The 53,269-nt window shown below is 65.2% G+C and carries 61 protein-coding genes and 3 pseudogenes (1 of these 64 cut by a window edge); 25 read left to right on the top strand and 39 right to left on the bottom strand.

Translation table 11 applies throughout. The annotated features are described in order from the left end of the window. Together G9Q80_RS02945 and G9Q80_RS02940 are read right to left on the bottom strand one after the other, a co-directional pair. Positions 1–536 carry the 5' portion of an HpcH/HpaI aldolase family protein gene (locus G9Q80_RS02945; protein WP_088670913.1) on the bottom strand. Its footprint begins 244 nt before the window's first position, so the window shows 536 of its 780 coding nt (coding positions 1–536); the start codon lies at positions 534–536; the stop codon falls past the left edge of the window. 98 nt (positions 537–634) lie between these two features. Then, positions 635–1,411 (bottom strand): DNA-binding transcriptional regulator, encoded by a 777-nt coding sequence (locus G9Q80_RS02940; protein ID WP_043144430.1) that lies wholly within the window; start codon positions 1,409–1,411, stop codon positions 635–637. A 97-nt stretch (positions 1,412–1,508) separates the two neighbouring features. On the opposite strand from G9Q80_RS02940, the gene G9Q80_RS02935 reads away from it, so the two are divergent. The 6 genes from G9Q80_RS02935 to G9Q80_RS02910 are packed head-to-tail and all read left to right on the top strand — an operon-like array spanning position 1,509 to position 8,218. Beyond that, a complete protein-coding gene (locus G9Q80_RS02935) occupies positions 1,509–2,438 on the top strand; it encodes a DUF6282 family protein (protein ID WP_052244652.1) in 930 nt (309 codons plus the stop codon). 60 nt (positions 2,439–2,498) lie between these two features. Beyond that, positions 2,499–4,481, top strand: a complete 1,983-nt coding sequence (locus G9Q80_RS02930) for a TRAP transporter permease (protein ID WP_088716520.1) — start codon at positions 2,499–2,501, stop codon at positions 4,479–4,481. Between the two features lie 11 nt (positions 4,482–4,492). Beyond that, positions 4,493–5,512 carry an NAD(P)H-quinone oxidoreductase gene (locus G9Q80_RS02925; RefSeq protein WP_088670912.1) on the top strand — a complete coding sequence of 340 codons (1,020 nt, stop codon included), beginning with the start codon at positions 4,493–4,495 and terminating at the stop codon, positions 5,510–5,512. After that, the gene (locus G9Q80_RS02920) at positions 5,512–5,973 is read left to right on the top strand and encodes a MaoC family dehydratase (RefSeq protein ID WP_088670911.1); all 462 of its coding nucleotides are present in this window, start codon (positions 5,512–5,514) and stop codon (positions 5,971–5,973) included. Before G9Q80_RS02925 ends, G9Q80_RS02920 begins: the two co-directional genes overlap by 1 nt. Beyond that, complete coding sequence (locus G9Q80_RS02915; RefSeq protein WP_088716521.1) at positions 5,970–7,478, top strand: class I adenylate-forming enzyme family protein; 1,509 nt, start codon at positions 5,970–5,972, stop codon at positions 7,476–7,478. The genes G9Q80_RS02920 and G9Q80_RS02915 overlap by 4 nt, the downstream gene beginning before the upstream one ends. Then, positions 7,475–8,218: an SDR family NAD(P)-dependent oxidoreductase gene (locus G9Q80_RS02910; protein WP_088716522.1), complete on the top strand. Its 744-nt coding sequence runs from the start codon at positions 7,475–7,477 to the stop codon at positions 8,216–8,218. Before G9Q80_RS02915 ends, G9Q80_RS02910 begins: the two co-directional genes overlap by 4 nt. Before the next feature lie 2 nt (positions 8,219–8,220). Here the strand turns inward: G9Q80_RS02910 and G9Q80_RS02905 are convergent, their stop codons facing one another. Genes G9Q80_RS02905 through G9Q80_RS02895 form a run of 3 tightly spaced genes read right to left on the bottom strand, consistent with a single transcriptional unit; the run spans position 8,221 to position 10,187 of the window. After that, entirely contained in the window at positions 8,221–8,670 is a 450-nt protein-coding gene (locus G9Q80_RS02905) for a MaoC family dehydratase (RefSeq protein ID WP_088672514.1), read from the bottom strand. Positions 8,671–8,698: 28 nt separating this feature from the next. Beyond that, on the bottom strand, positions 8,699–9,325 hold the full coding sequence (locus G9Q80_RS02900; RefSeq protein ID WP_043144424.1) for a fumarate hydratase C-terminal domain-containing protein: 627 nt from the start codon (positions 9,323–9,325) through the stop codon (positions 8,699–8,701). After that, positions 9,318–10,187 (bottom strand): fumarate hydratase, encoded by an 870-nt coding sequence (locus G9Q80_RS02895; protein WP_198544046.1) that lies wholly within the window; start codon positions 10,185–10,187, stop codon positions 9,318–9,320. The genes G9Q80_RS02900 and G9Q80_RS02895 overlap by 8 nt, the downstream gene beginning before the upstream one ends. 158 nt (positions 10,188–10,345) lie before the next feature. Here G9Q80_RS02895 and G9Q80_RS02890 point away from each other — a divergent pair, with 158 nt between their 5' ends. The 3 genes from G9Q80_RS02890 to G9Q80_RS02880 all read left to right on the top strand — a co-directional run bounded on the left by G9Q80_RS02890 (position 10,346) and on the right by G9Q80_RS02880 (position 14,051). After that, positions 10,346–11,392 (top strand): Ldh family oxidoreductase, encoded by a 1,047-nt coding sequence (locus tag G9Q80_RS02890; protein ID WP_157903878.1) that lies wholly within the window; start codon positions 10,346–10,348, stop codon positions 11,390–11,392. A gap of 382 nt (positions 11,393–11,774) precedes the next feature. Continuing rightward, entirely contained in the window at positions 11,775–12,902 is a 1,128-nt protein-coding gene (locus tag G9Q80_RS02885) for a TAXI family TRAP transporter solute-binding subunit (RefSeq protein WP_052244649.1), read from the top strand. A gap of 951 nt (positions 12,903–13,853) precedes the next feature. Further along, positions 13,854–14,051, top strand: coding sequence for a hypothetical protein (locus G9Q80_RS02880; protein ID WP_088670907.1), 198 nt, complete (start codon positions 13,854–13,856; stop codon positions 14,049–14,051). A gap of 130 nt (positions 14,052–14,181) precedes the next feature. Here the strand turns inward: G9Q80_RS02880 and G9Q80_RS02875 are convergent, their stop codons facing one another. From G9Q80_RS02875 to G9Q80_RS02835, 9 genes are all read right to left on the bottom strand, one after another. After that, entirely contained in the window at positions 14,182–14,493 is a 312-nt protein-coding gene (locus G9Q80_RS02875) for a type II toxin-antitoxin system RelE/ParE family toxin (RefSeq protein WP_088670906.1), read from the bottom strand. Continuing rightward, positions 14,474–14,725, bottom strand: a complete 252-nt coding sequence (locus G9Q80_RS02870) for a type II toxin-antitoxin system ParD family antitoxin (protein WP_043144421.1) — start codon at positions 14,723–14,725, stop codon at positions 14,474–14,476. Before G9Q80_RS02870 ends, G9Q80_RS02875 begins: the two co-directional genes overlap by 20 nt. 61 nt (positions 14,726–14,786) lie before the next feature. Next, positions 14,787–15,896 carry a pyrroloquinoline quinone biosynthesis protein PqqE gene (pqqE, locus tag G9Q80_RS02865; RefSeq protein ID WP_088716524.1) on the bottom strand — a complete coding sequence of 370 codons (1,110 nt, stop codon included), beginning with the start codon at positions 15,894–15,896 and terminating at the stop codon, positions 14,787–14,789. Continuing rightward, complete coding sequence (gene pqqD / locus G9Q80_RS02860) at positions 15,893–16,171, bottom strand: pyrroloquinoline quinone biosynthesis peptide chaperone PqqD (protein WP_069211795.1); 279 nt, start codon at positions 16,169–16,171, stop codon at positions 15,893–15,895. The genes pqqE and pqqD overlap by 4 nt, the downstream gene beginning before the upstream one ends. Continuing rightward, positions 16,168–16,917 (bottom strand): pyrroloquinoline-quinone synthase PqqC, encoded by a 750-nt coding sequence (gene pqqC, locus G9Q80_RS02855; RefSeq protein WP_088716525.1) that lies wholly within the window; start codon positions 16,915–16,917, stop codon positions 16,168–16,170. Before pqqC ends, pqqD begins: the two co-directional genes overlap by 4 nt. Next, positions 16,914–17,810, bottom strand: coding sequence for a pyrroloquinoline quinone biosynthesis protein PqqB (gene pqqB, locus G9Q80_RS02850; protein ID WP_088670903.1), 897 nt, complete (start codon positions 17,808–17,810; stop codon positions 16,914–16,916). Before pqqB ends, pqqC begins: the two co-directional genes overlap by 4 nt. 22 nt (positions 17,811–17,832) lie before the next feature. Then, complete coding sequence (gene pqqA, locus G9Q80_RS02845; RefSeq protein WP_043144416.1) at positions 17,833–17,925, bottom strand: pyrroloquinoline quinone precursor peptide PqqA; 93 nt, start codon at positions 17,923–17,925, stop codon at positions 17,833–17,835. A gap of 79 nt (positions 17,926–18,004) precedes the next feature. Next, positions 18,005–18,688, bottom strand: a complete 684-nt coding sequence (locus G9Q80_RS02840) for a response regulator transcription factor (protein WP_043144415.1) — start codon at positions 18,686–18,688, stop codon at positions 18,005–18,007. A 9-nt stretch (positions 18,689–18,697) separates the two neighbouring features. Beyond that, positions 18,698–20,260: a HAMP domain-containing sensor histidine kinase gene (locus G9Q80_RS02835; RefSeq protein ID WP_088670902.1), complete on the bottom strand. Its 1,563-nt coding sequence runs from the start codon at positions 20,258–20,260 to the stop codon at positions 18,698–18,700. A 178-nt stretch (positions 20,261–20,438) separates the two neighbouring features. On the opposite strand from G9Q80_RS02835, the gene G9Q80_RS02830 reads away from it, so the two are divergent. Further along, positions 20,439–20,651 carry a hypothetical protein gene (locus G9Q80_RS02830; protein ID WP_088670901.1) on the top strand — a complete coding sequence of 71 codons (213 nt, stop codon included), beginning with the start codon at positions 20,439–20,441 and terminating at the stop codon, positions 20,649–20,651. A 202-nt stretch (positions 20,652–20,853) separates the two neighbouring features. On the opposite strand, the gene G9Q80_RS02825 is transcribed toward G9Q80_RS02830, so the two are convergent. From G9Q80_RS02825 to G9Q80_RS02785, 9 genes are all read right to left on the bottom strand, one after another. Then, entirely contained in the window at positions 20,854–21,660 is an 807-nt protein-coding gene (locus tag G9Q80_RS02825; RefSeq protein ID WP_088716526.1) for an ABC transporter permease, read from the bottom strand. Continuing rightward, entirely contained in the window at positions 21,657–22,391 is a 735-nt protein-coding gene (locus tag G9Q80_RS02820) for an ABC transporter ATP-binding protein (protein WP_088716527.1), read from the bottom strand. The genes G9Q80_RS02825 and G9Q80_RS02820 overlap by 4 nt, the downstream gene beginning before the upstream one ends. Positions 22,392–22,404: 13 nt before the next feature. Further along, a complete protein-coding gene (locus G9Q80_RS02815; protein WP_088716528.1) occupies positions 22,405–23,004 on the bottom strand; it encodes an ABC transporter ATP-binding protein in 600 nt (199 codons plus the stop codon). After that, positions 23,001–23,765: an ABC transporter permease gene (locus G9Q80_RS02810; RefSeq protein WP_168246325.1), complete on the bottom strand. Its 765-nt coding sequence runs from the start codon at positions 23,763–23,765 to the stop codon at positions 23,001–23,003. Before G9Q80_RS02810 ends, G9Q80_RS02815 begins: the two co-directional genes overlap by 4 nt. Next, positions 23,755–24,732 carry an ABC transporter substrate-binding protein gene (locus tag G9Q80_RS02805; protein ID WP_088716530.1) on the bottom strand — a complete coding sequence of 326 codons (978 nt, stop codon included), beginning with the start codon at positions 24,730–24,732 and terminating at the stop codon, positions 23,755–23,757. Before G9Q80_RS02805 ends, G9Q80_RS02810 begins: the two co-directional genes overlap by 11 nt. A 105-nt stretch (positions 24,733–24,837) precedes the next feature. Next, a complete protein-coding gene (locus tag G9Q80_RS02800) occupies positions 24,838–25,092 on the bottom strand; it encodes a PepSY domain-containing protein (protein ID WP_088716531.1) in 255 nt (84 codons plus the stop codon). 19 nt (positions 25,093–25,111) lie between these two features. Next, on the bottom strand, positions 25,112–25,555 hold the full coding sequence (locus G9Q80_RS02795; RefSeq protein WP_088702439.1) for a hypothetical protein: 444 nt from the start codon (positions 25,553–25,555) through the stop codon (positions 25,112–25,114). A gap of 15 nt (positions 25,556–25,570) precedes the next feature. Next, positions 25,571–26,545 (bottom strand): YVTN family beta-propeller repeat protein, encoded by a 975-nt coding sequence (locus tag G9Q80_RS02790; protein ID WP_432806928.1) that lies wholly within the window; start codon positions 26,543–26,545, stop codon positions 25,571–25,573. A 15-nt stretch (positions 26,546–26,560) separates the two neighbouring features. Beyond that, on the bottom strand, positions 26,561–27,733 hold the full coding sequence (locus G9Q80_RS02785; RefSeq protein WP_088672529.1) for an ABC transporter substrate-binding protein: 1,173 nt from the start codon (positions 27,731–27,733) through the stop codon (positions 26,561–26,563). A 172-nt stretch (positions 27,734–27,905) separates the two neighbouring features. Between G9Q80_RS02785 and G9Q80_RS02780 the strand changes: the two genes are divergently transcribed. Genes G9Q80_RS02780 through G9Q80_RS02765 form a run of 4 tightly spaced genes read left to right on the top strand, consistent with a single transcriptional unit; the run spans position 27,906 to position 30,664 of the window. Next, on the top strand, positions 27,906–28,394 hold the full coding sequence (locus G9Q80_RS02780; RefSeq protein ID WP_043144405.1) for a DUF3280 domain-containing protein: 489 nt from the start codon (positions 27,906–27,908) through the stop codon (positions 28,392–28,394). Next, the gene (locus G9Q80_RS02775; RefSeq protein ID WP_088670897.1) at positions 28,391–28,939 is read left to right on the top strand and encodes an SRPBCC family protein; all 549 of its coding nucleotides are present in this window, start codon (positions 28,391–28,393) and stop codon (positions 28,937–28,939) included. Before G9Q80_RS02780 ends, G9Q80_RS02775 begins: the two co-directional genes overlap by 4 nt. After that, complete coding sequence (locus G9Q80_RS02770; protein WP_088670896.1) at positions 28,902–29,861, top strand: YVTN family beta-propeller repeat protein; 960 nt, start codon at positions 28,902–28,904, stop codon at positions 29,859–29,861. Before G9Q80_RS02775 ends, G9Q80_RS02770 begins: the two co-directional genes overlap by 38 nt. Next, the gene (locus G9Q80_RS02765) at positions 29,861–30,664 is read left to right on the top strand and encodes a quinoprotein dehydrogenase-associated SoxYZ-like carrier (RefSeq protein WP_088716532.1); all 804 of its coding nucleotides are present in this window, start codon (positions 29,861–29,863) and stop codon (positions 30,662–30,664) included. The genes G9Q80_RS02770 and G9Q80_RS02765 overlap by 1 nt, the downstream gene beginning before the upstream one ends. A 1-nt stretch (position 30,665) precedes the next feature. On the opposite strand, the gene G9Q80_RS02760 is transcribed toward G9Q80_RS02765, so the two are convergent. The 7 genes from G9Q80_RS02760 to G9Q80_RS02730 all read right to left on the bottom strand — a co-directional run bounded on the left by G9Q80_RS02760 (position 30,666) and on the right by G9Q80_RS02730 (position 36,980). Further along, on the bottom strand, positions 30,666–31,211 hold the full coding sequence (locus tag G9Q80_RS02760; protein ID WP_088716533.1) for a PQQ-dependent catabolism-associated CXXCW motif protein: 546 nt from the start codon (positions 31,209–31,211) through the stop codon (positions 30,666–30,668). Further along, positions 31,208–32,053, bottom strand: a complete 846-nt coding sequence (locus tag G9Q80_RS02755; RefSeq protein ID WP_088716534.1) for a substrate-binding domain-containing protein — start codon at positions 32,051–32,053, stop codon at positions 31,208–31,210. Before G9Q80_RS02755 ends, G9Q80_RS02760 begins: the two co-directional genes overlap by 4 nt. Beyond that, positions 32,037–32,573 carry a c-type cytochrome, methanol metabolism-related gene (locus G9Q80_RS02750; protein WP_088670964.1) on the bottom strand — a complete coding sequence of 179 codons (537 nt, stop codon included), beginning with the start codon at positions 32,571–32,573 and terminating at the stop codon, positions 32,037–32,039. The genes G9Q80_RS02755 and G9Q80_RS02750 overlap by 17 nt, the downstream gene beginning before the upstream one ends. 85 nt (positions 32,574–32,658) lie before the next feature. Next, positions 32,659–34,461, bottom strand: a complete 1,803-nt coding sequence (locus G9Q80_RS02745) for a methanol/ethanol family PQQ-dependent dehydrogenase (protein ID WP_043144400.1) — start codon at positions 34,459–34,461, stop codon at positions 32,659–32,661. Between the two features lie 148 nt (positions 34,462–34,609). Continuing rightward, positions 34,610–35,014, bottom strand: coding sequence for a c-type cytochrome (locus G9Q80_RS02740; protein ID WP_069211815.1), 405 nt, complete (start codon positions 35,012–35,014; stop codon positions 34,610–34,612). A 25-nt stretch (positions 35,015–35,039) separates the two neighbouring features. Then, a complete protein-coding gene (fghA, locus tag G9Q80_RS02735) occupies positions 35,040–35,864 on the bottom strand; it encodes an S-formylglutathione hydrolase (protein ID WP_043144398.1) in 825 nt (274 codons plus the stop codon). Between the two features lie 3 nt (positions 35,865–35,867). Next, positions 35,868–36,980: an S-(hydroxymethyl)glutathione dehydrogenase/class III alcohol dehydrogenase gene (locus tag G9Q80_RS02730; RefSeq protein ID WP_088716535.1), complete on the bottom strand. Its 1,113-nt coding sequence runs from the start codon at positions 36,978–36,980 to the stop codon at positions 35,868–35,870. Between the two features lie 162 nt (positions 36,981–37,142). Here G9Q80_RS02730 and G9Q80_RS02725 point away from each other — a divergent pair, with 162 nt between their 5' ends. From G9Q80_RS02725 to G9Q80_RS02710, 4 genes are all read left to right on the top strand, one after another. After that, positions 37,143–37,760 (top strand): hypothetical protein, encoded by a 618-nt coding sequence (locus G9Q80_RS02725; RefSeq protein WP_088670890.1) that lies wholly within the window; start codon positions 37,143–37,145, stop codon positions 37,758–37,760. Positions 37,761–37,853: 93 nt separating this feature from the next. Then, the gene (locus G9Q80_RS02720; RefSeq protein ID WP_043144395.1) at positions 37,854–38,096 is read left to right on the top strand and encodes a type II toxin-antitoxin system ParD family antitoxin; all 243 of its coding nucleotides are present in this window, start codon (positions 37,854–37,856) and stop codon (positions 38,094–38,096) included. A 6-nt stretch (positions 38,097–38,102) separates the two neighbouring features. After that, positions 38,103–38,432: a type II toxin-antitoxin system RelE/ParE family toxin gene (locus G9Q80_RS02715; protein ID WP_088670889.1), complete on the top strand. Its 330-nt coding sequence runs from the start codon at positions 38,103–38,105 to the stop codon at positions 38,430–38,432. Between the two features lie 95 nt (positions 38,433–38,527). Next, complete coding sequence (locus G9Q80_RS02710) at positions 38,528–39,328, top strand: quinoprotein dehydrogenase-associated SoxYZ-like carrier (protein WP_088716536.1); 801 nt, start codon at positions 38,528–38,530, stop codon at positions 39,326–39,328. A gap of 66 nt (positions 39,329–39,394) precedes the next feature. Here the strand turns inward: G9Q80_RS02710 and G9Q80_RS02705 are convergent, their stop codons facing one another. From G9Q80_RS02705 to G9Q80_RS02675, 7 genes are all read right to left on the bottom strand, one after another. Then, entirely contained in the window at positions 39,395–39,739 is a 345-nt protein-coding gene (locus tag G9Q80_RS02705; protein ID WP_088670887.1) for a hypothetical protein, read from the bottom strand. Continuing rightward, entirely contained in the window at positions 39,736–40,398 is a 663-nt protein-coding gene (locus G9Q80_RS02700; protein ID WP_088716537.1) for a hypothetical protein, read from the bottom strand. Before G9Q80_RS02700 ends, G9Q80_RS02705 begins: the two co-directional genes overlap by 4 nt. After that, the gene (locus tag G9Q80_RS02695; RefSeq protein ID WP_088670885.1) at positions 40,395–42,737 is read right to left on the bottom strand and encodes an ATP-binding response regulator; all 2,343 of its coding nucleotides are present in this window, start codon (positions 42,735–42,737) and stop codon (positions 40,395–40,397) included. The genes G9Q80_RS02700 and G9Q80_RS02695 overlap by 4 nt, the downstream gene beginning before the upstream one ends. After that, on the bottom strand, positions 42,734–43,891 hold the full coding sequence (locus G9Q80_RS02690) for an FIST N-terminal domain-containing protein (protein WP_069211822.1): 1,158 nt from the start codon (positions 43,889–43,891) through the stop codon (positions 42,734–42,736). The genes G9Q80_RS02695 and G9Q80_RS02690 overlap by 4 nt, the downstream gene beginning before the upstream one ends. A 1-nt stretch (position 43,892) precedes the next feature. Then, the gene (locus tag G9Q80_RS02685; protein WP_069211823.1) at positions 43,893–44,612 is read right to left on the bottom strand and encodes a LuxR C-terminal-related transcriptional regulator; all 720 of its coding nucleotides are present in this window, start codon (positions 44,610–44,612) and stop codon (positions 43,893–43,895) included. A gap of 124 nt (positions 44,613–44,736) precedes the next feature. Next, positions 44,737–45,375 carry an S-(hydroxymethyl)glutathione synthase gene (gene gfa, locus G9Q80_RS02680; RefSeq protein ID WP_088670883.1) on the bottom strand — a complete coding sequence of 213 codons (639 nt, stop codon included), beginning with the start codon at positions 45,373–45,375 and terminating at the stop codon, positions 44,737–44,739. Between the two features lie 110 nt (positions 45,376–45,485). Next, positions 45,486–46,394: a hypothetical protein gene (locus G9Q80_RS02675; RefSeq protein ID WP_232788303.1), complete on the bottom strand. Its 909-nt coding sequence runs from the start codon at positions 46,392–46,394 to the stop codon at positions 45,486–45,488. A 165-nt stretch (positions 46,395–46,559) separates the two neighbouring features. Between G9Q80_RS02675 and G9Q80_RS28665 the strand changes: the two are divergent. The 5 genes and pseudogenes from G9Q80_RS28665 to repC form a co-directional block, all read left to right on the top strand. After that, positions 46,560–46,668, top strand: a pseudogene (locus tag G9Q80_RS28665) (IS5/IS1182 family transposase); the annotation flags it as partial. Continuing rightward, a pseudogene (locus tag G9Q80_RS02670) lies at positions 46,653–46,757 on the top strand (IS5/IS1182 family transposase); the annotation flags it as partial. The pseudogenes G9Q80_RS28665 and G9Q80_RS02670, both read left to right, overlap by 16 nt. A 353-nt stretch (positions 46,758–47,110) precedes the next feature. Then, a complete protein-coding gene (gene repA, locus G9Q80_RS02665; protein WP_043144523.1) occupies positions 47,111–48,286 on the top strand; it encodes a plasmid partitioning protein RepA in 1,176 nt (391 codons plus the stop codon). Next, positions 48,286–49,233, top strand: coding sequence for a plasmid partitioning protein RepB (gene repB, locus G9Q80_RS02660; protein WP_088716544.1), 948 nt, complete (start codon positions 48,286–48,288; stop codon positions 49,231–49,233). Before repA ends, repB begins: the two co-directional genes overlap by 1 nt. Positions 49,234–49,389: 156 nt before the next feature. Beyond that, entirely contained in the window at positions 49,390–50,472 is a 1,083-nt protein-coding gene (repC, locus tag G9Q80_RS02655) for a plasmid replication protein RepC (RefSeq protein WP_133066453.1), read from the top strand. Between the two features lie 33 nt (positions 50,473–50,505). On the opposite strand, the pseudogene G9Q80_RS28660 reads toward repC, so the two are convergent. After that, positions 50,506–50,937, bottom strand: a pseudogene (locus G9Q80_RS28660) (hypothetical protein); the annotation flags it as partial. A gap of 139 nt (positions 50,938–51,076) precedes the next feature. Here G9Q80_RS28660 and G9Q80_RS02650 point away from each other — a divergent pair. Both G9Q80_RS02650 and G9Q80_RS02645 read left to right on the top strand, forming a co-directional pair. Further along, the gene (locus G9Q80_RS02650; protein WP_198550033.1) at positions 51,077–51,460 is read left to right on the top strand and encodes an IS110 family transposase; all 384 of its coding nucleotides are present in this window, start codon (positions 51,077–51,079) and stop codon (positions 51,458–51,460) included. Positions 51,461–51,644: 184 nt separating this feature from the next. Then, positions 51,645–51,869 carry a hypothetical protein gene (locus G9Q80_RS02645; protein WP_232788304.1) on the top strand — a complete coding sequence of 75 codons (225 nt, stop codon included), beginning with the start codon at positions 51,645–51,647 and terminating at the stop codon, positions 51,867–51,869. A gap of 129 nt (positions 51,870–51,998) precedes the next feature. On the opposite strand, the gene G9Q80_RS02640 is transcribed toward G9Q80_RS02645, so the two are convergent. Further along, positions 51,999–53,054: a tyrosine-type recombinase/integrase gene (locus G9Q80_RS02640; RefSeq protein WP_088716540.1), complete on the bottom strand. Its 1,056-nt coding sequence runs from the start codon at positions 53,052–53,054 to the stop codon at positions 51,999–52,001. Between the last annotated feature and the right edge of the window lie 215 nt (positions 53,055–53,269).

Genomic DNA, 53,269 nt, shown 5'->3' with positions numbered 1-53,269 from the left:
AGGTCGCCGCGCCCGATGAAGATACCGTCGAGGCCATCGACCGCCATGATTTCGTCCAGGTGATCGAGGGCGGCGACATCCTCGATCATCGCAATGACCGTGACGCGGGCGTCCTGAGCCTCGGTATGCGCCTGCATCCGGGCGCCGCCGAACCCGCCGGCGCGCGTCGTCGGGGAATACCCTCGGGCGCCCCCCGCGTAGCGGGCGGCAGAAACCACGGCTCGCGCCTTGTCGGCCGAGTCGACATGCGGGACCAGAACGCCGTCAGCGCCGCAGTCGAGCACGCTGAGGATCATTTCTGGCGCCGGTCCCTGCACCCGAACAAGGGCGGCGATGTCCCAGGCCTTGCAGGCGAGGATGATGCGGTCCGTGCTCTCGCGGGAGAAGGGCGCGTGTTCCTCGTCCACCACCACAAAGTCATAGCCCGCCGCGCCAAGGATCTCGGCCGGTTGGGTGTTGGCGATCTTCAGGAAGCTCCCGATCAGGGTTTCGCCGTTCAGGAAGGCATCCCTGAATCTTGTTTTCGGTGAGTTCACAGCCTGTCCTCCGTCTGCGTTTTGCGCGGTTTTTCCACGTTGCCCGCACGCGGACAAACGCGCGGCGGGCCGGTTCCGACAGGCGAAACGGTGGCAGGTCAGGGGGCGGCGCTGAGGCGGACGAGATCGCGGGTGATTTCCTCGGAGGTGCGCTGCAGAATCGGTGCGTAGCGGGCGCAGGCGTCGGCCTGGGCCTTGAAGGCAGAGGTGAAATAGGTGAGCCCGAGGCTCGCGATGATGCGACCGCCCGCGGTGAAAATCGGCACAGCGATGGTGTTGGAGTTCTGCGGCTCCACCCCGGCAGAGCGCGTGGCGTAGCCCTGTGCCCGCACGGTCTCGATCAGGTTCATCAGTTCCTTGGGGTGATGCACCAGCGCGTTCTCGGGGTCGTTGGAATTGCGCAGCATGTCGAAGATGAGATCGCGCTCTTCTTCCGGGGCGAAGGCGAGGTAGGCCAGCCCCATGCCCCGGGTGATCAGCGGCAACCGCATGTTCACGGTGGTGTGGAACGGCGACATCGAACTGTCAGGCACCGTGCTGAAGCGCACGACCACCGCGTCGCGGTCCAGCACAGAAATGGAAACCGGCCAGTGGTGCTTGCGCGTGAGCGCGATTGCCCAGGAGCGTCCGGCTTCGACGATCAACGGCTCCTTGTGATAGCCCGAACTGAGCGAACTCACGAGAGCGCTGACCTGGTAGCCGCCGATCCGCTTGTCATTTTCGACATAACCGGCCTCCTCGAGCGTCTTGAGGATCCGCACAAGCGTCGGCTTGGGGAGCCCGGTCTTTTCATGCAGGCGGGCGATCGAGGAATGCGGCTGCATGTTCATCTCCTGCAGGACCTGCAGAGCCCGCTCGATGGATCTGATCCCCATGCACCCCTCCATTTCGCCTGTCGGAATGCACGGGATAGTCGAGTTGAGGCAGAATGAGGTCAAGCCCTAATGTCGCCGGAACATTTGGAGGATAAACATGTCTGAAGAAAATCGCGCTCGAGTACGCGCCCTGATCGCAGAAATCGACGATTCCGTGGTGGACGGGCTCATGAAAGGGGCTCTGGACCTGCACGTCCATTCCGGTCCATCGACAATGGAGCGGCAGCTGGACCACTTCGAGGCCGTCGAGCAGGCCGCAGAGGCTGGAATGCGCGGCATCTTGTTCAAGGACCACCACTATTCCGTGGCGCCGTTCATTCCGATCATGAACCGGGTGCTGGGGCACCACGGCGTCGCCATGTACGGCGGACTGGTCCTGAACAATTCGACGGGCGGTCTCGATCCCTTCGTGGTCGATGCACAGCTCAAGATGGGCGCCAAGCTGATCTGGATGCCGACTGCGCAATCCGCCAACCACATCCGCAGTTCGCGCCGGAAGAGCAGGCTTGCCACCAACGTCGCGCTGAAGAAGTCGCCCGGCATCACAGTCGTCGATGCCTATGGCGAGCTGCTCGACGTGGTGAAGGAAATCCTCGACTCTATCGCCGAGGCGGATGCGATCCTGTCCTCCGGCCATCTCCACATCTCCGAGATCTGGACCCTCTTCACAGAGGCGAAGAAGCGAGGCGTGAAGCGCCTGCTGATCAATCACCCGATGTACGGGCTGCATTTCACCTACGACGACATCCGCGAACTGGCAGAGTTTGGCGCGGTGATCGAACAGTCCGCCTGTCTCTACATCGACAGCCGGTTCAACGTCTATTCCCCGGAAGAGCTGAAGGAGCACATCGACGCGGCCGGTCCCGCGCATACCTCCATCGGTTCGGACCTCGGGCAAGTCGACAACCCGACTCCGGTCGAAGGGATGCGCCAGGCGATCAAACTGTGCCTCGCGCTTGGATACAGCGAGGACGAGGTTCGTGGCATGGTGAACCACAACCCTGCAAAGCTTGTCGGACTGGACTGACCCGGCAAGGGCCGGGACTTGATTTAAACGCCCGCAGACTGACTGCGGTGGAGGAGCACCATGAGCGATATCGAAGAACAGGCCGCCCGGTTCGAGGCAGGCCCAAGGAAACTTGATGCCATCCCCCGACTCGTGGTGCGCGTTCTGGCCACCACACTCACGTTGCTGGCGGTGAACCAGACCTTCAACCTGGGGTTTTTCATCGACTACACCATCGTGGACCTCAGGTTCTACTACATGGTCATCGCGCTTGGCCTGTTCTGCACCTTCCTGCTGTATCCGGCGAGCCAGAAGCACCGGCGCGAAAACCCGCCCTGGCATGATTGGGTCCTGGCGGTCGCCGTGCTGGTGGTCTGCGGCTATTTCATCGGCAACACCATGTCGATCCTGCTGCGGGGCTGGGAAATGTCACCGCCTCCGACCGCGATCTACTTCGCCCTGGCGCTTTGGGCGCTGGTGCTCGAAGCGGGCCGCCGTGCAGCGGGCTGGCCGCTGGCCATCGTCGTGGGCGTGATGTCCTTTTACCCGATCTACACCGAGTACCTGCCAGCCGCGATCGCGGGCTTCGCATCGCCGCTGTCCTATACGGCGGCCTATCACGCCATGGGTTCCGAGAGCATCCTCGGCATCCCGATGCGGACCTTTGCCAACCTCATCATCGGCTTCCTGATCTTCGGCGCAGCATTGCAGCGGACTGGGGCAGGGGCGTTCTTCATGGACCTGTCCTTTGCCCTGCTGGGCCGGGTACGGGGCGGGCCGGCCAAGGTGTCGATCTTCTCCAGCGGGCTCATGGGGTCGATGAGCGGCAGCGTCATCACCAACGTGCTGACGACCGGCGTCATGACAATCCCGGCCATGAAGCGCATCGGCATCCGCGGCACGTTTGCCGCCGGTGTGGAAACCTGCGCTTCCACCGGGGGTACACTGATGCCACCTGTCATGGGCGCGACGGCCTTCGTCATGGCGTCGATCATGAACGTGCCCTACGCCAATATCGCGCTGGCCGCGATCATTCCCTCGGCGCTCTATTTCTTCGGGCTCTTCGTACAGATCGATTCCATGGCCGCGAAGGAAAACCTGTCGGGCATGAAGGAAGAGGACCTGCCGAAGCTGGGCAAGACGATCAAGGAGGGTTGGTATTACATCTTCGCCTTTGCCGTTCTGATCTACATGCTGCTGGTCCTGCGCCGCGAAGCGTTGGCGCCCTATTACGCCACGCCGCTGCTGATCCTGCTCAACCAGGTCTTCTCGAAAAAGCACCGGTGGACCTGGTCAGCCTTTGGCCAATTCCTTGACGACCTCGGGTCGCTCTTTGCCAATCTCGTCGCGATCCTTGCGGCGGTCGGGCTGATCATCGGCGCATTGTCGATGACGGGTGTAGCGGCGACACTGGTGAACGACCTGCTGCGGATCGCAGATGGCAATTCGCTCCTGCTGCTGATCATGGGCGCGCTGACCGGGCTGATCCTCGGCATCGGCATGACCTCGACCGCGGCCTATATCTTCCTCGCGATCCTGCTGGCGCCCGCGCTGATCCGGGTCGGGCTGGATCCGATCGCGGTGCATATGTTCATCTTCTACTGGGGTATGTTGTCCTTCATCACGCCGCCGGTGGCGCTCGGCGCCTTTGCCGCGGCGTCGATCGCCAAGACACCGCCGATGAAGACCGGCTTCGAGGCCATGCGCCTGGGCAGCGTGATCTACTTCATCCCCTTCTTCTTCGTCTTCGATCCCGCGCTTGTGGGGCAGGGGACCGCGGGCGAGATCGCGTCCTCCCTGGCTCTGGCGGTGGTGGGTATCGCGCTCTTCGCCTGTGCGATGCAAGGCTATGTGCCCGTGGTCGGCGCCCTGTTCCGGAAAGCCTGGTACGGCCTGCCGCTGCGGATCGTCCTGCTGCTGGCTGCGATCCTGATAGCCCTGCCTGCTGACGGGATCCCGGGCTGGAACGATCTGGAGCTTCTGCTGGCGGCGCTCGTCCTCGCGGTCCCGGTGCTGGGCTTGGCCGCCGTCATGAACCGAAACGCCGCGCGTGGAACGACATGAGGAGCGTCGGGATGAAACAGGTCGAAATCCGTGGTGCCGGTGGCCCCGAGGTACTGCATTTCGCCGAAGCGCCCCGGCCCGAGGCGGGCCCGGGCGAGGTCCTCGTGCGGGTTGTCGCGGCCAGTGTGAACCGGCCGGACGTCCAGCAGAGGCGCGGGCTCTATCCGCCGCCGCCCGATGCCTCGCCTATCCCGGGCCTGGACATTGCCGGCACCGTCGCCGCGGTCGGGGACGGGGTCACGCGGCTGGCCGTGGGGGACCCGGTCTGTGCGCTGACCAACGGCGGCGGCTACGCCGAATACTGCGCGGTCCAGGAAGGCCAGTGCATGCGCATCCCGGCCGGGCTGAGCTACATCGAGGCGGCTTCGCTCCCCGAGGCCTATTTCACCGCCTGGAACAACGTGATGTGGCGCGGTGCCTTGGCCGGGGGGGAAACCCTGTTCGTGCAGGGCGGCACCAGCGGCGTCGGCATGGCCGCGATCCAGATGGCACGGGTCCTGCGCGGAGCGCGGGTCTTTGCCACGGCCGGGAATGACGAAAAGCGTCAGGTCTGCCGCGACATCGGGGCCGAGGAGGCCGTGGACTACCGCGGCGCCTGGGACGACAAGATCCGCGACCTGACGGGCGGCGAGGGGGTAGACGTCATCCTGGATGCCCAGGCCGGGCCGTATACGCAGCGCCAACTCGACCTGCTGCGCATGGACGGTCGGGTCGTCCTGATCGCCAGCCACCAGGGCGAGACAGCCGAGGTCAACGTGCGCCAACTTGTGCGGCGGCGCCTGACCCTTACCGGATCGACCATCCGTCCCGAACCTGCCGCCTACAAGGCCCGGCTTGCCCGGGCGCTCGAGGCCGAGGTCTGGCCGCTGCTGGAGAGCGGCGCCATCACCACCCGCATTCACCAGGTATTCGCGTTCGGCGACGTGCGTGACGCGCACGGTGTCCTCGACCGCAACGAACAGATCGGCAAGGTCGTCCTGGCCGTCGACCCGGCCAAGGCCGAAACTCATCCCGTGAAAGGACAGAACTGATGCGCACCGTCGATCACGCCCGTGACCTGGCCGACCTGGCCGGCACCGAGCTTGGAAAATCGGACTGGGTCACGATCACCCAGCAGATGATCACCGACTTCGCCGACCTGACCGGGGATGATCACTGGATCCACGTCGACACCGCCCGCGCCGCGCGCGAGATGCCGGGCGGCCGGACCATTGCCCACGGGCTTATGGTATTGTCGCTGGTTCCGGGTCTTCAGCGCCAGGTCTTTTCGATCCGGAACCGGGGGAAGGGGCTGAACTACGGCTACGACCGCATCCGGTTCATCGCGCCGATCCCGGTCGACAGCCGCGTCCGGCTGGTACAGAGCCTGGTCGAGGCCACCCCCCACAAGGCCGGCACGCGGATCGTGACCGAGGCAGAGATTCAGATCGAAAACCTGGACCGTCCCGCCATAGTGGCCCGCAATGTTCTTCTGATCGAGGACCCGGCATGAGCGACGCCATGGATACCACCGGCGAAGGCGGGCTGATGATCCAGCTCCTGGACCACGGGACGACCCGGCCGGATGACGAGGCCCTGATCGTGGGGGAAACGGTCCTCGGCTGGAAGGACCTGCGCGACCGAGTCCTGAGCGTCGCGGCCATGCTGGACGAGGCCACGCCCGCCGGTAGCCGGATCGCCCTCCTGGGGGATGTGAGCCCCGATCTCGTCATCGACTATCTTGCAATCGTCGCCAGCGGACGCTGTGCCGTGCCGCTGCAGACGAGCGCCCACCCGGACGCACAGCTGGGAATGCTGTCCGACTGTGACCCGGCCGCTCTGATCGCCGATCCGGCCTATGCGGATCAGTTGAAACACGGGCTTTCGAGGGAACTGCCGGTTCTGCCGACAGTTCAGGACGCCACCACGGCGACAATGGAACCGATGCTCGCAGACCCCGATGCGGCGTTCAACATCATCTACAGCTCCGGCACCACCGGGCGGCCCAAGGGGATCGTCCAGTCGCACCGGATGCGCTTTCGCCAGACGGCGCGCAACCAGTTCGGCCTCTCCGCCGCGAGCACGCAGTTGCTGGCCACGCCTCTCTATTCCAACACGACCCTGATGCCGATGCTCGCGACGCTGTTTCACGGCGGCCGGGTGGTGATGATGCCGAAGTTCAATGCCTCCGGGTATCTCGACCTTGCCGAACGGTTCCGGGCTACACACACAATGCTGGTGCCGGTCCAGTACCAGCGAATCCTGGCGGAGCCGAGTTTCGGCGAGCGTGACCTCTCGTCCTTCGAGTTGAAGCAGAGCACCGGCGCCCCTCTGGCCGCCGCCGACAAGTTGCGGCTTGTGCGGGACTGGCCCGGCAAGTTCCTTGAGGTTTACGGCCTGACCGAAGGCGGCTGTACCTGCATCCTCGACGTGACGGCGCACCCCGACAAGGCCGGGACCGTCGGGCGCCCCGCGGCCAACAATGATGTCCGCATCATCGACGAGGCCGGTCAGGACGTGCCCCTTGGCGAGCGCGGCGAGATCATCGGCCGGTCGCCGATGATGATGACCGAGTATTTCCGTCGTCCCGATGTGACCGCCGATTTTCAGTGGCGCGATGCCGATGGCACGCTCTATCACCGGACCGGGGACATCGGGGTCTTCGACGCCGATGGGTTCCTCACGCTTGTCGATCGCAAGAAGGACATGATCATCTCGGGCGGGTTCAACATCTATGCTTCGGATCTGGAAGAGCAGCTTCTGGCCCATCCCGACGTGGCCGAGGCCGCGGTCGTCGCCATGCCGAGCGCGAAGTGGGGGGAAACGCCCCTCGGTTTCGTGACCCTGAAACCGGGGGCGACGGCCGATGCGGACGCGATTCTTGACTGGGCCAACGCGCAGCTTGGCAAGATGCAGCGTCTGTCCGCCGTCGAGATCATCGTTGCGCTGCCCCGCAACGCGGTCGGCAAGGTGCTGAAGCAGGAACTCAAACGCCGGATCGAAGAGAAGACAGCATGACGGACAGCCCGCGCCAAATCGCGTTGATCACTGGCGGCAGCCGGGGCATCGGACGCGCCACCGCCCTGCGTCTGGCCCGGTTGGGAATGCTTGTGATCGTCGGCTATCACGCCAACAAGGCCGCCGCCGAAGAGACCGTGGCCGCGCTCCAGGGCGAGGGCCATGTGGCCTGCCGGATCTCGATCGAAGACGCGGATTCCATCGCCCAGGCCCGTGACTTGGTGGCCGGGCGGTTCGGTCGGCTGGACGTGCTCGTCAATTCCGGAGGAAGAACGAAACCGGTGCCGCTGAACGATCTCGACGGTCTCGATGATGCGCTGTTCGACAGCATTGTGCAGGTGAACCTGCGCGGACCCTTCTCGGTGATCCGGGCGTTCCGATCTCTGATGGAAAAGAGCGGCGATGCGGTGATCGTCAACGTCTCGTCCATCGCGGCCAAGACCGGCGTGGGCAGTAACCTGGCCTATTGCGCCGCCAAAGGCGGCCTCGACACGCTCACCACCGGGCTTGCCAAGGTGCTGGGCCCGACGATCCGCGTCGTTTCGGTCTCCCCCGCCGGGGTGGACACGGACTTCGTCGCGGGACGCAGCCGGGCGCAACTGGAAGCGATGGCCGACAAGACGCCCCTGCGCAAGGTCACCTCACCCGAGGACGTGGCGCTGGCCATTGAGGGGGCGATCACGCATCTCACCAGCAGCACGGGCATCGCCCTCATCGTGGATGAGGGCCGACACCTCTGAACTCAGGCCTTGGATCGGCAAGCGACCTGACCGAGCGACACCAGCGTCATCACCACCTCGCCATCCTGGTTCGCCATGGAAACCTGAGTGCGGATCGTGCCCCACTCGGGCCGCTTCTCTGAGCGCTCCAGACCGATCACCTCCCGCGTGACGGTGAGCGTGTCGCCCGGCCGGACCGGGCGGCGCCAGCGCAGCGACTCGATCCCCATGCCGACGACCGGCGTGTCCCCGTAGCCGCCGCTTTCCACAAACAACCGCATCGACAGCGCGGCGACCTGCCAGCCGCTGGCGATCACCGACCCGAATCGGCCGTTTGCCGCTGCTTCCGGGTCGGTATGGATCGGCTGCGGGTCGTAGGCCTTGGCATAGTCGATAATCTCCGCCTCGGTCATGGTGACAGGTGTGCTCTGCCACGTTTCGCCGATCTCGAAGTCCTCGAAATACCGTTTCATGTGCTCTGCCTTTATCCGTGTGTGAGTGTCATTCCGGCGGTTGGCGTTCCGCCGCGAGTTTCTGCAGAATCCCCGGCAACCGAGTACGGGCCGTGTCCTGCAATGTCGCGTAGAGGCTGTTGCCGTGCGCGTCGATCGCCACGGTCACCGGGCCGAAACCCTCAAGGCGGAACCGTGCCAGCCGGAACTGTTCGATCAGGTCGTCCCAATGGGTCGACAGGCGTTCGACCGCGCCTTCGGACAGGAGCGGCGACGCCCCGCCGGGCATCGAGAAATAGACCCCGCCGACTTCGCGCAACGCATCGACGCAGCCCTGACCCATGCCGCCCTTGCCGCCTGTCGCCGTCAGGCCGAGGCCGCGGATGATATCGGGCATGAAGGCGTCGAACCGGGTCGAGGTGGTCGGATTGACGTAGTTCGGCAGCCAGCGGCCACCCTCTTCGCGGCAGGAACTGCCCATGTGAAATAAGGTGCCGCCCCGCAGATCGTCGGGCAGGGCCCCCGGAACGCCCAGCCCCTCGACCATGCGCTTGTGGGTCGGGAACCCGGCCGTCGTGCGCACCGTGCCGTCCAGCCAGACGATCTGGCCGACTTCGAGGCTGCGGGCCTGCTCGGGCGTCAGCGGCAGGGTCAGGCGGAGCGGCGCATCACTCAAGACGTGTCACCTCGCCATCGGCGGATATGCGCACCGTCGTACGGCGGTTGATCCAGCAGTTGAAACAAACGGCGACCGGCACGAAACCGTGGCCGTGGGCGTAGTCGACATGCACCGCCAGCGCCGTGGTATCCCCGCCCGTGCCCATGGGACCGAAGCCGGTCTTGTTGACGGCGGCAAGAAGGCGGGCCTCCATCTCGCGGATCATGGGATCGTCATGGTCCGACCCGACGGGTCTCAGCGTCGCGCGCTTGGCCATCTTGGCGGCGTGATCGAAGGATCCGCCGATCCCCATGCCGATGATCACCGGCGGACAATGCTGCGAACCGGCGGTGAGCACGCAGTCCATGAAATAGGCCTCGATCTCGTCAATCGTGGGATAACTGAAGACCTTGAGATCCGCCCATCGACCCGATCCCAGCGCCTTGGGCGAGCAGGTGATGTCCATATAGTCGGCGCCATCCACCACGTCGAAGGACAGCACGGGCATGTCGCGCCCCACATAGCTACGTTCCAGCGTCAGCGGGTGCGTGATGAACTGCAGGATCGGCGGGTCGAGGCTGTCAACGAGGTCGGCGAAGCCGTCGACGAAGGCCCGCCGCACATCCCCATCTAGGGTCAGGCGCGTGCCGATCTTGATGAAATAGGTGGGAAAACCCGCGTCGGAACAGGCGTGACGGTTCTTCGCCTCTGCCGTCCGGGCCGCCGCCTGCAGGAAGGCCAGCGTTTCGCGCGAGGCGGGGTGGCTTTCCGTCTTCTCGGCGCGGGCGAGCGCGGCCATCGTGTCGTCGGGCACCTTCATGAGGGACCAGCCGTAAAGGTCGCGGGCCACGGAGCGCAGGATGTCGTAAGTGATGGCCAAGACTGTCTCCTCTTCGCAGAGTCTGTAACCGGCCTTGGTCGGGGCAATCCAACCTGCTGGGCGCGCATTTCGACAGGCGAAACAACTTTCGGCGTGTGGTTACGGCCCGGGACGAGGCGCGCAAGATGTCGTGCGGCGAAATAGAATGGGAGGGGCCGATGCCGGGCGACAGGATCGAGACCAGCGCGGCAGAGTTGCAGCGGTTCACCGAGGAGCTTTTTCTGGGGGCCGGGGTCGAGGCCGCGGCTGCGCGCCTTGTCGCCGAGGCCCTGGTCGAGGCAGAGTTGCAAGGGGTCGCGACCCACGGCTTGTTGCAGGTCCCGGTCTATCTCCGGCGCATCGCGGCCGGAACGATCTCGCGCGGCGCGCGGATCGCGCCCGTGCATCGCAGTGCGGCGGTCAGCGTCTATGACGGTGGCCTGGTTCTGGGGCATGTCGCGGCGGATCAAGTCCTGACCGACCTGCAGGCGCGCACCCGCCGGTTCGGTGTCGCCGTTTCCGCCGTGCACACGGCCACCCATTTCGGCGTCGCAGGCCGCTATGCCCGCCAGTTGGCCGCGGCGGAACTCCTCGGCATCGTCATGTGCAACACCCGCCCCATGTTGCCCGTGCCGGGGGGCGAACGGCCCGTGGTGGGGAACAACCCGCTTGCCATCGCCGTGCCCTGTGCCGGGCGGGCCCCGATTGTGCTGGACATGGCGATGAGCGCGACTTCGATGGGACGGGTCAGGCTGGCCGCGGCCCGGGGTGAAACTCTGCCCGAAGGGATGGCCCTCGATCCCCGGGGACAGCCCACGACCGACCCCAAAGAGGCAATCCGCGGCATTCTGCTACCTGCTGCAGGGGCCAAGGGATTCGGCCTTGCGCTGATGATAGATTTCCTTTGTGCGCTGGCGGGCGGCAAGGCCGGGCAGGAGGTCCGTTCGGTCTACACCGATCTTGCGACCCCCGCGGATTGCTCCTGGCTTTTCCTGGCGCTCGATCCATCACATTTCGGTCTGTCCGCCGATTACGCGGACCGGGTGGCCGAGTTGGTCGCCGGTCTCGGGGCGGCGGATCTGCCGGGTGATCGCAAGCTGCGGGCCGAAACCGCGGCGCAGGACCGCATTTCCCTGCCTGCCGCCCTCGTGACCGAACTGGAGAACCTTGCGCAGGAGCGGGCCGGCGCGCCCGCGCCGCGCCTGTCCCGGACCAGCGCATTGTGAGATTTTTTCGCAACCGGAATGACGTCGCTCCCAATCGCTGGCACGCTGTCATGAGGCAGCTTCCGAGGTACGACGGCCCTGGTCAATCATCGGCTACGAGGATGAAGACCAGGCAAACGGGTTCGTTCGGGGGCATGCCCATTGATCCGGCCGGGCTTGTGCAGTCCGCCGATTCGGCCCGCGCCCCTGTCATTGCCAAACGGCCGTTTCCACTCCGAGGAATACTATGAGATCCGGGCATTGCCCGGGGTCCAGGACCATTGGGAGCGCGTGGCAGCGATTTCGCCTGACGAAATGGTTGCAGGCAACCTGAGTCCGGACGAACGGATTGGCGTAAGACTGTTCCGACCAAATCACACAAGCTGCTCTTGGAGGAGAAGAGATGTTGAAACAGATGCTTATGGGAACTGTGACTGCCGTGTTTGTGGCTGCGGGCCTTCCGGCCCTGTCGCAGACCAAAGACGTGGAACTGCCACGGAACCTGTCCGTCACGTCCTATGACGTCGGGGCCTCGTCCTACAACCAAGCGGTGGCGCTTGGGACCGCGCTTGGCAACGCCTACGACATCTCGTTGCGCGTGCTGCCCGCGACCTCGGACGTGGCGCGTCTGCTGCCCGTAAAGCAGGGCCGCGTCGATTTTGGCGTTATCGGGTCGGAATCCTTCAACGCCGCCGAGGGAACAGAAGCCTTCGCCGATCCGTCGATCGGGCCGCAGCCGCTGCGCCTCGTGATCGGGTCGAACTCGGACAACTGCTTCACGCTCGGCCTGCGCGGCGATGCGGGCATCAAAAGCATCCAGGACATCAAAGGCAAACGTATCGCCTTTGTCGTCGGTGCGCCTGCGCTGCAGAGCAACGTGGCCGCTTTCCTCGCCTTCGGCGGGCTGACCTGGGATGACGTCGAAAAGGTCGACGTTGCCAGTTTCGGCGCTTCCTGGGAGGCGCTGATCAACGGTCAGGTCGATGCGATCACGACGCTGACCACGACGAGCTACAGCCAGCAGGCCGCTGCCTCGCCGGGAGGTCTGGCCTGGCTGCCGCTGCCCGCCGAGGACAAGGAAGGCTGGGCCCGCCTGCAGGCCGCAAAGCCGCAGTTTTCACCCCGCCTCGCCACGCTTGGTGCAAATATCTCGAAAGACACGCCGCTGGAATGCGCGGGCTTCCCGTTCCCGGTTCTGGCAACCTACCCGGACCGTGACGAGACGGTAGTCTACAACCTGACCAAGGCGGTGGACGATCAATACCAGGCTTACGTCGATATCGAACCTGCCATGAGCGGCTGGCGGGCTGACCGCCAAAACTTCCAATGGGTGATCCCGTACCACGCCGGCGCCGTCGCCTACTGGAAGGACAGGGGCCTGTGGACCGATGAGGCCGAAGCCCACAACCAGAAGCTGGTTCATCGCCAGGATCTCCTGATGAAGACCTGGGATGGCTTGGACGACAAGTCCAAGTGGCCGGAAGCGCGGGTCGCGGCGCTCAAGGAGGCCGGACTCGAGACCTACGAGTAAGGCCCGCCCGTGTCTATCGGGCAGACAGTACCCCGCCAGATCCTCTCTGGCGGGTTTTTTTTGACCCTGATCGATTTTCCCGGAAACCCCTTTCCGACGAGGTCGCGCGGTGCCTTCGACATGCCCGTATCCGTCGTTCCCGGCCCCGATGACCGGACCCAGATTGGAAAGTGCCTGGATCTCTCATTCGTGTTGCCGGACTTTTTCGGCAAATGGAGAATGGCGGGACGCCTGCCAGATTGACGGTTGAAAGCGGACAGGAGAATAACGACGTGGACAGCAAAGATATCGGCGGCCACTGGATCAGTGTGTCATGGCGGCAGGAATACGACGACGGCCGGGTGGTGCTGCCTATGGGGATGATCTGACCGGGTTCGTTCAGTATCACGATGGTCGCGTGGTCGTCATGATGATCGATGGCACCCGCCCGAATTTCACCACCAGCGGACAATGGGACGCCAGCATCATGCGCAGTGCACGTGAGCAGATCTTTGGTCCTGTGCCAGCGTGATCCGGGTGCATGAGTTTGGCGAGGCCGTGGCCTTGGCCAATGACACGCCTTTTGGCCTGTCAACCCCAACCGCCACCGGCACATAGAGATTGGCCAGTGTTGCTGAAACCAGCAGCTGGCAATTCGCGGTCTTGTCCGCTGATGAGGCCAACGCCGACCGAGCGTTCGCCTCGCCCCCATCGCGCATGACAGCGGTGCCCTTCGCGGGAAACGTGCCATTTGTGGAAGGAGGCGGCTGTCGCAGCACCTCCTTTTCCAGACCGACCTAGTTGCCAGCCATCACGGCCAGGTCTGAAAACCTTTGCTGAAAGGCTTCGTGCCGCTCCTACAGATATGGCGTTGTCCCATGTGCGCCGAGCTTAAGGATCCAGATCCGGCACGGCGCCTTCGGCGGATTGCCGAGAACTCAAGCACGCCGCCGGGGATCGGCTTGGTTCCAGATGCACCGCTTTGACTTTCAGGTCCGGCGCATCGGAAAGCAGCTTGCGCACCTGGTCTATCAACCCCGCGACGGTCGAGTCGGGCGCCTCGAAACTGACATCGGCATGCGCGACAACTCTTCTTCGGACCAGCCGGAGTCGAGAAAGAATGCCTCGTCGGGCGTGGGGTGGATGGCGACGCGCGGGGTGGCCGCCTGACCCTGCTGGCGCCCTCCCGGTTCATCGCGGATTACGTCGGAAATCACCATGCGGCCCGGCTTTTGGCGGTGGTGAGCGGGATCGACCCGTCAGTGCGCGAGGTTTGGATAGAGGCAGAGTAGGGCGCAGGTCAGGACGATAGGAATACCTGCCAGTTCTGGCGACTGTGCACGATGCGCAGCACGGCGAGATGGTCGTGTTCGACCTGGAAGATGATCAAGTGTGATCCGTAGGGATGCAGCCGCACGGGCGGCACGATTTCAAGGCGTTCCCGCGCGATGTGCGGGGTCTGACACAGGGTGCCCAGCTTTTCGTCGAGGCCACGCAGGTAAAGGTCGGCCTGATCGGCGGACCATGTTGCTGCCGTGTAGGTCCAGATATCCGTCATGTCGGCCTCGGCCGCCGGGGTCAGCCGGTAGTGGCTAACCCTTGTCCGGGCCATGATCCCGCCGCATCCGCGCAAGGAAGGCGTCCATGTCGACCTCGCGCGGGGCGCCGCTGGCCAACCCCTCGTCCACGAGTTTCTGAACCTCGGCAATCGCCGCCTGCCGGTCCTGGTCGCGGCGGATCAGGTCGCGGACATAGTCGCTGGCGTTGCTGTAGCGGCCCGTCCTGGCCTGTGACTCGACCCAATCCTTCATCGGATCGGGCAGGGATACGTTCATCGTTGCCATGATCACCCTCCGGCAGCGGAAGATTGGCATATTTTGGCAAGGTTTGTCAATTTCAGGGGGGCTACTCCGCCGGTTCCGCGGCCGTCTTCGGTGGCGCGTCGCGGTAGGTGAGCGCCGCGCCCTCCTGTGCCGCGTGGCCCTGGGCGCGGGCCTGCAGGGCGCCGTGATGGGGGGATTTCACGCAAACCGGATCGGTCGCGGCGGGATCGCCCGCAAGGGCCATGGCCTGACAGCGGCAGCCGCCGAAATCCACGGTCTTGCGTTCGCAGCTGGTGCAGGGCTCTTGCATCCAACCGGTGCCGCGATAGGCGTTGAAGGCGGCGCTGTTGCGCCAGATCTCACCCAGGGGACGGTCCTGCACGTTCTCGAAGGACAGGTGCGGGATGGTCTGGGCGGCGTGGCAGGGCAGGACCTGCCCGTCGGGCGCCACGTTCAGCCCGGTGGTGCCCCAGCCGCCCATGCAGCGCTTGGGGTAGTCGCCGTGGTAATCGGCGGGGACATAGTCGATCACCAGCTTGCCTTTCAGCGCGGCGCGCGCCTCTCCGACGATGCGTGTCGCCTCGGCGGCCTGTTCGCGGGTGGGCATCAGCGCGTCGCGGTTCCTCATCGCCCAGCCGTGGAACTGCACGGTGGCGACCTCGATCCGGCGCGCGCCCATCTCTTGTGCCATCTCCAGCGCGCGGGGCAATTGGTGCAGGTTGCGCCGGTGAAGCACGGCGTTCAGCGTCAGCGGAAAGCCGATCTCTCCGATCCACTGGGCCACCTGCATCTTGCGGTCGAACCCGCCGCGATAGCCGCCGATTTCATCGGCCATCTCGGCATCCGTGCCTTGTAGCGACAGTTGGACGTGGTCCAGTCCGGCGGCGTCCAGTTCCTGCAAGCGGCGCTGCGACAAGCCGATGCCGGAGGTGATGAGGTTGGTATAAAGCCCCGCGTCCCGTGCCGCGCGCACCAGCTCTGCCAGGTCACGGCGAGAGGCCGGTTCCCCGCCCGAGAGGTGCAGTTGCAGCACGCCCAGGTCTGCGGCCTCGCGGAACACGCGGGCCCATGTCTCGGTGTCCAGTTCGGAATCGATCCGGGCCATGTCCAGCGGGTTGGAACAGTACGGGCAGGAGAGCGGGCAGCGGTGAGTCAGCTCTGCCAGCATGGCGATGGGGGGCGGTGGGGTCATTGGGTCACGTCCAGGAACCGCCGGTCGCGCAGGGCGCCGAGGAATCCGGCGCTGTCCCTGGCGATCTCTTCGGCGGGGGCATTGTATTTCTGCGCCAGCCCTGCGGTGATCTGGGCAAAGCTGCGGGTGCCGTCGACCTCCGACAGGATGGCATGACCCACGGCGTCCAGCGTGATGGCGCGTTCGGGCGCCAGCAGCACCCAGGTCTCGCGCACCCGGTCGTAATGCAGGCGCACGCCGCGGGGCAGGGTGGGGATGTCGGATGGCCCGATCATGAGGCGCGTTTCAGCGCCAGCCCTTCGCCCGGTTGCCAGGCGCCGGGCGGGATGCGGGCGGGATCGACATAGGCCGAATGCAGGGCGTCAAGCTGGGACCAGAGCACATCCGTCTTGAAGATCAGGGCCTTGGCGGCCATGTCCTGCTTTTCCTGCGTGTCGGCATAGTCCAGCACCCAGCCCAGGCCAAAGGCCACGTCCTTGGGCGCCTCCTTCAGCCGGTTGCGGAAGTAGGACAGCGAGCTGTCATCCGCGAAATCGTAGTTCTTCAGCAGGCCCTCGATGCGGTTGGCGTGGATCTTGGGGGCGAAAAGTTCTGTCAGCGAGGCAGCGACCGCCTCCAGCAGGGTCTTGTCGCGGACAAACCGCACATAGGCGTCGACAGCGAATTTCGTCGCGGGCAACACGCCCTCGCAGGAGGCGACATACTCGGGGTCCAGCCCCACCGCCTCTGCCAGCCGCAGCCAGCGGCGGATGCCGCCCTCGTTGGTGTCGGTGCCGTCGTGATCCTCGATCCGGCTCCGCCAGGCGCGGCGCAGATCGGGGTCCTCGACCCGGGACATGAAGGCGGCGTCCTTCATCGGGATCGAATGCTGGTAGTAATAGCGGTTGATGACCCAGGCGCGCACCTGGTCGGGGGTGCAGCCGCCGCCGTGCAAAAGGTCATGGAACGGGTGCAGGTCGTGATAGCGCTCGGCGCCGATCTGGCGCAGGCGGGCTTCGAAATCCTCGCGGCTTTGGGTCATGTGGTGATCTCCATTCCGTCCTGTCCGATGGTCCATCCGGCGGCCTCGGCCCGGGCGCGTTCGTCGGACTCCGGGCGCAGCACGGGGTTGGTGTTGTTCATGTGCACATAGATCTTGCGGGTGATCCCCAGCCCGTCGAAGGCAGCCAGAGAGCCCTCCGGCCCGCTCATCGACATATGGCCCATGCGCTGGCCGGTCTTCTGGCCCAGCCCCTCGGTGATCATCTCGTCATCGCGCCAGAGCGTGCCGTCGAAGAACAGCAGGTCGGCGCCCCGCAGGCGGGCGCGCAGGTCATCCGTCAGCATGGCGCAGCCGGGGATATAAAGCGTGCGGGTGTCACGCGACACCAGTTCGACACCGACGGTCTGATCGCCGATCACGTCGGTCTCGACGGTCTCGCCCTCCATATAGAGCGGCACCTTGCCGGGCACCGGGAACAGCGTCGCCGTCAGGCCGGGCAGCAGGTCAAAGGGGCGGTCAAGGTCGATGGCGCTGCGGGTGACGACATTGGCATTCAGCGCGTCGAAGACCGGGTTCTGCGCCAGGACGTCGTGAATGCCAGCGGTCGCGAACAGGGTGAATTCCTGCATCTCGCGCAGGGTCAGCAGACCGGCCACATGGTCGATGTCACCATTCGTCACCAGCACGGCGCGCAGGGGGCAGTCACGCAGCCCCGTCGGGAACAGCGCGGGCGTGCAGGAGAGTTGGTGACGAATGTCCGGGGAGGCGTTCAAGATCGCCCAGGTCTGGCCGTCTGCCGACACCGCAAGAGAGGATTGCGTCTGAGAGGGAATATCCCCGGCGCGGGCGAGGGTGCAGTTGCGGCAGCCGCAGTTCCACTGCGGAAGCCCGCCACCCGCCGCCGCCCCGAGGATATGCGCGCGGAAACTCATGATACCCTCCGCGCGCCGCGCCTCAGAACAGGACGCCGTCGTCGTGCTCGGGGCCGTACATGTTGATTTCCATGCCGCACTCGATTTCGCGGATCGCGGGTTTCGTCCAGGCCATTGTCATTCCTCCTTTGACGTGGGTGCCTTTAGCCTCTCGACTGTCGCACCCGCCCCGGCGGACTGACGATTCTTATTTTCTAAGAGCGTTGCGCGACGATCGGGGCGTTTCCGGTGAGGCAAAAACCCTTGTTTCGTATCGTCCTGATTTCAAAAGGGAAATCCTGCCCACTCAATTTCTTGCGCAAATAGCCGATGTAGACGTCTACGACGTTTTCACTAGTCCCCTCGACCGACCAGAGGTGGTCAAAGATGGCGCCGCGATGCAGCGGGGTGCCCGCGTGTTCTGCCAGGAGGCACAAGAGGTCGGCCTCGCGCTCGGTCAGAGTGACCTCGCCGGCGGGGCCGCTCAGCACCCGGTCGGGCAGGGTCAGCCGGGCGGATTTCGGGGCCTGTCGGTCGGCGCGGCGTTCCTGCACCCGCAGCCGGGCCACCAGTTCGTCAAAGGAGAAGGGCTTGACGATATAGTCATCGGCCCCCGCCTCCAGCCCCGCGGCGCGGTGTTCGACCTCTGACAGGGCCGAGAGCATGAGGATCGGCAGGGTGGCGCCGCGCGCGCGGGCGGTGCGCACCAGGTCCAGCCCGCTGTCGGCGCCCAGCATCACGTCCACGATGGCGCCCTTGAAAGGTTCCGACAACAGACGGTCCAGCGCGCGGTCGGCGCGGTTCTCTGTCTCGGCGGCGTAGTCGTGCAGCGCCAGCCCCCGGGCCAGGGCCGAGGTGATCTGCGGGTCGTCGTCGACGATGAGAAGGCGCGCGGTCATGGGCGCAGGCTACTCCGCCGCAAGGGGAAGGAGAACCGCGATCTTTGTCCCGGCGGCCCGCTCCGGCAGGGGGCTGGTCAGGGTGATCCGCCCGCCCTGTTCCTCGATCACCCAGCGGGCCAGCGCCAGGCCGATGCCAAAGCCCTGGGCATTGGCGGCGCCCCCCTGGGCAAAGCGGGCAAAGATGCGGGCCTGGTCCTGTTGCGGGATGCCGGGGCCATGATCGGTGACGGCGATCCCCGCCAGCGCGCCGTCCCGTGCCGGGCCGATCCGCACCATCCCGCCGGCGCGGGCGTGGCGGATGGCATTGCGCACCAGCCCGGCCAGCACCTGCCGCAGCCAGTTGGGATCGGCGGTCACGCTCAGGTCGGGGATGTCCGAAAGCTCCAGCCGCATCCCGGCGTTCTCGATCTCGGCGCCGACCTCCTCGGCCACTTCGGCGGCGATGCGGGGCAGGGGGGCGGGCTGCACTTCCAGCGCCAGTTGCCCGCTGTCCGAGCGCGCCACGCGCAAGAGGTCGTCGATCCGCCGGTTCAGCCGCGCGGCACGGGTCTCTATGGTGGCAAAGGCCTCGGGCGCGGTGCCGGTCTGGCGGCCGATCTGCGCCTCCATCAGGATCACCGTCAGCGGCGTGCGCAATTCGTGGCTGATGTCGGCGAAAAAACGGCGGCGGTTCTCGTCGACCTGTTCCAGCCGCAGGTTGGCGGCGCGCAGCGCCTCGGTACGCTCGGCCACGATCTCGTTCAGGCGGGCGCGGTCGGCCCTGATCTCGGCCTGCCGGTCCGCCAGCGCGCGGGCCATGCGGTTGGTCTCGGCATAAAGCTGCCCGATCTCGTCGCCACGGGTGACGGGCAGGGCGACGGCGAAATCCTCTTGCCCGATCTGGCGGGCGGCGGCGCGCAGCCGGTCCAGCCGCCCGAACTGTGGCCGTATCAACCCGAAGTAGAAGAGCAGGACCAAGGCCAGCGACAGCGCGGCCAGCAGGATGGCGGTCAGCGAGAGGCTGCGGCGCAGGTCCTCGATGCCTTGCAGGGTCTCGTTGCGGAACCGCGCCTCTGTGCTGACGGCCTGGCTCAGCAGCGGGTCGATGGCGCTGGCGAAACTGTCGGTCTGGGCGCGCAGGCGGTCGCGGTCGGCCTCTGGACTGGCCAGCGCGGTCACCGTGTTGTCGAGCAGCGCGCGCATCCGGGCAAGGCCCAGCGACTGCGTCGCGTGGCGCGATTGCTGGTCGATCCCCAGCGCCTCGGCCCGGATCACCGCCTGTTCCAGGTCGCGGTCGAGATCGGTGAAGGTGCGCCGCAACTGGTCGGCCACCGGGGCCAGCCGGTCGGCCCGCGTGTCGGCGGGCAGGCCGCTTTGCGCCGCCTCGGTTGCCACCACCAAAAAGCCCGAGACCTGCCGCGAGAGGGCGGCATAGCGGTTCATCCGCGCCTCGGCCGCCAGCGCCGCGTCCAGCCGGTCGGCCACCCGCGTCATGCCGGAAAAAAGCACCGCCGCCGCCAGGATCGTGCCCGCACCCAGGAGCGCCGCGCCCAGGCCCAGCCGCAGTTTCAGCGAGAGCGTGGGGAACATGTGCAAGACGGGACTCCTTCCAGTTTGACTGGATTCTGGGCGTCGCGGCCGTAGCGCCTGAAATTTGTGCACTTCTCAGCGACAGAGTTTCGCGGCGGCGCGAGGATTTTTTCGAGTCCTAACCGGTTTCATGGCATCATGGAGTTACGACTAAAGGTTTAATTGACAGAGGTGAATTATGATAGAACTGCTGTTTGTTGCCTGCCTGTCAGGCACCCCCGGGGCCGTTGTGGCCTGCGAGGAAAAGAGCCTGCTTTTTACCGATGTGACGCCGATGACTTGCATGATGGGCGCCCAGCCGGTGCTGGCCAAATGGATAGAGACTCATCCGGCCTTCACCATCCAGAGTTGGAAGTGCAAGACGGTGCGGTCTTTCGAACGCGACGCCTGAGATTGGACACGCGCCCTGACGGGAGGGCCGGTCGCGTGTTCGTTTGTGACTTTGGGTTTGTCATTTTGACGGTTTGTGGATTTTGAGAGCGGGGGAGGGGGGGCTGCGCGCCCCCCGTCTCCCTGCGGTCGACTCCCCCCCGGAGGTATTTTTGGAGAGAAGAAGCCTGGGCGCGTGCCATTGCCGGAGGGCGCGCGCGGCGTCAGGTCTTGCGCTTCATCAGCCCGCGGGCGGGGTCGTAACCCCAGACGGCGGCGCCCATCAGCACGGCGACCGAGAGCGACACCCAGCCGAGCGCGGGCAGGTTCAGCTGCAGGTAGAGTGCGAAGCGGATCAGCTCGACGGCGTGGGTGAAGGGATTGGCGGCGCAGATGTCGTGCAGGAGTTCCGAGCTTTCAGCCATTTTCCACAAGGGGTAGAGCGCCGAGGAGAGGAAGAACATCGGGAAGATGACGAAGTTCATCACGCCGGCGAAGTTTTCCAGCTGGCGGATGAAGCTGGAGAGCACCAGCCCCAGCGCCCCCAGCATCAGCCCGGCCAGCGCCAGGGCGGGCAGGGCGGCGACATAGCCCAGCGGCGGCATGGTGATGCCGAACCCCGCCGCCACGGCGAGGAAGGTATAGACCTGCAGGATGGAAATCGCCGTCGATCCCAGCAACCGTGAGAACAGCAGCCACCAGCGCGGGAAGGGGCTGGTGAGCAGGAGCCGCATGGAGCCCATCTCGCGGTCGTAGACGAGGCTGAGCGAGGACTGCATCCCGTTGAACAGCAGGATCATCCCGCAGAGGCCGGGAACGATGTAGGTCTCGTAGGTGATATAGGTCTGATAGGGCGGGATGATCGAAAGGCCGAGCGCGGCGCGAAACCCGGCGGCAAAGACCAGCAGCCAGACCAGCGGGCGCACAAGCGCGGCGATGAACCTTTCGCGCTGGTGGACAAAGCGCAGGAACTCGCGCCCTATGACGGCGCGCAGGATGCCCAAGTGTCCCTTGATGCCGAACCCCGTCATGCCTGCGCCCCTGTCTGCGCCTTTGTGCGAGAGAGGAACCAGTCCGACAGGGGCGTGTCTCCCCGGATCTCTCCGGTCTGGCCGTCGGCGATGATCTGTCCCTTGTGCAGGACAAGCAGTTGGTCCTCGTCGCGGACCTCATCCGTCAGGTGGGTGGTCCAGAGCACGCAGAGTCCGTCGGTGCGGGCGAGGTCATGGACCTGTGCGGTGATCGCCATGCGCGATTCCACGTCCAGCCCCACGGTGGGTTCATCCAGCAGCAGCACGCGCGGGTCATGCAGCAGCGCGCGCGCCAGTTCGGTGCGCCGCCTGTGGCCGCCGTTCAGCGCGCGGGCCTTTTCGTCGGCGCGTTCGCGCATCCCCAGCCGGTCGAGCGCGGCGTCGATGCGGGCGGGGACCTGCGCCCGGGGCAGCCCGTGCAGCGCCGCGAAATAGGCGAGGTTCTGACGCACGGTCAGATCGAGATCCAGCGTGCTCTGCTGAAAGACGACGCCAAGCGCGGCCAGCGCGCGGCGGGGATGCCTGCGCATGTCCTGGCCCGCGACATGGATGTCGCCGCCGGGCGCCACCAGGAGCCGGGTCAGCAGCGAGACCAGCGTCGATTTCCCGGCGCCGTTCGGGCCGAGCAGGGCGCAGAAGCGCCCCGAGGGCACGGCAAAGCCGACCTCGTCCAGCGCCTTTTTGGCCCCGTAGTTGAAACTCAGCCCCTCGACACGCAGCCCGTCCGTCATCGCATAATCCGTCTTATGTTAAGTCCTTCAGGGTCGCCGGCGTGCCGTCCAGCCGCAGGATCCGGTCCGCCAGCCTTTCGGCCTCGGCCCGGTCATGGGTCACGAAGAGCGTCGCGGGCCGGGTCGTGGCCATCAGGGATTCGGTCAGGGCCAGCATACGCTCTGCGGTCTCGGGGTCGAGCGAGGCAAAGGGTTCGTCCATGATCAGCAGGTCCGGCGGCGTGGCAAAGCCACGCGCCAGCGCCAGCCGCCGTTGCTGGCCCAGCGAAAGCTGGCCGGGAAAGAGCGTTTCCTTACCCGAAAGGCCGACCCGGTCCAGCGCCGCGCGGGCGCCCTCTGTCCCAAGGTCGGGATGCACCAGCGTCAGGTTCTGCAGCACGCTGCGCCAGGGCAAGAGCGTGGGCTCCTGAAAGACGACGGCCATGCGGTCGGGGCGGCCGACATGGCCGCTGAATGCCTCGTCGGTCCCGGCGAGGATGCGCAAGACGGTGCTCTTGCCGATGCCCGAGGGGCCGACAAGCGCCACGCATTCGCCCGGCGCGATGTCGAAATGCACCCGGCCCAGCACCTGCGCCTCGCCGAAATGTTTGGCCTCGATCCGGACGCGGATCATGCCTGCCTCCAGCGCCGGACGCGGCGTTCCCAGGGTTGCAGGACCAGCCATTCCACCAGCAGCATGACGCAGATGAAGGACAGCGCGTAGACCAGCACCATCGCCACGTCGAACAGCTGAAAATACAGGTGGATCTGAAAGCCGATCCCGGAAGACCGCCCGAGGAATTCGACCACCAGCACGATTTTCCAGATCACCGCGATGCCCGACCGGGCGGCGGCGGTGATAAAGGGCGCCAGCTGTGGCAGCACGATATGCGCCATGCGGCGGCGCCAGCTCATCCGGTAGATGCGCGCCATCGCGTCCAGCTGCGGGTCCATCGCGCGGGCGCCTTCGCGGATCACGGTGGTCACGTTGGGGATCTTGTTCAGCGTCACCGCCACAATAGCCGCCGTCTCGGTCAGCCCGATCCAGAGGTAACAGAGCACGATCAGCACCAGCGCGGGCAGGTTGAGAAAGATCACCAGCCAGGGGTCCAGCCAGCGGTTCACCGCCTCGGACCGGCCCATGACCAGCCCCAGCGCGATGCCCAGCCCCATTGCCAGCGCAAAGGCCCAGAGCACCCGGACAAGGGTCTGCCCCAGGTGATAGAGCAATTCGCCATTGGCGAGTTCCTGGCGAAAGGGCGCCGCCAGCGCAAAGGGCGACGGCAGCACCTGCGGGTCCGCCGTCAGCCCTGCCGCCACGACCCAGAGAAGCCCCAGAAGGAGGATCGACAGGATCGTGACCGTGCGGTGCGAGGTGGCCCGCTCAGTCGAGATCCGCAAACAGACCCTCCGGCACCCTGTCCGCCTTGCCGACCAGCTCGGCGCCGCCAAGATCGGCCATGACCTGCAGCATCTTGTTCGCGGCCTCGATGTTGACCGGGCCGCGCGCGGGGATGCCGCCCAGCCAGTCGGCTTTCAGCGTCTCGAACTGGGCGTCGGTCTTGGCGTTCATGCGGGGGCGGATCGCCTCCCAGGCGGCGGGGTCATTGGCCAGCAGGTCCTTGGCGTCGCGGCTGGCATCGTAAAGCGCCTGCGCCAGCCCCGGGTTGGCGTCGAGGAAGCTTTCCTTGAGGTAGTAGCCCAGGAGCGGCGTGTTCGGGTCCAGCCCCAGCGCCTTGCCGGCGGTGTCGACCGAGATCAGTTCTCGCATCCCGCCGGCCTTCATCTTGGCGAGGAAGTGCCAGAAGTTGATGGCGCCCGCGTAGTCGCCGCCGAGGCCGGACTTGAAGATCAGCGGCGGTGCGCCAAAGACCTGTTCCGTCTCGGCCTTGAGGTCAAAGCCGTGTTCCTGCTGGGCATAGGCGCGCAGGATCAGCCAGGACTTGTCCAGCGGCCCGCCCGCGATGCCGATCTTGCCGCCGGCGAGGTCCGGCAGGGCCTGCGCCTCGCTGGCCTCGGGGACGAGGATGGCGCCGACCGCGCGGCTGTAGGGGATAAAGACGTAATCCTTGCCCGCCGCGCGCTGGCGCGCGACCCAGATCCAGTCCGCGACGGCCATGTCGGCCTCGCCGCCCTCGACCGCGATGCGGGTGGCGCCGTTGTCGGCATAGCCCTGCACGTCCAGCGCAAAGCCGTGCTTCTTGTCAAAGCCCTGTTCGGTGATGGTCGCCAGTTCCCAGTTCACGGTGCCGATTTTCAGCACCGCGGCGCGGATCGTGGGCACGTCCTGCGCCAGTGCCGGTGCGGCCAGTGTCAGCGCGGTGGCGGCAATGGCCCCGATGCGGCTGAAGATGGTCAGCATGGTTGTTCCTCCCCTGTCTGCCGGGCCTCCCGGCCCGGCTCTCCTGTCCTGACCCTAGTGCGCCGCAGGCCTTGCGGCGACTGGTCCAAAGGTCGTGTTTCCGCGCTATTCCGCGCGGCGGCCGATCTCGTTCAACTCGGCGTCCAGCTCGATGTCGAACTGGTTGCCGCCCTTGCAGATCACGTCGTCAAGCTCATAGCCGCCGTCTTCCATCTCGATGTCGTCCGGGTCCATCTGGCATTCCATCTCGGCCAGCAGGGCCTCGATTTTCGCGACGGTCGCGGCATCGGGCCGGTCGTCATCGGCCAGCGCGGGCCCGGCAAGGCCAAGGGCGCAGGCAAGGGCAAGGGCGTATTTCATCTCTCGTTACTCCGTCGGTTTACTGGATGTTGAAGGTGACGCGCTGGGTCTCGCCGGTGGTGCCGGGGATGCGGACGACGTGGCTGCCGGGCTTGATCGCGATAAAGGACAGCGTGACCGTCCCGGCCTTGTCGAACTCGATGGAATCGATCGCCATCGGCCGGATCTCGATCTTGTTGATGACGATCTCGTTCATCCAGATCGACCGGAAAAAGCTGGGCCCCTCGATCGCCAGTTCGGCAGAGCCGTCGGCGACGATCTCCAGCTCGTAATAGGCGCCCGATTGCAGCACCATGTCCTCGCCCAGCGGTTCGCCCGAGGCCAGCGTCAGGCGGATCGGCTCTTCGGCGCGGTTGCAGGCGGCCAGCAGCCCGGCAAAGCCGAAATCGTCACAGAGCGGCGCGGCGACGGCGGGGGTGGCCAGGGCAGAGGCCAGAAGGCCGGCGGCAAAGAGGGTTTTCATGGGATCTCCTGTTGCTTAATTCGGGGTGACGACAACGCCCCAGGGCTGTTGTCCGACCTGGACCGACTTGATCGCCTTTTCGGCCGCGACGTCGATCACGGTGATGTCGTTGGAATTGCCGTTGGTGGTCAGCAGGTATTTTTCGTCCGGCGTGAACGCCAGCTGCCAGACCCGCTGGCCGACGATGATGTAGTCGAGCACCTCCAGGCTCTCTCCATCGATTACCGCGACGCGGTTGGCCGGGCCTAGTGCGACGAAAATACGATTGCCATCCTGCGTGACCTTGACCCCCACGGGCTGCAGCCACTCGGGCAGGACGCCGGGCACCTCGAAGCCGATCTTGGTCACCAGCGTCGGCGCGCCGTCGGGGGCGATGTCCATGACGCTGACCGTGCCGCCGATTTCCGACGAGACGAACAGCCGCTTGCCGTCGGCGGTGTACTGGGCATAGCGCGGGCGCTGGTCGACCAGCACGTTATGCTTGATCGTGTAATCGCTGGTGTCGATGAAATGCGCCATGTTGGTGGTTTCCGAGGTGTTGACCACCCATTTCTCGTCCGGGCTGATGCCCATGCCCTCGGGTTCCACGCCCACCGGCACCTCGGCCAGGACCACGCCCTTTTCCGTATCGGTCACGGTCACCAGGTTGTCGTCCTCGTTGGCGATATACAGATGCTTGCCGTCGCTGCTGATGACGAACAGCTCGGGGTCCGGGCCGGAGGGCAGCGTGCCGATTTCCTTGTAGGTCTCGGTGTCAAAGACCCGCACCAGGTTGTCGTCCGAGGCGCAGACATAGAGTTTCGTGCCATCCGGGCTGAGCGTGATGCCGCGCGGGCGGTTGCCGCCGGGAAACTCGGTGATGACCTCCCATGTGTCGGTGTCGACCACGGTGATCGTGTTGCCCCGCTCGTTCGAGACGAAGGCCTTGTTGGCCAGCGCGGGCGTCGCCGCCAGCAGGGCGAGGGCAAGGGTGATAGAACGCATTTTCATCAAACAGAACTCCGGTCAGTTAAAGGCCGAGCAGGCGGATTCGGGCCGGTCCAGCCCCAGCGTGTCGAGCGGGGAGACCCGGTGCAGGAACCCGTCCTGAGGGCTGACGCTGACGGTGATCATGCCGTCATACAGAAGGATCGGCTGGCGCAGCTGGCCGTTCCAGTTGCGGAACGTCACCTTTTGCCCCTTGAAGGCCGCCAGCTCGAAGTCATCGGACAAGGCATAGTCGCGGAGGCCCATCGCATCGACGGTGCTGGCCCGTGTCACCGCCTCGCCCACCACGCGCAGCGCCAGCCAGACGTTGTAATCCTCGGGCTTGACATAGCGCCCGGTCAGCGCCTCGAACCGGGTCTGGAACTGGGTCGCGCCCCAGGCCTCGTGCGCGGCGTGAAAGGTCGTCGGCCACAGACCGGCCGAGCCCATGACGGGCCGCGGCGACCAATGGTGATAGCCAAGGTAACGGGCGAAATAATCGGTCGCATCGGCGGCGATCAGCAGGTCGTGCCCCTCGGCGCCTTGGGTGAAGACCGGCAGTTGCCGCTGCACCATGACATGGCCCGAATCCGTGCGCCGCGCGCCGCCTGTGTCCTCAAAGGTCCGTTCGTCGGTGATCCTGGCGCCGAACTTGCGCGCCGCCTTGCGATAGGCCTCTGCCAGCTCGACATCCGCCGGGTTGGAGCCCGCGACCAGGAACCAGCGTTTCCACTGTTTCCAGACCGCGAATTGCGCCACCGCGTCGGCCATCATGCCGTTCGATGGCGCGATGTGCAGCAGGTTGCCCCGGCATTGATCGTCGCGCAGCGCCAGCCCCGGCGCGCTTGCGTTCAGCACCAGCGCCCCCGCCTCTGCCGCACGGTCGGCCAGCCGCAGCAGATCCGCATCCCGCGCCAGCACCACGACCAGAGTGATCCCCTCGGCCAGGATCTCGTCCAGCGCCGCATCGGCGCCTTCGGGCGCGGTGGCCCTGTGGATCGTCTCGTAGGTATGGCCCAGGAAGCGGCCCGTGGTGCCGTTGTCCTCATCCGCCAGCATGGCGCCCGCAAAGCCCAGGTCCTCGGCCCGCAGGTCATAGCGCGAGATCGGCAAGAGCGTCTCGTAATCCACCCGCAGCACCGCCGCGCGCACGTCCAGCGCCAGCGCGCCAGAGGCGCCCAGCACGGCAAGACAAGCCGCCAGAAGCGGCATCAGAACATATCGCACTTTCTCCTCCCTTCGGCCCGTTTTACCGGTTGCGGGCGCTGTGCCGGAGCCTTCCAGATCGCCGTTGGCCCGGCGACCGATACCTTTGGCGCGGTTGTATACCAAAGCCTACCGAATACACTTTGTCGCACTATTCTTATTTTCTAAGAACGGTGCCATGAGACTGATAACGCTACTCTTTCTCCTCCTGGGCGCCGGTGCCGCCGCCGCGCAGGAAAAGGTGGCCTTCTTCGGGCTGACCCTGTTGGACAGCTCGCTGCAGACGGCAGAGACCGGCGACCACGGAGAGCGCGCGCGCATTGCCATGCTGGAACAGATGGTGCGCCAGAGATTCGCCGAAGAGGGCTATGACCTGCTCGACCTCGACCCGGTCCGGGAAGACCTCGACCGGATTGTGAACCCGGCCAAATGCTATGGCTGCGATACCCGCATGGCGACCAAGCTGGGCGCCGATTATGCGCTGGTGGGCGAGGTCCAGAAGGTGTCGAACCTGATCCTGTCGATGAACCTGCAGATGCGCGACGCCGAGACCGGGCAGATGGTCAAGGGCCGGGTCGTCGATTTCCGGGGCAACACCGACCAGTCCTGGAGCCGCGCCATGCGCTACATCCTGAAGACCGCGTTTTTCGTTGAGGAGGAAAAATGAAACGACGCCTGTTCCTTGCGGCCAGTGCCGCGATCCTTGCCCCCGGCCTTGCGCTGGCGCATGGGCCGACCCGGCAAAAAGTCACCGTGACGACCGAGGTCGCCGCCGCCCCGGCAGAGGTCTGGGCCGCGATCGGCAATTTCCAGGATCTCGGCTGGCACCCGGCGGTGGTCTCTCAATCCGGCGAGGGCGGCAACGCGATCGACGCCACCCGGCAGCTGTATCTCTCCGACCAGGGCGCCGAGGGGCCGATGATCTCGGAGATCCTGTATAAATTCAGCGACGAGAAGATGAGCTATTCCTACCGCATCACCGATGTCGCGGTCGAGGTGCTGCCCGTCACCAATTATTCCAGCCACCTGACGGTGAAACCGCTGGACGGCGGCGGCTCGCTGGTGGAATGGCGCGGCGCCTTTTACCGCGGCTACCCGAACAACGACCCGCCCGAGCACCTGAACGACGCGGCGGCCATCGCGGCGGTGACGGCGGTCTACCAGGCGGGCCTCGATGCGCTGGTGGAACGGTTCGGTGCGCCCGGTTCGTGATCTTGCGCTGGCCCTGCTGGTGCTGGCGGGGCCGGCCCTGGCCGACACGGCCTTTGTCACCTGCCAGAACGGCGAGGTGCTGAGCGTTCTCGACCTCGACAAGGGGACGGAACGCGCCCGCTGGCCCCTGCCCGGCAAGCCCGCGGGGATCGCCGTGGGCGCCGGCGCGGTCTATACCGTTTCCCCCGATGACAAGACGGTGCGCCGTCTCTCGCCCGAGACGGGCGAGGTGCTGGCCCGCGTGACGCTGGACGGCGGCCCCATCGGCGTGGCGCTGGACGCGGGGCGCGGGCGGCTGTTTGTCTCGGACTGGTACAATGCCCGGATCTGGGTGCTGGACGGCAAGACGCTTGGCGTCACCGCCGAATTGGCGACAGGCGCCGCCCCGGCGGGGCTGGCGCTCTCGCCGGATGGAGCCTTTATTGCCTCGGCCGACCGCGACGCTGACCAGGTGTCGCTGTTCGATGCCGAAACGCTGGCGCCGCTGGCCCGCGTGACCGTGGGCACCCGCCCCTTCGGCCTGCGCTTTGCCCCGGACGGGCGTCTGTTCGTCGGCAATGTCGGCAGCAATGACGTGACGGTGATCGACGCGGCCCGGGCCGGGGTGCTGGCCACCGTGCCCGTCGGCGCCCGCCCCTATGGTGTGGGGTTCGCGCGGGGCCGTGCCTTTGTCACCAACCAGTATGCCGACACGGTCAGCGTGATCGCGCTGGACACGCTGGCGCCCGAGGCGCTGATCAGCGTCGGAGAATACCCCGAGGGCATTGACACCTCAGCGGACGGCCAGCGTATCCTCGTCGCCAACTGGTTCGAGAACACGGTCAGCGTGATCGACGCCGCGACGCTGCAGGTGATCGCCGAGATCGAGACAGGCGACGGTCCGCGCGCCTTCGGGACCTTTGTCATGACGGAGGATGGATGATGATCCGAAACGCTGTTGCCGCGCTTCTTTTGGGCGCAACCGCCCTGCCCTGTTTCGCGGGTGAAAGCTGGGACCAGATCCGGGATGAGCTTTACGGCACCCGCCCACTGCTGGACGGCGCGCGGCTGATCGCGCTGGACGTGCCCTACCGGACGCCCAACGACGCCCGCACACAGATCGCCGCGCACGTCGTGGCGCCCGAGGGCGGGCAGATCGCCCGCGTCTCTGTCATCCTCGATGAAAACCCCATGCCGGTCTCTGCCGTCTTTGCGCTGGACAGCCCGCAGGACAGTTTCTTCTTTGACGTCACGATGCGCGTCAACGGCCCCACCCCGCTGCACGTCGTGGCCGAAACCGGCGACGGGCGGCTTTTCGTGACAGAGGCTTTCGTCAAGACCTCGGGCCAGGGCGCCTGTTCCGCTCCGCCGGGCAGCGACCCCAAGGAGGCGCTGAAAACCCTGGGCAACATGGCGCTGAGCCTGGCCGACGCGGACACCGCGCGCGACCGGCTGGCGGGCCTTTCGGCGCGGCTGCGGCAGTTGGACGTGGACATCTCGCACCCCTCGCATTCGGGGATGCAGATGGACCAGATTTCGCTGCTGTTCATCCCTATGCGTTATGTCGAGGACCTGGAGATCGACCTGGACGGCGCGGGCTATGTCGGTGTGACCGGGTCCATTTCCCTGTCGGAAAACCCGCGCCTCGGCGTCTCCATCCCCGCGCGCACGCGGTCGGTGGACGTGAGCCTGCGGGACACCAGCGGCACGGTCAGCCACGCGCACAAGTCGCTGGCAGGGTATTGACTCAGGGCTGCGGTTCCAGCGGTGTGACCCGTTCCAGCGGGTAATCCCAGAGCATCCAGCCGTCCGTGCCCTCGGGCAGCCAGTAAACGGTCTCGTACCCCCATTCCAGCGCGCGCTTGGCGGCGTTCCAGCTCATCCAGCAATCCTCGAGGCAGAAGAACAGAACCGGGCGGGTCCTGTCGCCCCCGGTCGCCTGGTCCAGCCCGCGGCGGAAATACTCTGCCGTCACCTCTGCAATCGCGCCATAGCCCACGTTGGGCAGCCAGAGCGCGCCGGGGATCGTGTCGCGCGGCTTGTCGCGCCAGATCGTGCCCTCGGGCAATCCGGCGGGTTTCGGCGCCTGCGGCAGCACGTCGATGAAGACGACTTCACCCGAGGTCCACAGGTCATGCGCCGCCTCCGGCCCCACCACGATCCCGCCCTGCAGGGTGGCCGGCACGGGCGCGCGGTAGTGGTCCATGCGATAGCCCTGCGGTTCCGGCACCGTCTGCGCAAGCGACAGCCCCGGCAGCACCGCAAGCGCGATCGCCGCCAGGGCACGTCTCATTGCGTGACCTCGATCACCTTGTCGCCCAGGTCGGAAATCAGCGGCACACCGGCCTCGGCCAGCAGGGCGTCGATTTCATCCTGATGGCGGCGGATCAGCGAGTTCAGCTTGCGTTGCCAGACCTTCTCGCCGTTCCGGACGCCCATCGTGATGCGATAGAACATCTTGGGCGGCAGGGTTTCGTTCAGCAGCGGAATGACCTTCATGCCCGGGTAACCGGACTTGACCAGCGGCCCGCCGATGGGCCCCCAGATCACCGCGCCGTCGATCTCTCCGGCCTTGAGATCGTCCAGCATGTCGATGGCGGGGTTTTCATGCCGCCGGTCGACCACAAGGTGATAGGGTTTCGCCTTGCCGATCAGCCCGTTGCGCGCCATGTGCGTGGCCGGCGGGCTGCCGGCGATCACGCCCAGCCTCAGACCCTTGAGCCGGTCATCGGCCAGCCCCTCGACCGCGGCCAGCGGGCCGTCCTCGGGGACAATCAGCACAAAGGCGGAGGTCAGGTAATGGTTGGTGTTCAGGACCAGTTCGTGCCCCTGGGCATAGCCCACCACCAGGTCGCATTTCTTGGCCTTCAGCGTGTTGCGGATGAACCCGGTGGCCATCGGATACCAGATATAGGTCACCGGCAGGTCCAGCTTGTCGCCGATCAGCTCGGCCAGGGCGTTTTCATAGCCGGTGCCGTCGCGGTTCGACATCGGCGAATTGGCCGGGTCGGCGCAGACGCGCAGGGCCGTCTTCGACACCAGGTCAGAGGTCTGGGCCTGCCCCACCGGCGCGGTGAGGGTCAGGCCCAGCAGGGCCAGCGCCAGGGCGCCGGCAAGATCAGCCCATGCACGCATCTTCCATCTCGCGCACCAGGTCCGATTTGGGTTCCTTCTTGCCTGGGCGGCCGCGCGGAACGGCCTCCATGCCACGGGCGGCAAGATAGACATAGATGTCGTTGAGATAACACATCACGTTCGGGTTGTCGCCGAAGTGGGGCATCACCGAGTTGCCGTTCTTGCGGCCGTTCACGACCACGTCGTAGAACTCGTAATAGCCCATGTGGACGGCGGAATTCTTGATTTTCGGCGCATAGGTCGATCCCTCGCCATCGGGGCCGTGGCAGACGTGGCATTCGGCGTGATAGCGGCGGAACCCCGAAAAGGTTGGCCAGTCCACGGTGCCGTCGTCCTGCACGTTGTAGGTCACGATGTCGTCGGCGTTGTAGTAGATCCCGTCATCATCATAGGCGGCGTCGAATTCGCCCTGGTGCTTGGCGGGGTCGACCGGCTGGTCGCTCCAGCTCTGGGCCAGGCCCATCACGGGCAATAGCGCGCAGGCCGCAGCGGTAAGAAGGGTTCTGGATGCGGTCAGCATCATGGGGGCTCGCCTTTCGGTAGTGTCGTTTCCGGGGGCACCGGCGCAGCGCGTGGCTGCGCCGGCCCCTGTCATGCTGCGCGGATCAGTCCGGCAGGGCAAAGACGGTCAGCTGACCACCAAGCGCGGTGTAGTCGCTGAGGGCCGAATAGCCGCCCACGGCACCAAGACCGTCGTTCGGGTTGGTCAGGCCGGCCGCAAGACCGATCCCGGCCCAGCCGCCGACACCCGAGAGAACGCCGACATACTGCTTGCCGTCATGCTCGTAGGTCATCACGTTGCCGATGATGCCCGAGGGGGTCTTGAACTTGTACAACTCTTCGCCGGTGTTGGCGTCGACCGCCTTCAGGTAGCCTTCGAGCGTGCCGTAGAACACCACGTCACCCGCGGTTGCCAGGGCACCGGACCAGACCGAGAACTGCTCGGGGATGGACCACTTGATCTCACCCTTGAGGTTGTCCCAGGCGATGAAGTTGCCCATGCCGCCGTGGCTGTCCGGGGCCGGGTACATCGCCAGCGTCGCACCGACATAGGGCTGACCGGCGGTATAGGCCACGCGGAACGGCTCGTAGTCCATGCAGACGTGGTTGGTGGGCACGTAGAAGGTTTCCGTGCGCGGCGAATAGGCCGCCGGCTGCTGGTCCTTGGAGCCAAGCGCCGCCGGGCAGATGCCGGTCGAGTTGACGTCCTCGCCGTTGTACTCGGTCGAGTATTCGGCCACCACGGCCGGACGGCCATAGGTGTCGGACTCGGGGTCCATGTCGACGCCGGTCGTCCAGTTCACCACCGGGTCGAACTTCTCGGCCACCATCAGCTCGCCCGAGACGCGGTCGAGCGTGTAGCCCAGGCCGTTCCGGTCGAAGTGGGTGAGCAGCTTGCGCATCTCGCCGTCGACTTCCTGGTCGGTCAGGATCATCTCGTTGACGCCGTCGTAGTCCCACTCGTCATGCGGGGTCATCTGGTAGACCCACTTGGCCATGCCGGTGTCGATGTCGCGCGCCATGATGGTCATGGACCAGCGGTTGTCGCCGGGACGCTGTGCCGGGTTCCAGGTCGAGGGGTTCCCGGTGCCGTAGTAGACCAGGTTTTCCTCCATATCGACCGCGTACCAGCCCCAGGTGGTGCCGCCGCCGATCATCCACTGATCGCCTTCCCAGGTGTTGATGCCCGAGTCGGGGCCAACCGGCTTGCCCAGGTGGGTGGTGTTTTCCGGGTCCATCAGGATGTCGGAATCCGGCCCCATCGAGTAGGCGCGCCACTCCTGTTCGCCGGTTTCCATGTTGTAGGCGGTCACGTGGCCGCGGACGCCGAATTCACCGCCCGAGATGCCGACGATCACCTTGTCCTTGACCGGAAGCACGGTCGCGGTGTTGGTCTCGCCGATCGAGGGATCGCCGTTCACGGCCTCCCACAGCACTTCGCCGGTTTCCGAATCCAGCGCGACGACCTTGGTGTCGGCCTGGTGCAGGAAGATCTTGCCGTCGGCATAGGCGACGCCGCGGTTGACCGTGTCACAGCACATCACCGGGATGACGTCCGGGTCCTGCTTGGGCTCGTAGCGCCACTTGATCTTGCCTTCGTCGGCCAGGTCCAGCGCGTAGACGATGTTGGGGAACGGCGTGTGGACGTACATCGTGTCGCCGACAACCAGGGGCGAGCCTTCGTGGCCGCGCAGGACGCCGGTCGAGAAGGTCCAGGCAACCTGCAGGTCATCGACGTTGCCGGTGTTGATCTGGTCCAGTTCCGAATAGCGCTGGTTCTCGTAGTCGCCGGTCTGGATCGCCCACTGCGCGGGGTCACTCATCTGCTTGACCAGGTCGTCGTTTGCATATGCCGCCGTGGCAACGCAAAGCGCGAGTCCAGATGTCAAAAGCGATAGCTTCTTCATTAGGATTTTCCTCCCGTTGGGTGGCCGCTGGGGCCGTGCTGGTGGCCGCCGCCCGGTCCGGGCGGGGGCCGTCTTACCCCGGTCCGCTGGTCTCTCCTCCCCAGTGGACCGGGCACCGGCGTTCCCCTTCGGGCGCGCCGTGATCCGGTTATTCGGATGCCTCGGAGAAGGTCGCCAGGTAGGCGATCACATCGTTCCGGTCATCCTCCTTGCGCAGGCCGGCAAAGGCCATCTTGGTGCCCTTGGCATAGTCGCGGGGCTTTTCCAGGAAGGCCGCCAGCTCCTCGGGCGTCCAGGTCTTGCCCTCGTCCGCCAGGCCCTGCAGCACGTCTGAATAGTCAAAGCCCTCGACAGAGGCCGGGGTGCGGCCCACGATGCCGTTCAGGATCGGGCCGACGCGGTTCTTGGCGTCGGGTCCGACCTGGTGGCAGGCCTTGCACTTGCGGAACACCTTTTCGCCGGCCTCGGCGTCGCCGGCCATCGCGTGGCTTTCGGCGGATGCCACGACGGGCAGCAGGGTCAGGCAGGTGACAGACAGGATTTTCTTGATCATTGGATGTATCTCTCCGGTGGTCTTTTCAGTTCAGCCGCTCGGCATGCCAGGCCACATGGTCTCCGGCAAAGGAGTTCACGAAGAAATACGAATGATCGTATCCCTTGTGAATCCGCACCTGACCGGGCTGGCGCCGACGCGCCATACTGTCAGCAAGTACTTCCGGTTTCAAAAGGTCAAGGAACTGGTCGCTAGCACCTTGGTCCACTAGCAGATCGCCTTTCCATCCGAACTCGTCCAGCAACAGGGCCGAATCATGCTGGGACCAGGCGCTTTCGTCGTCGCCCAGGTAGGCGCTCAGCTGCTTGCGGCCCCAGTCGGACCGTGTCGGGTTGGCGATCGGGGCAAAGGCGGACAGGGATTCGAACATGCCGTGATTGCGCACCGCCATCGTGATCGCGCCATGCCCGCCCATCGAATGGCCGGTGATGCCGTGGCGGTCCTGCACCGGCAGGTTTTCCAGCACCTCGGCGCGCAGTTCCGTCAGGATGTAGTCATACATCCGGAAGTTCTGCCGCCAGGGGTCACGCGTGGCGTTCACGTAGAACCCCGCGCCCTGCCCCAGGTCATAGGCCTCGTCGTCGGCCACGCCCGCGCCACGCGGCGAGGTATCCGGAAAGACCACCGCCAGCCCGTGCCGCGCCGCGTGTTCCTGGAACCCGCCCTTGGTCATGGCGTTTTCGTGGTTGCAGGTCAGCCCGGACAGGTACCACAGCAGCGGCACCGGCGCCTCCTGCGCCTGCGGCGGCAGGTAGACGGCAAAGGTCATCTCGCAGCCGCAGGTGTTCGACGAATGTTTGTAGACGCCCTGCACGCCGCCAAAGCTCCGGTTTTCCGAGACGATTTCCATCGATCAGAACTCGACGACGGCGCGGATCGACTTGCCCTCGTGCATCAGGTCAAAGCCGTGGTTGATCTCGTCCAGGGTCAGCTTGTGCGTGATCATCGGGTCGATCTCGATCTTGCCGTCCATGTACCAGTCGACGATCTTGGGCACGTCGGTCCGGCCCCGCGCGCCGCCGAAGGCGGTGCCGCGCCAGACCCGGCCGGTGACCAGCTGGAACGGCCGCGTGCTGATCTCGGCCCCCGCCGGCGCCACGCCGATGATGATCGATTCACCCCAGCCCTTGTGCGCGCATTCCAGCGCGGCGCGCATCACCTGCACGTTGCCGGTGGCGTCAAAGCTGTAGTCGGCGCCGCCCTTGGTCAGCTCGACCAGGTGCACGACCAGATCGCCCTCGATCTTCGAGGGGTTCACGAAATCGGTCATGCCGAAGTGGCGCGCCATCTCTTCCTTGCCGTCGTTCAGGTCGACGCCGACGATCTGGTCGGCCCCGGCCATGCGCAGGCCCTGGATGACGTTCAACCCGATGCCGCCCAGGCCAAAGACAACCGCACGGCTGCCGATCTCGACCTTGGCGGTGTTGATCACCGCGCCGACGCCGGTGGTGACGCCGCAGCCGATGTAGCAAACCTTGTCGAAAGGTGCGTCCTTGCGGATCTTGGCCAGCGCGATTTCCGGCACGACCGTGTGGTTGGCGAAGGTCGAGCAGCCCATGTAGTGATGGATCGGCGTGCCATCCAGCATCTTGAACCGCGTGGTACCGTCCGGCAGCAACCCCTGCCCCTGCGTCGCCCGCACGCTCTGGCACAGGTTCGTCTTGGGGTTGAGGCAGTATTCGCACTCCCGGCACTCGGGCGTGTAAAGCGGGATGACGTGGTCACCCACCTCCAGGGTGGTCACCCCCTCGCCCACTTCGACCACCACGCCGGCGCCCTCGTGGCCCAGGATGGCGGGAAAGATGCCCTCGGGGTCGGCGCCCGAGCGGGTGAATTCGTCGGTGTGGCACAGGCCGGTGGCCTTGATCTCGACCAGGACCTCTCCCGCGCGGGGGCCATCCAGTTCGACTTCCATGATTTCCAAAGGCTTACCAGCCTCGACTGCCACAGCGGCACGCGTTCTCATCGTCTGTCCTCCTACGGCGCCGAGCAGTGATTTCCGGCGCCTCTTGCGGTGAAGTATTGATGAGCAGCCTGCGACAAAACAACCAATACAATGGTGGGTATACGGCTGCATGGACTCGATCCGCGCCCCCGGGCATAGTCCGGAAAAGGGAGGACAGAGACCATGAAAGCCCTTAGGATTTTCGCCGTTCTGGCCGTTTTCGGCCCGCTCGGCACCGCCCAGGCGGCCGATTTCTCGGACCCGACCTGGCCCTGCGTTCAGCGTAAGGTTGAAAGAATGTCGATGGGCCTGATGTGGCCGATCATGCCCGACGAAAACGCCGCGCCCGATGCGGCGGCGCAGGCGGACATCACCGAACTGGCGGAATTGCTGGCCCTGCGCCGGATCGAGGTGACCGAGCTGGAAGACGAGGTGGCCGCCTTCGCCGCAACCTACAAGGGCGATCCGCAGATCCTCACCCGCGTCTTTGCCGAGGTCTTCGACACGCTGGCGCAGCGGCGCAGCCGGATCATCTCGGGCATCGGGGAATTCTCGCTCAGCCAGATCGAACTGTCGGAAAAGATCGATTCGGACCGGGGCGAGATGGACCGCCTGCTGGCCGCCGAGACCCCGGATTTCGACCGGGTCGACGCGCTGGAGGAACAGATCGACTGGAACCAGACGATCTATACCGACCGCCAGCAATCCATCACCTACCTTTGCGAAACCCCGACCCTGCTGGAAAAGCGGCTTTATGCCATTGCCCGCCTGTTGCAGGCCCAGGTCCGCGAGGACGGCTGATCCCGGCCGCGGACAGGCCCCATGAAGGACAGGCCCCTTGGACAAGCGGCCCCGTTGGCATATATTGCCAATACCCCGCCACAGGAGCCTGACATGGCCACCCGCAACGTTGTCCTGACCGATCCGCAATCGCGCTTCATCGACGATCTTGTCGCCTCGGGGCGCTACCAGAACGCCTCCGAGGCGCTGCGCGCCGGGCTGCGCCTGCTGGAACGCGAAGAGATCGAGCTGCAGGACATGCGCGCCCGGCTGATGCGCGGCGTCGAACAGGCCCGCAACGGCGACCTGGCCGAGGGCACGGGCGAAGAAGTCCTGCGCCGCGCCTTCGACCTGTAGCCGCGCTTGCGCCCCTTTGTCCTCACCCGTCAGGCGGAAACCGCCCTGCAGGAGATCGCCCGCTGGACGGCGGAAACCTTCGGCCCCCGTCAGGCCCGGCGTTACGGGCAAGAGCTGATCGACGGCTGCACCGCGCTGGCCGATGGCCGCGCCCTGTCGCGCCCCTGCCGCAGGCTGATCGACCCCGCCCTGCCCGAGGATCTGCGCTTTGCCCGCGTCGGCCGGCATTTCATCGTCTTCATCGACGCGCCCGACCGGATCACCGTGGTCGACGTGCTGCACGTCCGCGCCGACCTGCCCCGCCGCCTGGCCGCGCTGGGGGACGACGCGCCCTGACAGCCCCCGCGCGCGCAGATGTGAACGGGGGCAGACTTTCCGCTGCGTTCGCAGACAGGCCCGGTTGTGGCAGACTGCGCGCGGGAGGAACCACCATGAGACATGCCATCCTTGCGGCTGCCTGTATCGCGCTGCTGTCGTCCCCTGCCCCGGCGCAGGACAACCCGCTGACCGACAGCGCCAGCTGGCAGGACATGAAGATCGACGTGCTGGGGGACCGCCCGGTATCGCAGGCCCCTGCCCCCTTCGCGGTGACGGCGCCCTATCGCGCCGCGGATGCGGCGATGGTGCCGCTGGAGATCACCCAGACCGACGCCTCCGTTCCGATCAGCGCCGCCACCATCGTCATCGACGAGAACCCGGCCCCGGTCGCGGCGCGGCTGGAGTTCTCACCGGCGATGCTGCCGCTGGACTTCGCGCTGAACCTGCGGGTGAACCAGTATTCCAACGTCCGCGTGATCGGCGAGACGCCGGAGGGCCTGTTCATGGCCGGGCGTTTCGTCAAGGCCTCGGGCGGCTGTTCGGCGCCGGCCGGGGGCGACGCGGCACAGGCGCTGGCGGTGATGGGCCAGATGCGGCTGGACATGGCCGACGGCGCGGCGCGGGTCTCGACCCCGCGGCGGACGGCGGAAATCATGATCCGGCACCCGATGTATTCCGGCCTGCAGCGCGACCAGGTCACGCAACTGTTCATCTCGGCGCATTTCATCGACCACCTGGAGGTCTGGCAGGGCGATGAGATGCTGTTCAGCCTGGATGGCGGCATTTCCGTCTCCGAGGACCCGGTGTTCCGTTTTGCCTATACCGAGAACGGCGCGCCGACGCTGAAGGTCATCGCCACCGACACCGAGGGAAACAGCTTTAGCCGGGAATTGCCGAAACTGGCGGAGGGCTGACCCTCCGACACAGGATTGGGCGGACGCCGCGCATCGCAGACGCGCCCCGTTCGCCCCCTGCCCTTCTCAGAAACAGACCAGTTCCGCCTCGACCTGGGCGCGGCGCATGTCGTCGACGATATGCGCCGCCGCGACAGAGCTGTTGAAGACCGCCATGCGTTCGCCGCCCACCCGGCGCATCGACAGCACGGTTTCCGCGCGCTCGTAGGCCTCGAACGGCAGGATCGAGGCGATCTCGTCGATCGAACAGGCGCATTTCTCCAGCGCGACGCGGGTCTGCCCGTTCACCGCCATGCAGGCAAAGATGTAATCCGCCCGCGCCACGGTGGGATAGTCGTTCAGCCGTTGCGCCGCGCTTTGCGCCAGAACGGCCCCCGGCAAGAGGGCCAGGATCAGCGCCAGCGCCTTCATTGCTCGACCCCCTCGAAACGCATCTCGGAACGGTACACCGTGTCCGTCTCGGGGCCGGAGGTCTCGGCGGTCAGCGACAGATACCAGCCCGGCACGTCCTCGGACATGACGACACGCATTTCCAGCTCGCCAAAGCCCTTCATCCGCGCCCTGTTCGGATCCTCGGCAAAGGGATGCAGCCGCACGATGCGCACCGGTACGCTGCGGCCGTCGAACATGGCGGTGCCCTCTTCGACCTCGGCCGGGGCAACCAGCGCCTCCTTGACGCGGTTGCGGATGTAATAGGGGCTGCCGCCCGCCGCCTCGGCCATGTCGCGGATCACGCTTTCGTAGAAATACATGATCATCGGGTTGCCGACGCTGGCCGGGAAACGCCCCAGCCCGCGGTGCTTGTCCTGCTTGCGGAATTCCAGCTGGGCCAGCGGATCGTCCTGGGCACCCAGCGTCAGGGCGATGTCGCCGGTGTCGCGCTCTGCCGCCTCGGGCGCCAGCGCGTTGGTGACGGCGCGCGAATAGATCAGCGTCGCCTCGGCGCCGATCCCTTCCAGCGTGCCCTTGCGGAACAACAGCTCGTAATGCTCACCCGGCTCCACCGGCGTGGCCTGCACCGGGGCCGTGGCAAGGGCTGCGGCAATGCAGATCGCGGATAGAAGTTTCATGTGATGTGCCTCCCTGCGCCCAGAGTATTCCCCTGCGGCGCGCTGTCATGGCCGACTTTTGTCTGTGCCTGTTCTTGGGCCGGCTCCTGCGCCCCGCCCTCCAGCACCGGGCCCGGCGATTGCCAGCGGATCTTCCATTCGATCAGCGGCCGCAGCTTGGACAACTGCACCGGCTTGTGCATCACGGTAAAGCCCAGTTCCGCCCCCTGCCGCCGGATCTGTTCGCGCCGGTCGGCGGTGATGACGATGGCGGGCACATGCACGCCGGTTTCGCGCCGGATCTCGGCAATGGCGCGCACGCCGGTATCCTCGCCGTCCAGCTGGTAATCCGCCAGCACGATGTCCGGCGCCAGCCCCATGTCCCGCACATGCACCAGCGCCTCTGCGGTCGAGGGCGCCGCCAGCACGCTGGCGCCCCAGTGTTCCAGTTTCTGCGTCATGGCGAACAGCACGTCCGGGTCGTTCTCGATCACCAGGATGATGCGCTCCAGCTCGACATCCGTATCCGCCGGCGCCACGGTGGCCGGCTCGACCGGGACACGGCGGCCCGGCACCCGGTCCAGCTCGATGCAGAACAGCGAACCGACCCCGGGTTTCGACCGCACCCACAGCCGATGCCCCAACAGCTTGCAGGCCCGGTCCACCACCGACAGGCCCAGCCCCACGCCGGAGGCGAGCGAGACGTTTTCCGCCCGGGCGAATTCCTCGAAGATGCGTTTCTGATCCTTCAGCCCGATGCCGATGCCCGTGTCCCAGACCTGCAGGATCACCTTCTTGCCCCGGCGGCGGCAGCCGACCAGCACCCGGCCCCCCGGTTCGGTGTACTGGATCGCGTTGACCACAAGGTTCTGGATCGAGCGCAGCAGGTAGACCGGATCGGAACAGACAAGCACGTCCGAGGGCACCACCGACAGGTGCACCTTCTTCTGTTCGGCCAGCGCGCTCTGGTCTTCGTAGATGCCCTGCATCAGCACGCCCAGGCTGATTTCGCTGGGGGTGACGGCGCTGGGATCGGCGCTTTCCAGGCGCGAGATGTCCAGCAGCGAATGCAAAAGCTGTTCCGTCGACCCGAAAGCCCCGTACAGTCGTTCCACCGTGGCGGCGAATTCCGTGCCCCGCGTGCGTTCCTTGAGCGTCGCCAAGAGCAGTTTGGCCGCGTTCACCGGCTGCAACAGGTCATGGCTGGCCGCCGCCAGGAACCGCGTCTTGGACGACACCGCCGCCTCGGCCCGTTCCTTGGCCAGGCGCAATTCCTCTTCGACGCGGGCCTTTTCCTCGTATTGTTCGGTCAGGCGGCGGTTGGCCTCGGTCAGTTCGGCGGTGCGTTCCTGCACCCGGTTTTCAAGGATTTCCGTGGCGCGGCTTTCCAGGGTCACGTCGGTCAGTTCCACAAGGAACCCGTCGTCGGGCAGCCGGTTGACCTGCAGTTCCAGCACCCGGTCGGTGCCGTGGCGGATGCGCTTGCGCAGCCAGCCCTCGTGCTGCAGGTGCCGCCGCCAGGCCTCGACCCGCAGGTCGGCATCCTCGGCCACAAGCGAATGATTGCGCAGGAAATCCAGCAGCCGGGTCAGCGTCGTGCCCTTTTGCAGCAGCGTGAACGGCAGGCCCAGCAACTGCCGGAACTGCCGGTTGTACATCATCACCTCGCCCGAAGAGGAAAAGGTGCAGACGCCGGATGTCATGTCCTCGAAGGCGGCCTGGATATAGGCCGCCTGCCGGTCGATCAGGTGTTCCTTTTCGGATCGGTTCTGCCGCACGATCGAGGTGATTTCCGTCAGCAGAAGCACCACGTTCGACGACGAGGTGCGCTGCTGGCTGAGCTGGTACCAGCGGTCGCCGCGCAGCTCGATCACCACCGACCGGACAGAGGCGCCGGTGCTGCCGCGGTCTTCGGGGGCGAAATTGCGGGTGATGCCGCGGTCGGTCGAGACCAGCGCGCGGCTTTGCATCATGTATTGCAGGTAGTCTTCCAGCCGCAGCCCCTTGCGCACGCGAAAGGCCACGTCGGGCAGGAAGGTGCGGAACAGCACGTTGCAGATGTCCAGCCGCCCGCCGGTGAACAGGGCGAACCCCTCGCCCATCGCGGACAGCGCATCCTCCAGCGTGCGGCGGGCGCGCTCGCGGTCGTAGCGGACGCTTTCCAGCTCTGTCGCGGCGCGTTCCAGGTCGCGGGTCTTGGCCGCCACCTGCGCCTGCAGTTCGATGGCCGACTGAAAGGCGCTGTAGGCCGAGACGCCGACATCGTTGCTGCGGTTGGCGCGGCGCATCAGCGCGTCGATGATCTTGGCCTGCCGGGCGATCTGTTCCTCGGGCGGGGCGTTTTCGTCGACCAGGCTCATCCCAGCGCCCTGCCCGCCGGGTCGAAGAAGGCGACACCGACAAAGGTCTGGTTCATGTGAACCCCGCAATGCTGTTCGCCATAGGTGTTGAAGCCCAGCACCCTGTGCGCCCGGAACAGCGCCGAGGCCTCAGTCCCCAGCTGTTTCTGCTCGATCTCCAGCTTGCGCAGCACGCAGTCGAAGCCAAGGATGAAATCCGGCGTCAGTCCGCCGGGGCCGGACACGCTCAGCCCGGCCTCGAGCGTCTTGATGATCTCTGTCCCCTTGCCCAGGGTCAGCACCACCCCGTCGTCGATGGCGGCCAGAAAGGACAGCGCCTGCCCGTCCTTCACGCTGCTGATGGCGCGGACATAGTAATTCTGGTTGTAGCGCACCAGGATCGGGTTTTCGGCAAAGATCTGCGGCGACAGGTCCGCGACGCCGCAGCCCACCAGCCGGGCATATTCCTGCGCCGCCGGGGCGCCGTTGATCTCGTTGACCAGCCGTTCCTCGGGGTCGGCATCGGTGATCACCAGCTGCGTGTCCGTGGGCAGGAAATGGTCAAAGCCGATGCCCTGGAACTGCAGGTCGGTTTCCAGCAGCATCAGCAGCGCCACGTTGCTGCGGAACTGCCCGTTGTGCAGGATCAGCGTTTCCCCGAACGACAGCCCGTCCCCGGCAGAGCCGCCAAAGACCGGCAGGTCGTCCAGCACCGTTTCCAGCGTCGAGATCAGCAGGTCTTCCTGTTTCGACAGCCCGTCCGACAGGACCAGCGCCAGCCGGTTCCAGCCGGCGGTGCGCTGGAACCGCACCGCGTGACGTTTCGCCTGCGCGGCGATCTCGGTGATCGAGATCGGCTTCAGCGGTTCGATCAGCAGTGAGGCACAGCGGAAATGTTCGCGCGGAAAGGCGATCAGCTGCAGCGCGCCGGTTTCATAGCCGCGCACGGTGATCTGCCCGGCGGTGGTGCAGCCAAAGACCGGCACACCCTCCATGCGGCGGCTCAGCTCCTGCGCCATCACCGCGCGGTCGAAATTCTGCGGCATCAGCGCCAGCACGAAACAGGTGTCGCGCGGGTCGATGCAGGCCGAGGCCTCGCGCACCGCGGCGGCGGTGTCAGCCTGCGTCGAAGTGCCAACCCGCACATGGGCCGGTGAGATGTCTTCGTCCCGCATCCTACCGGCTCAGGAACGCCTGCGCCTCCGGGTCGGCCCCCATCGTGCCGGACGTCGCGTTTTCCATCATGACGGCGGCCTGGGTGCGGTTCTGCACCCCGAGGCGCCGCAACAACGCGGTGATATGCGCCTTGACCGTGGCCTCTGCCAGCGACAGTTCATAGGCGATCTGCTTGTTCGGTTTGCCGGCGCAGATCAGTTTCATGATGCGTTTCTGCTGCGGCGTCAGCTCGGCAAAGCGGGGGTTCATCTCGGCGGCATCGCAGGCGTCCGCGGGCTGCGGCGCCGATTGCAGGATGTCCTTGGGAAAGTATTTCCGCCCCGAGGCGATTTCCGTCAGCACAGAGGCCAGCACCTTGGCCGAGGCGTCCTTGGGCAGGAAGCCCGCCGCCCCCTCGCGCATCAGCGTGCGCACCAGTTCAACCGAGGCCAGCGAGGAAATCACCAGGATCGGCGTGCTGGCCATGCGGTCGCGCAGTTCCAGAAAGCCGGAAATCCCGGTCACGTCCGGCAGTTTCAGGTCGAACATCACCAGGTCCGGTTCCAGCCCTCCTTTGAGCAGGGTCATCGCCTCTTTCAGCGTGCCGGCCTTCTGCACGGCGCAGTCCGCAAAGACGATGCCAAGGGCCGCGGCAAGCGCGTCACTGTAGAGGGGATGGTCGTCGACGATCAGAACTGATGAGAAACATCCATCCGGCACGGTGGCCGTGTCATGGTACATTTGCCTTTCCTCCCAAGTCCGGAAAATACCCGAAGATCACCCCTTGTCCATTTTTTCCGTCACGGCAACGGGTTTGCGCGGCGCCTCGCCGGGGCACCGCGCCGCCGCCCGGCCGAGGAGGGGATCAGGCCAGGGCGCCGTTCTGCTTGGCCACATGGGTGGCGATCAGGTCCATCAGCGGCGGCGACAGGCAGTCATAGGGCGTCAGGCCCAGTTCCGACAGCCGGCCGCGGATCTCGTCCATGCGGTCGGGCGAGACCCCGGATTCGATGATCGAAGAGACGAAGGCCGCGAATTCCGGCGCCGCCCAGCCGGTCTTGTCCGACAGTTCCGTGTGCACGAAGTCCAGCCCGTGAAACGGGTGGCCGGTGTTCTCGATCCGGCCATACATGTGCACGCCGCAGTCGCGGCAGGCATGGCGCTGGATCGCCGCGCTGGCGTCCACGATGTCCAGCTTGTCGGCGTTTTCCGTGACCTTGACCTGGTCGCGCCCGACCACCGCGATCTGGCTGAAAATCGCGCCGTCCGGCTTCCAGCACTTGGTGCAGCCGCAGACGTGGTTATGCGCGGTCTGGGCGCCGACCTCGACCTTGACCGGGTTGCTGGAACACTTGCAGGTCAGCGTGCCGCCGGCAAAGCCGGGCGCCGTGGGCGGGATGCCGTTGTCCACCTGGGGGTGGATCTTCACATGGGTGTATTTCGGGGCGGGCGGGGCCGTGTCGCCACTGTCTCCGCCGCCAAAGAGCTTGTCGAGAATTGCCATTTTCCGTTCCTCCCTGTGATGACGGCATGAAAATGCCGCATCCTTCACAGCGTGAGGCACGAGGGGGCAAGTTGGCAATTCAGCCGATGGTATCGGCTTTGACGCGGGCCTCAGCCGGGTCCGGCACCGCAATCCGGCGCCAGAAGCGGCGCATTCGCCGGGTCCGCCATGCTGGCCCGCGCGCGCTCTGCCAGGTCGTCAAAGGCGCTGTCGATATAGTCGAGAAACCCCGCCTCGTTGGTCTGGTCGACCGGCGCGCGGGCGACGGCATGCATCATGAACAGGTCAAAGGCACAGAGGCCGCGCGGATTGGACTGCAGCAGCGCGCGCATGAACTCCGGCGAGCCCCAGCGCAGGCGCGACAGGTCGGTCGGGACCTCCTGCAGCTTGGACAGGAAACCGCCCTGCCGGTCGAATTGCAGCACGTCCATGCCGAAGGTGAAGGCCTGGAACAATTCCTCGATCAGGATCGAGCGATAAAAGGCCCGCGCCAGCGCATCCGCCGGGCGGTATCCCTCTTGTTGCACCATGATATGCGTGCCGGTGCCGCGCCGTCCGAAAAAGGTCTGCGCCATGCCGGGCGACAGGACCGCGTAGTGCCGCCCCCGCGGCAGGCCCAGCCCGTAGACCTCGTTCAGGCGGGCGATGTCGCGGGTCAGCGCGCCGTCGGGCGGATCGCCGGAATACAGCCGCAGCACCACGGTGCGCCCGGTGCCGCAGGCCCGCGCCGATGGCCCGGCATAGCGGCTGGGCAGCGGCTTGCCATGCACCTGGGCGGCAAGGTTGCCAAAGGCGGCGATCACCGCGCGCGTGTCCTCTGACGGCGGCTCCCCCACGATGCAGAGCGCGGCCCCGGCCAGGTCACGCCCGTTGATATGAACGGGGATGTCCCGGCGCATCCGCCGGTCGCGCAACTCATACATCCAGCCCTTTTCCGCCAACGCCAGGTAGGCGGCGCGATCCTCGGCGGCGGCGGCGCAGGTCATGGCCAGGAGGGCGGCAAGGATCAGGCGGACCAAGGGAAACTCCTTTTGCCCGGAAGTAGGCCCGCGCCGGGACGCGTCCACGCCCCGGACGGCGCAATCCGGGCAAATGCCTGTCAGGCAAGGTTTTCACGGATCTTACCCGGGGTCGTCGGCCGGGGAGCTTTGCCGTGGGTAAGGTCGCCCCCTCCCCTTGCGCAAAGCCGCACAGGCTCTCCCCGGCGCGATCTGCCGGAAGAGCAGCGTCTATCTCCGGTTCCGGCGCTGGACCCTGGCGGGGCTCTGGGAGCAGATCATGGACGCCGTGTCGCCACCCGTTACGACAAGACTGCGGAAAGCTTCCTCGGCGTCATAGACATCACGTCGATCAGGCTTTGGATCCGCCACTTGTCAACATGACCTGGGTCCCGTCCCCGCGGACAACCCGGGCCCGAAACAAACGGACCCAGGCCCTGCTCCGCGATTCGGTGCCTGATCCGCACCACGACTCCGCAGCCAGGGCGTGTCCCTGCCCCTCCGGATCCGAAAATTTCGAAAGATCCGGCGAAAATTCGAATTTACCTATGGTTTTCAACTCATTACACCGCACATTGCATGCTTTTCTTGAACTGCCACAATATCTAGCGACGACGCCAACACGCGCCAATTGCACGAAACTGTTGCCAAAAGCCCTTCAACTTGCGTAAAGAAACGGAAAACAAAGCTCTGACGAAAAAGAGCGTTCCTGACGAGGCGGCAAGACGGTGGCAGAGGTGTCCAAGCCCATTCACATCAACTCCCGTATCCGGGAGAACGCAGAGAGCCTGGCATCTGCGCTCGAACATCACATGCTCAAGAGCTTTGCTCCAGATGCCCGCAAGGAACTGCGCTTGTTCTCGGCGGGAGAAGCCGCCGACCTTTTGAACATTTCTGCCAGCTTCCTGCGCAAATTGCACTTCGAAGATCGCATCCCGGATGTCCACACCACTCCGGGCGGACGCCGGCATTATTCCGCAGCAGATCTGACGACCATCCGCAAGATGTTGGAAGAGAACGCAAAATCCCCGGGTGCCTACCTCAAGGGCCGCCGCGAGGGCGACAAGGTCCAGGTGCTGTCCTTCCTCAACTTCAAAGGCGGCTCCGGCAAGACGACCTCCTCGATTCATACCGCGCAACGCCTCGCGCTAAAGGGCTATCGCGTCCTTGCGGTGGACATCGACCCGCAGGCTTCGTTGACGACCCTCTTCGGCTATCAACCAGAGGTTGATTTCCTGCATTCCGGGTCGATCTACGATGCGATCCGCTACGAAGACCCCCTGCCCTTCTCGCAGATCATCCAGCAGACCTATTTCACCGGGCTGGACCTCGCCCCCGGCGGCCTGATCCTGCAGGAGTTCGAGCACGAGACCCCCACCGCCCTGCGCAACAACATCCAGCCCCCCTTCTACGCCCGCATGGCCGCGGCCCTGCAAGAGGTCGAGGCCGATTACGACGTCATCATCTTCGATTGTCCGCCGCAGCTGGGCTATCTCACGATGTCGGCGCTCTGTGCTTCTACCGGGGTGCTCATCACCGTGGTGCCCAACATGCTGGACGTGGCCTCGATGTCGCAATTCCTGCAAATGAGCGCCGACCTGCTCGACGTCGTCTCTGGCGCGGGTGCGCGCATGGAGTTCGATTTCCTGCGCTTCCTCATCAACCGCTACGAGCCTTCGGACGGACCCCAGCAACAGGTTGTCGCCTTCCTGCGCCAGCTTTTCGGCGAAGAGGTCATGACCAATGCGATGCTGAAATCCACTGCGATTTCAGACGCAGGCCTGACACAGCAAACCATCTATGAGGTCGAGCGCAGCGCTTTTCACCGCAACACCTATGACCGCGCGGTCGATTCATTGAATGCTGTCAATGATGAGGTTGAGGCACTGATGCAAAAGGCATGGGGACGCTGATGGCACGCAAGGGAATTCTCTCCACCGATGCAAAGGCCACGCCGGCACGGAGAAACGCGGCAGAGCGGTTGATGCCCCGCGGCACCGTCGGCGCGCTGCAAAGCTCGCTGTCCAAGTTGCAGGAAAACGCGGTGCAGGACATCGACCCGGCCCTGATCCACGACGCAGGCGTCGCGGACCGGCTTGGGACGGATGAAACCGCGGATGATTCCCTGCGCGAGTCCTTGCGTGTCTACGGACAACAGGTGCCGGTTCTCGTGCGCCCACGCGCCGATCAGCCGGGCCATTTCGACATCGTCTATGGCCGGAGGCGGGTCATCGCGCTCCGCGAACTGGGCCAGGCGGTCAAGGCCATGGTGCGGCACCTCGATGACAAGGCGCTTGTGCTGGCCCAGGGCCAGGAAAACACCGCCCGGCAGGATCTGTCCTTTATCGAAAAGGCCAGTTTCGCCGCGCAACTGGATGCGCTGGACTATGATCGACAGACCGTCGCCGACGCCCTGTCGATCGACCTGCCTATGGTCAGCCGGATGCTGAAAGTGGGCCGGGCCTTCGACGTCGAGTTCCTGCGCCAAATCGGCTCGGCTCCGGGGATCGGGCGCGAACGCTGGCTGAAACTGGCAGAGGCCATGCAAGACGAGACCCTGCGCGAGCGGGTCGAGGCTCGGATGGAAACACTGGCTTATGTCGACGGGTCCGACGCACGTTTTGAACAAGTCCTGGCCTGGGCGACGGGTGCAAAGGCGCCAAAGAAAACCAAGGCGCCCCCCCTGCCCTCCCGCAAGATCACCGGCCCGGACGGCATCCCGCTGGCGCAGGTCAAGCGATCCGACAAGGGCCTGACCATGACAACCACCGGGGATTTCGCCCTCTGGCTCGACAGCCATGCCGAAGCCTTGGTGAAAGAGCTTCACGACCGCTGGAAAAAAGACCGGTCGGAAGACTGAAGGCAACGAAACCGAGCAGACAAAGGAGGACGACGACAGGCAAAAGAAAAGCCCCCCAGGACGGATCCCGGAAGGCTCTCTCATTTCTCGCACTCTTGAGATAGCCCCTCAGCACTGACCCTGTCAACGCCACCGATTCGGTGGTGGGGTATTTTTTTGTCTTTCGCCAAGAAAATCATGATAGAACTGTCCCAAATCCAGTTTGGGCAGCCGGTCGAGCCATGTGTTTCACACGACAAGTGGGCACTGCTGGACACGCTGACCTGTGCCGCGCGCCAATTCAATCTGAACCATCGGACGCTGACAGTGCTGCGTGCCCTGCTCACCTTTTACCCCGACCGTGAGCTCTCCGATGTGCCGGGCCTCGCGGTAGTCTACCCCTCCAACCGGACACTCTCACAGCGCCTGAACGGCATGCCGGAAAGCACCCTGCGCCGGCACTTGGCCACCCTCGTCCGCACCGGAATTGTCAGCAGACAAGACAGCGCCAACCGCAAGCGCTTTGCCCGATTTGGTGGGCTGGCCTTCGGCTTTGACCTCAGCCCGCTGGCACGCCTCGCGCCCCAGATCTACGAAGCTGCCGAAGAGGAATATCGCAAGCAGCAAGAGATCGACAGCCTGCGCGCCCGGATTGCAGCAACGCGGCAGCGACTGATCGAGGGTGCCACGCTTATGCCCCACCATCCCTTGATGGAAGACAGCCGCCGGATCTTGCGCCGTAAAGTGGACGCGGAAACCCTGCGCGACGTTCTGGAATGCCTGGAAAACCATCTGGACAACACGCGGAAGATCGACGTGCCGACAGAGAGAATGAGCGCCAGGAACAGCGAAAATGAGCGGCACATACAGACTACAGATAAATCCGAATCTGTATGTACTACGGCTCCTGTCTGTGAGGCCGAGGACATCGCCATGGATGATGTCACGCTCTCTTGCAAGGAATACCGCGACTTCCTGCCAGACGCCCCTCGGAACTGGAGCGATCTTCTGAGAGTGGCCTACACGCTTTATCCCATGATGGGTATCGATCGCTCGACCTTTGAAGAGGCTCGGGAAAAGATCGGTCCGAACGGTGTCTCAGTGGCTATACTCTGTATGCTTGAGAAAATTGCTGACATCCGGAAACCGGGTGCTTATCTCCGTGGTCTCAGCAAACGGGCAGATCAGGGTAAATTGAACCTTCGAGCCATGATCAAAGCAGCGGGTCCCCGGAAATTGTCAGCTGACAATTTTGCCTGAACCCACGGCGATCATCGATACCGTAAACTCGAAACGGATGCCGGCGTCGACCAACGACCGTTTAGCCAGCCGCGCAACGTGGTTGTCGGAAAGCCGCGCATCGCGCGCCTGTTTTCCGTCACCGGAGCAACATTCAAAGACAGGACCCGCGCCGATCCGGAAATAGTGCAGCCATTATTCCGGTGTATGCACTGGGCTGGGTGGCCACCATCGCGAGGATATATTCCGCCAGGATTGCGGCCTTTTGCACCGGCGGACGTGTTTGCTTGCGCTAGATCCCGGCCAGCAGCGTAGCGATGTGCCAGTTCTTGCGATCCAGGGTGAACCCGCGCTGCGTGTAGTTCCAGGAGAGACCAGACAGACGACGGTCTATTGTCGAAACGGAAAGGACAGGGCAAGGGCCCGGTCCGGACGCCAGATCCGCAAGATAAAATCGGTCATTTCCGGTGACGGAGGCAGCGGCTGCGTGAGCGCGGCGTCAGGGAGTTGCAGACCGCCAACGAGATCCTGAAGAAGGCGAGCGCGTATTTCGCCCAGGCGGACCTCGACCGAGCACCGGCATCGCCACGATAGACGAAATCAAACGTCAATCGAGGAAACTTCATTGAAACAGTATGTTGGACTGGACGTATCGCAGAAAGAGACTTCCGTCGGTGAAGTGGATGAGACCGGCCGGCCCACCTATCAGGGTCGCGTGGCCTCCGACCCCGGCGCCTTGGCAGCGCTGTTGGGGAAGCAGGCGCCGAACGCCGAACGCATCGGCTTTGAGACCGGTAGCATGTCAAGCTGGCCGTGGCATAAACTCCGACGGATCGGCCTGGCGGTGGTTTGCATCGACGCCCGCCACGCTCATGCCGCACTCTCAGTGCGGATGAACAAAAGCGACGAGAATGACGCTCGCGGGCTCTCTGAAATGGTCCGGAAGGGTCGGTGTCGAGAGGTCGCGGTAAAGAGCAAGGCCAGAGCGACCTGCATGATCGACGCTTGACCCAACCCTGAGATTGCAAGCCTGACACCAAGCCTGTGATGTCCTGCCGGGACGGTGGTTGCGGGACCTCGTTCAATCGGCAGCAGGCCCGAACACCAACATGAGGCCATGACCTCGATAAGGACCATTACCCCCGCATTGAAAAAGAAACAGGCTTGACGAAGAACCGCAATTAAAGGGTCGATTGACAAAGACGGGCGCGATCGCGCCCGAAACCGAGAGTCTGCTGAAAGGCGGCTGGTTGCCGGAGGTTCTTCGCCGCCACGATCTGGCAGCACTCGACGGTGCGGAGGGGCAGGGGGCGTCTGCGCCCGATTTCAACGCCGAGCAGGCCGAAGACGTTGACTTTCCCGCCTTCCTTACAACGGACGTCCCGAGCAATAAGGCGTCGATGATGGTCGAGGCGTGATTTGCGCCATCCGAGGGCGGAAAATTCGCGAAAGCGGTCTGGTATCGACCTTCGACAACACTGTGTGTGTGAAGTGATGTCTCCAGAAAGCTAGATGCGTGGCATGGTAGAGAAGGCAGGGGCAGGGGCTCAGAGACCGGCGGCCTTGGTCAGGTTCACGCGGAACCGGTCCCTCCTGCGTTGGTAGCGGCGGGTCATCTCGGTCGAAGCGTGTCCGAGTTGCCTCTGGACATAGCGTTCGTCGACTTCGGCCGAACTGGCGAGGCCGGCACGCAGAGAGTGACCAGAGAATAGCGCCAGGCGCTCCTTTTCTGGCAGCTCGGATCGGATGCCGGCGTCCAGGACCGTGCGCTTGATCAGGCGTGCGACATGCTTGTCGTTGAGCCGCGTTTCTGAGGCCCTTTTACCGTCCCGCGAGGTGCCGACGAAGACCGGCCCGAAGTCGATCTTGGCGAAGTGCAGCCATTGCTCGAGCGCATGTACGGGGCAGGTCTGATCTTTCGAGCCGCGGCCGATCTCGACTTCGCGCCAACCGGTCTTGGCATTGAGGGTGAGCAGGGCACCCTTGTCGAATATCTCAACCCAACCGCCGGAATCCGGTGTGTCGTCTTTGTTCACGTCGAGGCTGACGATTTCCGAGCGGCGCAGACCTCCGGCGTAGCCGAGCAGCAGGATCGCGCGATCCCGCAGCCCGCGCAGATCATAGGGCAGGGTGGCGACCATCGCGAGGATGTCCTCGGCCAGGATGGCTTCCTTCTGAACCGGCGGTCGCGCATGCTTGCGCTTGATTCCGGCCAGCACAGTGGCGATGTGACGGTTCTTGCGATCGAGGGAAAAGCCGCGCTGCGCGTAGTTCCAGGCGAGACCGGACAAGCGGCGGTCTATGGTTGAGACGGAGAGGGCAGGGGAGTGCCCAGAACCGGACGCGAGATCCGCGAGGTAAAGCCCGATCATCTCGGGTGACGGCGGCAGCGGCTCCGCCCCCTTCATCCGGCACCAGCGCGCGAAGTGCGCCCAGTCAATCGCATAAGCCTTCAGCGTGTTGTCCGAGGCCGCGGCGCGCGCATAGTCACGGGCGGTATCGACCAGGTGATCCAGCGTGCCGGACCCCGCGAAATGGGAGGGCAAGGCGAGGTCATCGTTTTCCTCTTGATCCCTCTCGTCTCCGTCGTCGCGTTGGCTCATCTCAAGAATGCTCCGAGAAGTGCGCGTTCGAGTGCAACGAGAGGCAGCGCATTTGGAGGCATCTTTCCAACAAATGACGTGACCTGCCCCCCGCTGGTCCCTCATTCATAACGAGAGTCTGCAGGTCGGATTTGGGTATTCCGGTTTCCCGTCTGGCGCAAGCGCGCCGGGCGCGGAGCCCTCAAATTGCTCAAGCGCTCGGCGCGCTTGCTGCG

The sequence above is a fragment of the Mameliella sp. LZ-28 genome, from assembly GCF_012274245.1.
GTDB lineage: Bacteria > Pseudomonadota > Alphaproteobacteria > Rhodobacterales > Rhodobacteraceae > Antarctobacter > Antarctobacter albus.
The sequence above is the reverse complement of the archived record's forward strand: the minus strand, read 5'-3'. Positions and strand labels throughout refer to the sequence as shown.

What these genes read in the sequence shown, in the direction of transcription:
- G9Q80_RS02940 (WP_043144430.1), bottom strand. Translation starts at nt 1,411, where the DNA reads ATGGGGATCAGATCCATCGAGCGGGCTCTGCAGGTCCTGCAGGAGATG.
- G9Q80_RS02935 (WP_052244652.1), top strand. Translation starts at nt 1,509, where the DNA reads ATGTCTGAAGAAAATCGCGCTCGAGTACGCGCCCTGATCGCAGAAATC.
- G9Q80_RS02930 (WP_088716520.1), top strand. Translation starts at nt 2,499, where the DNA reads ATGAGCGATATCGAAGAACAGGCCGCCCGGTTCGAGGCAGGCCCAAGG.
- G9Q80_RS02925 (WP_088670912.1), top strand. Translation starts at nt 4,493, where the DNA reads ATGAAACAGGTCGAAATCCGTGGTGCCGGTGGCCCCGAGGTACTGCAT.
- G9Q80_RS02920 (WP_088670911.1), top strand. Translation starts at nt 5,512, where the DNA reads ATGCGCACCGTCGATCACGCCCGTGACCTGGCCGACCTGGCCGGCACC.
- G9Q80_RS02915 (WP_088716521.1), top strand. Translation starts at nt 5,970, where the DNA reads ATGAGCGACGCCATGGATACCACCGGCGAAGGCGGGCTGATGATCCAG.
- G9Q80_RS02910 (WP_088716522.1), top strand. Translation starts at nt 7,475, where the DNA reads ATGACGGACAGCCCGCGCCAAATCGCGTTGATCACTGGCGGCAGCCGG.
- G9Q80_RS02905 (WP_088672514.1), bottom strand. Translation starts at nt 8,670, where the DNA reads ATGAAACGGTATTTCGAGGACTTCGAGATCGGCGAAACGTGGCAGAGC.
- G9Q80_RS02890 (WP_157903878.1), top strand. Translation starts at nt 10,346, where the DNA reads ATGCCGGGCGACAGGATCGAGACCAGCGCGGCAGAGTTGCAGCGGTTC.
- G9Q80_RS02885 (WP_052244649.1), top strand. Translation starts at nt 11,775, where the DNA reads ATGTTGAAACAGATGCTTATGGGAACTGTGACTGCCGTGTTTGTGGCT.
- G9Q80_RS02880 (WP_088670907.1), top strand. Translation starts at nt 13,854, where the DNA reads ATGCACCGCTTTGACTTTCAGGTCCGGCGCATCGGAAAGCAGCTTGCG.
- G9Q80_RS02875 (WP_088670906.1), bottom strand. Translation starts at nt 14,493, where the DNA reads ATGGCCCGGACAAGGGTTAGCCACTACCGGCTGACCCCGGCGGCCGAG.
- G9Q80_RS02870 (WP_043144421.1), bottom strand. Translation starts at nt 14,725, where the DNA reads ATGGCAACGATGAACGTATCCCTGCCCGATCCGATGAAGGATTGGGTC.
- pqqE (WP_088716524.1), bottom strand. Translation starts at nt 15,896, where the DNA reads ATGACCCCACCGCCCCCCATCGCCATGCTGGCAGAGCTGACTCACCGC.
- pqqD (WP_069211795.1), bottom strand. Translation starts at nt 16,171, where the DNA reads ATGATCGGGCCATCCGACATCCCCACCCTGCCCCGCGGCGTGCGCCTG.
- pqqC (WP_088716525.1), bottom strand. Translation starts at nt 16,917, where the DNA reads ATGACCCAAAGCCGCGAGGATTTCGAAGCCCGCCTGCGCCAGATCGGC.
- pqqB (WP_088670903.1), bottom strand. Translation starts at nt 17,810, where the DNA reads ATGAGTTTCCGCGCGCATATCCTCGGGGCGGCGGCGGGTGGCGGGCTT.
- pqqA (WP_043144416.1), bottom strand. Translation starts at nt 17,925, where the DNA reads ATGGCCTGGACGAAACCCGCGATCCGCGAAATCGAGTGCGGCATGGAA.
- G9Q80_RS02840 (WP_043144415.1), bottom strand. Translation starts at nt 18,688, where the DNA reads ATGACCGCGCGCCTTCTCATCGTCGACGACGACCCGCAGATCACCTCG.
- G9Q80_RS02835 (WP_088670902.1), bottom strand. Translation starts at nt 20,260, where the DNA reads ATGTTCCCCACGCTCTCGCTGAAACTGCGGCTGGGCCTGGGCGCGGCG.
- G9Q80_RS02830 (WP_088670901.1), top strand. Translation starts at nt 20,439, where the DNA reads ATGATAGAACTGCTGTTTGTTGCCTGCCTGTCAGGCACCCCCGGGGCC.
- G9Q80_RS02825 (WP_088716526.1), bottom strand. Translation starts at nt 21,660, where the DNA reads ATGACGGGGTTCGGCATCAAGGGACACTTGGGCATCCTGCGCGCCGTC.
- G9Q80_RS02820 (WP_088716527.1), bottom strand. Translation starts at nt 22,391, where the DNA reads ATGACGGACGGGCTGCGTGTCGAGGGGCTGAGTTTCAACTACGGGGCC.
- G9Q80_RS02815 (WP_088716528.1), bottom strand. Translation starts at nt 23,004, where the DNA reads ATGATCCGCGTCCGGATCGAGGCCAAACATTTCGGCGAGGCGCAGGTG.
- G9Q80_RS02805 (WP_088716530.1), bottom strand. Translation starts at nt 24,732, where the DNA reads ATGCTGACCATCTTCAGCCGCATCGGGGCCATTGCCGCCACCGCGCTG.
- G9Q80_RS02800 (WP_088716531.1), bottom strand. Translation starts at nt 25,092, where the DNA reads ATGAAATACGCCCTTGCCCTTGCCTGCGCCCTTGGCCTTGCCGGGCCC.
- G9Q80_RS02795 (WP_088702439.1), bottom strand. Translation starts at nt 25,555, where the DNA reads ATGAAAACCCTCTTTGCCGCCGGCCTTCTGGCCTCTGCCCTGGCCACC.
- G9Q80_RS02790 (WP_432806928.1), bottom strand. Translation starts at nt 26,545, where the DNA reads ATGAAAATGCGTTCTATCACCCTTGCCCTCGCCCTGCTGGCGGCGACG.
- G9Q80_RS02785 (WP_088672529.1), bottom strand. Translation starts at nt 27,733, where the DNA reads ATGCCGCTTCTGGCGGCTTGTCTTGCCGTGCTGGGCGCCTCTGGCGCG.
- G9Q80_RS02780 (WP_043144405.1), top strand. Translation starts at nt 27,906, where the DNA reads ATGAGACTGATAACGCTACTCTTTCTCCTCCTGGGCGCCGGTGCCGCC.
- G9Q80_RS02775 (WP_088670897.1), top strand. Translation starts at nt 28,391, where the DNA reads ATGAAACGACGCCTGTTCCTTGCGGCCAGTGCCGCGATCCTTGCCCCC.
- G9Q80_RS02770 (WP_088670896.1), top strand. Translation starts at nt 28,902, where the DNA reads ATGCGCTGGTGGAACGGTTCGGTGCGCCCGGTTCGTGATCTTGCGCTG.
- G9Q80_RS02765 (WP_088716532.1), top strand. Translation starts at nt 29,861, where the DNA reads ATGATCCGAAACGCTGTTGCCGCGCTTCTTTTGGGCGCAACCGCCCTG.
- G9Q80_RS02760 (WP_088716533.1), bottom strand. Translation starts at nt 31,211, where the DNA reads ATGAGACGTGCCCTGGCGGCGATCGCGCTTGCGGTGCTGCCGGGGCTG.
- G9Q80_RS02755 (WP_088716534.1), bottom strand. Translation starts at nt 32,053, where the DNA reads ATGCGTGCATGGGCTGATCTTGCCGGCGCCCTGGCGCTGGCCCTGCTG.
- G9Q80_RS02750 (WP_088670964.1), bottom strand. Translation starts at nt 32,573, where the DNA reads ATGCTGACCGCATCCAGAACCCTTCTTACCGCTGCGGCCTGCGCGCTA.
- G9Q80_RS02745 (WP_043144400.1), bottom strand. Translation starts at nt 34,461, where the DNA reads ATGAAGAAGCTATCGCTTTTGACATCTGGACTCGCGCTTTGCGTTGCC.
- G9Q80_RS02740 (WP_069211815.1), bottom strand. Translation starts at nt 35,014, where the DNA reads ATGATCAAGAAAATCCTGTCTGTCACCTGCCTGACCCTGCTGCCCGTC.
- fghA (WP_043144398.1), bottom strand. Translation starts at nt 35,864, where the DNA reads ATGGAAATCGTCTCGGAAAACCGGAGCTTTGGCGGCGTGCAGGGCGTC.
- G9Q80_RS02730 (WP_088716535.1), bottom strand. Translation starts at nt 36,980, where the DNA reads ATGAGAACGCGTGCCGCTGTGGCAGTCGAGGCTGGTAAGCCTTTGGAA.
- G9Q80_RS02725 (WP_088670890.1), top strand. Translation starts at nt 37,143, where the DNA reads ATGAAAGCCCTTAGGATTTTCGCCGTTCTGGCCGTTTTCGGCCCGCTC.
- G9Q80_RS02720 (WP_043144395.1), top strand. Translation starts at nt 37,854, where the DNA reads ATGGCCACCCGCAACGTTGTCCTGACCGATCCGCAATCGCGCTTCATC.
- G9Q80_RS02710 (WP_088716536.1), top strand. Translation starts at nt 38,528, where the DNA reads ATGAGACATGCCATCCTTGCGGCTGCCTGTATCGCGCTGCTGTCGTCC.
- G9Q80_RS02705 (WP_088670887.1), bottom strand. Translation starts at nt 39,739, where the DNA reads ATGAAGGCGCTGGCGCTGATCCTGGCCCTCTTGCCGGGGGCCGTTCTG.
- G9Q80_RS02700 (WP_088716537.1), bottom strand. Translation starts at nt 40,398, where the DNA reads ATGAAACTTCTATCCGCGATCTGCATTGCCGCAGCCCTTGCCACGGCC.
- G9Q80_RS02695 (WP_088670885.1), bottom strand. Translation starts at nt 42,737, where the DNA reads ATGAGCCTGGTCGACGAAAACGCCCCGCCCGAGGAACAGATCGCCCGG.
- G9Q80_RS02690 (WP_069211822.1), bottom strand. Translation starts at nt 43,891, where the DNA reads ATGCGGGACGAAGACATCTCACCGGCCCATGTGCGGGTTGGCACTTCG.
- G9Q80_RS02685 (WP_069211823.1), bottom strand. Translation starts at nt 44,612, where the DNA reads ATGTACCATGACACGGCCACCGTGCCGGATGGATGTTTCTCATCAGTT.
- gfa (WP_088670883.1), bottom strand. Translation starts at nt 45,375, where the DNA reads ATGGCAATTCTCGACAAGCTCTTTGGCGGCGGAGACAGTGGCGACACG.
- repB (WP_088716544.1), top strand. Translation starts at nt 48,286, where the DNA reads ATGGCACGCAAGGGAATTCTCTCCACCGATGCAAAGGCCACGCCGGCA.
- G9Q80_RS02640 (WP_088716540.1), bottom strand. Translation starts at nt 53,054, where the DNA reads ATGAGCCAACGCGACGACGGAGACGAGAGGGATCAAGAGGAAAACGAT.